Source organism: Sphingopyxis sp. JAI108 (genome assembly GCF_013410105.1).
Taxonomy (GTDB): Bacteria; Pseudomonadota; Alphaproteobacteria; order Sphingomonadales; family Sphingomonadaceae; genus Sphingopyxis; species Sphingopyxis chilensis.
Window position 1 is genome coordinate 1,634,912 of the sequence record NZ_JACCCJ010000001.1, and the last position, 54,627, is coordinate 1,689,538.

58 protein-coding genes and 3 tRNA genes (2 of these 61 only partly in view) are annotated in these 54,627 nt (G+C 64.9%); 38 read left to right on the plus strand and 23 right to left on the minus strand.

The features are described 5' to 3' along the window. Positions 1-281 carry the 3' portion of an HprK-related kinase A gene (locus tag HDC29_RS07855; protein ID WP_179495981.1) on the plus strand. The gene continues 586 nt to the left of window position 1, outside the view, so the window shows 281 of its 867 coding nt (coding positions 587-867); its start codon lies beyond the left edge, outside the window; its stop codon occupies positions 279-281. Next, positions 278-1,291, plus strand: coding sequence for a nucleotidyltransferase family protein (locus HDC29_RS07860; RefSeq protein ID WP_179495983.1), 1,014 nt, complete (start codon positions 278-280; stop codon positions 1,289-1,291). Before HDC29_RS07855 ends, HDC29_RS07860 begins: the two co-directional genes overlap by 4 nt. 23 nt (positions 1,292-1,314) lie before the next feature. On the opposite strand, the gene HDC29_RS07865 is transcribed toward HDC29_RS07860, so the two are convergent. Then, positions 1,315-1,983, minus strand: coding sequence for an HAD hydrolase-like protein (locus tag HDC29_RS07865; RefSeq protein WP_179495985.1), 669 nt, complete (start codon positions 1,981-1,983; stop codon positions 1,315-1,317). 59 nt (positions 1,984-2,042) lie between these two features. Here HDC29_RS07865 and glmU point away from each other — a divergent pair, with 59 nt between their 5' ends. Beyond that, positions 2,043-3,398, plus strand: coding sequence for a bifunctional UDP-N-acetylglucosamine diphosphorylase/glucosamine-1-phosphate N-acetyltransferase GlmU (gene glmU, locus HDC29_RS07870; RefSeq protein ID WP_257018100.1), 1,356 nt, complete (start codon positions 2,043-2,045; stop codon positions 3,396-3,398). After that, positions 3,395-3,709 carry a hypothetical protein gene (locus HDC29_RS07875; RefSeq protein WP_179495989.1) on the plus strand — a complete coding sequence of 105 codons (315 nt, stop codon included), beginning with the start codon at positions 3,395-3,397 and terminating at the stop codon, positions 3,707-3,709. Before glmU ends, HDC29_RS07875 begins: the two co-directional genes overlap by 4 nt. A gap of 45 nt (positions 3,710-3,754) precedes the next feature. Here the strand turns inward: HDC29_RS07875 and HDC29_RS07880 are convergent, their stop codons facing one another. Beyond that, positions 3,755-4,531 (minus strand): hypothetical protein, encoded by a 777-nt coding sequence (locus HDC29_RS07880; protein WP_179495991.1) that lies wholly within the window; start codon positions 4,529-4,531, stop codon positions 3,755-3,757. A 229-nt stretch (positions 4,532-4,760) separates the two neighbouring features. On the opposite strand from HDC29_RS07880, the gene HDC29_RS07885 reads away from it, so the two are divergent. The 4 genes from HDC29_RS07885 to HDC29_RS07900 are packed head-to-tail and all read left to right on the plus strand — an operon-like array spanning position 4,761 to position 7,597. Continuing rightward, the gene (locus tag HDC29_RS07885) at positions 4,761-4,985 is read left to right on the plus strand and encodes a ribbon-helix-helix protein, CopG family (protein WP_179495999.1); all 225 of its coding nucleotides are present in this window, start codon (positions 4,761-4,763) and stop codon (positions 4,983-4,985) included. Beyond that, positions 4,982-5,350, plus strand: coding sequence for a PIN domain-containing protein (locus tag HDC29_RS07890; RefSeq protein WP_179496001.1), 369 nt, complete (start codon positions 4,982-4,984; stop codon positions 5,348-5,350). The genes HDC29_RS07885 and HDC29_RS07890 overlap by 4 nt, the downstream gene beginning before the upstream one ends. Positions 5,351-5,363: 13 nt before the next feature. Next, positions 5,364-7,187: a glutamine--fructose-6-phosphate transaminase (isomerizing) gene (glmS, locus tag HDC29_RS07895; protein ID WP_179496003.1), complete on the plus strand. Its 1,824-nt coding sequence runs from the start codon at positions 5,364-5,366 to the stop codon at positions 7,185-7,187. Then, complete coding sequence (locus HDC29_RS07900) at positions 7,184-7,597, plus strand: GFA family protein (RefSeq protein ID WP_179496005.1); 414 nt, start codon at positions 7,184-7,186, stop codon at positions 7,595-7,597. The genes glmS and HDC29_RS07900 overlap by 4 nt, the downstream gene beginning before the upstream one ends. A 3-nt stretch (positions 7,598-7,600) precedes the next feature. On the opposite strand, the gene HDC29_RS07905 is transcribed toward HDC29_RS07900, so the two are convergent. Continuing rightward, a complete protein-coding gene (locus HDC29_RS07905) occupies positions 7,601-7,789 on the minus strand; it encodes a hypothetical protein (protein ID WP_179496007.1) in 189 nt (62 codons plus the stop codon). Between the two features lie 59 nt (positions 7,790-7,848). On the opposite strand from HDC29_RS07905, the gene HDC29_RS07910 reads away from it, so the two are divergent. Together HDC29_RS07910 and HDC29_RS07915 are read left to right on the plus strand one after the other, a co-directional pair. Further along, entirely contained in the window at positions 7,849-8,532 is a 684-nt protein-coding gene (locus tag HDC29_RS07910; RefSeq protein WP_179496009.1) for an HAD family phosphatase, read from the plus strand. Between the two features lie 41 nt (positions 8,533-8,573). Then, positions 8,574-9,446 (plus strand): dienelactone hydrolase family protein, encoded by an 873-nt coding sequence (locus tag HDC29_RS07915; RefSeq protein ID WP_179496011.1) that lies wholly within the window; start codon positions 8,574-8,576, stop codon positions 9,444-9,446. Between the two features lie 15 nt (positions 9,447-9,461). Here the strand turns inward: HDC29_RS07915 and HDC29_RS07920 are convergent, their stop codons facing one another. Then, on the minus strand, positions 9,462-9,929 hold the full coding sequence (locus HDC29_RS07920) for a DUF411 domain-containing protein (protein WP_179496013.1): 468 nt from the start codon (positions 9,927-9,929) through the stop codon (positions 9,462-9,464). 47 nt (positions 9,930-9,976) lie between these two features. Here HDC29_RS07920 and HDC29_RS07925 point away from each other — a divergent pair, with 47 nt between their 5' ends. Continuing rightward, complete coding sequence (locus HDC29_RS07925; RefSeq protein WP_179496015.1) at positions 9,977-10,549, plus strand: hypothetical protein; 573 nt, start codon at positions 9,977-9,979, stop codon at positions 10,547-10,549. Here the strand turns inward: HDC29_RS07925 and HDC29_RS07930 are convergent. Further along, entirely contained in the window at positions 10,534-11,550 is a 1,017-nt protein-coding gene (locus HDC29_RS07930; RefSeq protein ID WP_179496017.1) for an aldo/keto reductase, read from the minus strand. The two genes, HDC29_RS07925 and HDC29_RS07930, sit on opposite strands and share 16 nt — an antisense overlap. A 66-nt stretch (positions 11,551-11,616) precedes the next feature. Continuing rightward, positions 11,617-12,282, minus strand: coding sequence for a LysE family translocator (locus tag HDC29_RS07935; RefSeq protein ID WP_257018101.1), 666 nt, complete (start codon positions 12,280-12,282; stop codon positions 11,617-11,619). Between HDC29_RS07935 and HDC29_RS07940 the strand changes: the two genes are divergently transcribed. From HDC29_RS07940 to queE, 10 genes are all read left to right on the plus strand, one after another. Next, positions 12,281-12,733 carry an Lrp/AsnC family transcriptional regulator gene (locus HDC29_RS07940; protein WP_179496019.1) on the plus strand — a complete coding sequence of 151 codons (453 nt, stop codon included), beginning with the start codon at positions 12,281-12,283 and terminating at the stop codon, positions 12,731-12,733. The two genes, HDC29_RS07935 and HDC29_RS07940, sit on opposite strands and share 2 nt — an antisense overlap. Before the next feature lie 67 nt (positions 12,734-12,800). Continuing rightward, positions 12,801-13,787 (plus strand): LLM class flavin-dependent oxidoreductase, encoded by a 987-nt coding sequence (locus HDC29_RS07945; protein WP_179496021.1) that lies wholly within the window; start codon positions 12,801-12,803, stop codon positions 13,785-13,787. Between the two features lie 120 nt (positions 13,788-13,907). Next, positions 13,908-16,496: a TonB-dependent receptor gene (locus tag HDC29_RS07950; RefSeq protein WP_179496023.1), complete on the plus strand. Its 2,589-nt coding sequence runs from the start codon at positions 13,908-13,910 to the stop codon at positions 16,494-16,496. Continuing rightward, positions 16,496-17,236, plus strand: coding sequence for a hypothetical protein (locus HDC29_RS07955; RefSeq protein ID WP_179496025.1), 741 nt, complete (start codon positions 16,496-16,498; stop codon positions 17,234-17,236). The genes HDC29_RS07950 and HDC29_RS07955 overlap by 1 nt, the downstream gene beginning before the upstream one ends. 130 nt (positions 17,237-17,366) lie before the next feature. Continuing rightward, positions 17,367-18,554, plus strand: a complete 1,188-nt coding sequence (locus HDC29_RS07960) for an aspartate aminotransferase family protein (protein WP_179496026.1) — start codon at positions 17,367-17,369, stop codon at positions 18,552-18,554. A 28-nt stretch (positions 18,555-18,582) separates the two neighbouring features. Continuing rightward, positions 18,583-19,509 (plus strand): ornithine carbamoyltransferase, encoded by a 927-nt coding sequence (argF, locus tag HDC29_RS07965; protein WP_179496027.1) that lies wholly within the window; start codon positions 18,583-18,585, stop codon positions 19,507-19,509. Between the two features lie 10 nt (positions 19,510-19,519). Beyond that, positions 19,520-20,443 carry an Hsp33 family molecular chaperone HslO gene (locus HDC29_RS07970; protein ID WP_326913212.1) on the plus strand — a complete coding sequence of 308 codons (924 nt, stop codon included), beginning with the start codon at positions 19,520-19,522 and terminating at the stop codon, positions 20,441-20,443. A gap of 128 nt (positions 20,444-20,571) precedes the next feature. Next, entirely contained in the window at positions 20,572-20,976 is a 405-nt protein-coding gene (locus tag HDC29_RS07975; RefSeq protein WP_179496029.1) for a hypothetical protein, read from the plus strand. 174 nt (positions 20,977-21,150) lie between these two features. Beyond that, on the plus strand, positions 21,151-21,834 hold the full coding sequence (queC, locus tag HDC29_RS07980; protein WP_179496030.1) for a 7-cyano-7-deazaguanine synthase QueC: 684 nt from the start codon (positions 21,151-21,153) through the stop codon (positions 21,832-21,834). Positions 21,835-21,838: 4 nt separating this feature from the next. Next, positions 21,839-22,471 carry a 7-carboxy-7-deazaguanine synthase gene (gene queE / locus HDC29_RS07985; RefSeq protein ID WP_179496031.1) on the plus strand — a complete coding sequence of 211 codons (633 nt, stop codon included), beginning with the start codon at positions 21,839-21,841 and terminating at the stop codon, positions 22,469-22,471. A 3-nt stretch (positions 22,472-22,474) separates the two neighbouring features. On the opposite strand, the gene HDC29_RS07990 is transcribed toward queE, so the two are convergent. Then, entirely contained in the window at positions 22,475-22,819 is a 345-nt protein-coding gene (locus tag HDC29_RS07990; RefSeq protein WP_179496033.1) for a hypothetical protein, read from the minus strand. A 10-nt stretch (positions 22,820-22,829) separates the two neighbouring features. Next, positions 22,830-23,483, minus strand: coding sequence for a lipoyl(octanoyl) transferase LipB (lipB, locus tag HDC29_RS07995; protein ID WP_179496035.1), 654 nt, complete (start codon positions 23,481-23,483; stop codon positions 22,830-22,832). A 133-nt stretch (positions 23,484-23,616) separates the two neighbouring features. On the opposite strand from lipB, the gene HDC29_RS08000 reads away from it, so the two are divergent. Beyond that, positions 23,617-24,363 (plus strand): glycerophosphoryl diester phosphodiesterase membrane domain-containing protein, encoded by a 747-nt coding sequence (locus HDC29_RS08000; RefSeq protein WP_179496037.1) that lies wholly within the window; start codon positions 23,617-23,619, stop codon positions 24,361-24,363. 112 nt (positions 24,364-24,475) lie between these two features. Further along, a complete protein-coding gene (locus tag HDC29_RS08005) occupies positions 24,476-25,357 on the plus strand; it encodes a hypothetical protein (protein ID WP_179496039.1) in 882 nt (293 codons plus the stop codon). A 55-nt stretch (positions 25,358-25,412) separates the two neighbouring features. On the opposite strand, the gene hemF is transcribed toward HDC29_RS08005, so the two are convergent. Both hemF and HDC29_RS08015 read right to left on the minus strand, forming a co-directional pair. Beyond that, positions 25,413-26,273, minus strand: a complete 861-nt coding sequence (hemF, locus tag HDC29_RS08010; protein ID WP_179496041.1) for an oxygen-dependent coproporphyrinogen oxidase — start codon at positions 26,271-26,273, stop codon at positions 25,413-25,415. Then, entirely contained in the window at positions 26,270-26,728 is a 459-nt protein-coding gene (locus HDC29_RS08015) for a tRNA (cytidine(34)-2'-O)-methyltransferase (protein ID WP_179496043.1), read from the minus strand. Before HDC29_RS08015 ends, hemF begins: the two co-directional genes overlap by 4 nt. Positions 26,729-26,950: 222 nt before the next feature. On the opposite strand from HDC29_RS08015, the gene petA reads away from it, so the two are divergent. The 4 genes from petA to HDC29_RS08035 are packed head-to-tail and all read left to right on the plus strand — an operon-like array spanning position 26,951 to position 30,235. Next, positions 26,951-27,508, plus strand: a complete 558-nt coding sequence (gene petA / locus HDC29_RS08020) for a ubiquinol-cytochrome c reductase iron-sulfur subunit (protein ID WP_179496045.1) — start codon at positions 26,951-26,953, stop codon at positions 27,506-27,508. Positions 27,509-27,521: 13 nt separating this feature from the next. Then, positions 27,522-28,808, plus strand: a complete 1,287-nt coding sequence (locus HDC29_RS08025) for a cytochrome b/b6 (RefSeq protein ID WP_179496047.1) — start codon at positions 27,522-27,524, stop codon at positions 28,806-28,808. Positions 28,809-28,839: 31 nt separating this feature from the next. Continuing rightward, a complete protein-coding gene (locus HDC29_RS08030) occupies positions 28,840-29,652 on the plus strand; it encodes a cytochrome c1 (protein WP_179496049.1) in 813 nt (270 codons plus the stop codon). Between the two features lie 28 nt (positions 29,653-29,680). Then, positions 29,681-30,235, plus strand: a complete 555-nt coding sequence (locus HDC29_RS08035; protein ID WP_179496051.1) for an adenine phosphoribosyltransferase — start codon at positions 29,681-29,683, stop codon at positions 30,233-30,235. Positions 30,236-30,250: 15 nt separating this feature from the next. Here HDC29_RS08035 and HDC29_RS08040 read toward each other — a convergent pair whose 3' ends face one another. The 3 genes from HDC29_RS08040 to HDC29_RS08050 form a co-directional block, all read right to left on the minus strand. Next, entirely contained in the window at positions 30,251-30,700 is a 450-nt protein-coding gene (locus tag HDC29_RS08040; RefSeq protein WP_179496052.1) for a DUF6010 family protein, read from the minus strand. A gap of 90 nt (positions 30,701-30,790) precedes the next feature. Then, the gene (locus HDC29_RS08045; protein WP_179496053.1) at positions 30,791-31,174 is read right to left on the minus strand and encodes a RidA family protein; all 384 of its coding nucleotides are present in this window, start codon (positions 31,172-31,174) and stop codon (positions 30,791-30,793) included. A gap of 101 nt (positions 31,175-31,275) precedes the next feature. Continuing rightward, positions 31,276-32,055, minus strand: coding sequence for a DUF1134 domain-containing protein (locus HDC29_RS08050; RefSeq protein WP_179496054.1), 780 nt, complete (start codon positions 32,053-32,055; stop codon positions 31,276-31,278). A gap of 244 nt (positions 32,056-32,299) precedes the next feature. Between HDC29_RS08050 and HDC29_RS08055 the strand changes: the two genes are divergently transcribed. From HDC29_RS08055 to HDC29_RS08075, 5 genes are all read left to right on the plus strand, one after another. Beyond that, positions 32,300-32,392, plus strand: a tRNA-Ser gene (locus HDC29_RS08055). A gap of 180 nt (positions 32,393-32,572) precedes the next feature. Next, positions 32,573-33,217, plus strand: a complete 645-nt coding sequence (locus HDC29_RS08060; RefSeq protein WP_179496055.1) for a PepSY-associated TM helix domain-containing protein — start codon at positions 32,573-32,575, stop codon at positions 33,215-33,217. Between the two features lie 11 nt (positions 33,218-33,228). After that, positions 33,229-33,759 (plus strand): DUF2271 domain-containing protein, encoded by a 531-nt coding sequence (locus HDC29_RS08065; protein ID WP_179496056.1) that lies wholly within the window; start codon positions 33,229-33,231, stop codon positions 33,757-33,759. A gap of 18 nt (positions 33,760-33,777) precedes the next feature. After that, the gene (locus HDC29_RS08070; RefSeq protein ID WP_179496057.1) at positions 33,778-34,611 is read left to right on the plus strand and encodes a DUF4198 domain-containing protein; all 834 of its coding nucleotides are present in this window, start codon (positions 33,778-33,780) and stop codon (positions 34,609-34,611) included. A 26-nt stretch (positions 34,612-34,637) separates the two neighbouring features. Continuing rightward, on the plus strand, positions 34,638-35,570 hold the full coding sequence (locus HDC29_RS08075; protein WP_306455567.1) for an FAD:protein FMN transferase: 933 nt from the start codon (positions 34,638-34,640) through the stop codon (positions 35,568-35,570). Here HDC29_RS08075 and HDC29_RS08080 read toward each other — a convergent pair. The 4 genes from HDC29_RS08080 to HDC29_RS08095 form a co-directional block, all read right to left on the minus strand. Then, positions 35,567-36,250, minus strand: a complete 684-nt coding sequence (locus HDC29_RS08080; protein WP_179496058.1) for a Fe2+-dependent dioxygenase — start codon at positions 36,248-36,250, stop codon at positions 35,567-35,569. The two genes, HDC29_RS08075 and HDC29_RS08080, sit on opposite strands and share 4 nt — an antisense overlap. A 91-nt stretch (positions 36,251-36,341) precedes the next feature. Next, on the minus strand, positions 36,342-38,642 hold the full coding sequence (locus tag HDC29_RS08085) for a TonB-dependent siderophore receptor (RefSeq protein WP_179497352.1): 2,301 nt from the start codon (positions 38,640-38,642) through the stop codon (positions 36,342-36,344). A 180-nt stretch (positions 38,643-38,822) separates the two neighbouring features. Further along, positions 38,823-39,509, minus strand: a complete 687-nt coding sequence (locus HDC29_RS19400; RefSeq protein WP_306455568.1) for an energy transducer TonB — start codon at positions 39,507-39,509, stop codon at positions 38,823-38,825. 85 nt (positions 39,510-39,594) lie between these two features. Continuing rightward, on the minus strand, positions 39,595-40,464 hold the full coding sequence (locus HDC29_RS08095) for an alpha/beta fold hydrolase (protein ID WP_179496062.1): 870 nt from the start codon (positions 40,462-40,464) through the stop codon (positions 39,595-39,597). A 108-nt stretch (positions 40,465-40,572) separates the two neighbouring features. Between HDC29_RS08095 and HDC29_RS08100 the strand changes: the two genes are divergently transcribed. Then, positions 40,573-41,364 carry an SDR family oxidoreductase gene (locus HDC29_RS08100; RefSeq protein ID WP_179496064.1) on the plus strand — a complete coding sequence of 264 codons (792 nt, stop codon included), beginning with the start codon at positions 40,573-40,575 and terminating at the stop codon, positions 41,362-41,364. Between the two features lie 43 nt (positions 41,365-41,407). Here the strand turns inward: HDC29_RS08100 and HDC29_RS08105 are convergent. Next, a tRNA-Val gene (locus HDC29_RS08105) sits at positions 41,408-41,482 on the minus strand. Between the two features lie 71 nt (positions 41,483-41,553). After that, positions 41,554-41,931 carry a cell cycle two-component system response regulator CpdR gene (gene cpdR / locus HDC29_RS08110; RefSeq protein WP_179496066.1) on the minus strand — a complete coding sequence of 126 codons (378 nt, stop codon included), beginning with the start codon at positions 41,929-41,931 and terminating at the stop codon, positions 41,554-41,556. A 139-nt stretch (positions 41,932-42,070) separates the two neighbouring features. On the opposite strand from cpdR, the gene HDC29_RS08115 reads away from it, so the two are divergent. Beyond that, positions 42,071-42,946 (plus strand): N-formylglutamate amidohydrolase, encoded by an 876-nt coding sequence (locus tag HDC29_RS08115; protein ID WP_179496068.1) that lies wholly within the window; start codon positions 42,071-42,073, stop codon positions 42,944-42,946. A gap of 182 nt (positions 42,947-43,128) precedes the next feature. Here HDC29_RS08115 and HDC29_RS08120 read toward each other — a convergent pair. Further along, positions 43,129-43,205 (minus strand) — tRNA-Pro (locus tag HDC29_RS08120). A gap of 107 nt (positions 43,206-43,312) precedes the next feature. Next, entirely contained in the window at positions 43,313-43,660 is a 348-nt protein-coding gene (locus tag HDC29_RS08125; protein WP_373562773.1) for a JAB domain-containing protein, read from the minus strand. A 223-nt stretch (positions 43,661-43,883) separates the two neighbouring features. Between HDC29_RS08125 and thyA the strand changes: the two genes are divergently transcribed. The 4 genes from thyA (at position 43,884) to HDC29_RS08145 (ending at position 48,551) form a co-directional block, all read left to right on the plus strand. Beyond that, positions 43,884-44,819: a thymidylate synthase gene (gene thyA, locus HDC29_RS08130; RefSeq protein ID WP_179496072.1), complete on the plus strand. Its 936-nt coding sequence runs from the start codon at positions 43,884-43,886 to the stop codon at positions 44,817-44,819. A 93-nt stretch (positions 44,820-44,912) separates the two neighbouring features. After that, positions 44,913-46,208, plus strand: a complete 1,296-nt coding sequence (locus tag HDC29_RS08135; RefSeq protein WP_179496074.1) for a 3-methyl-2-oxobutanoate dehydrogenase (2-methylpropanoyl-transferring) subunit alpha — start codon at positions 44,913-44,915, stop codon at positions 46,206-46,208. Between the two features lie 20 nt (positions 46,209-46,228). After that, positions 46,229-47,233, plus strand: a complete 1,005-nt coding sequence (locus HDC29_RS08140; RefSeq protein ID WP_179497354.1) for an alpha-ketoacid dehydrogenase subunit beta — start codon at positions 46,229-46,231, stop codon at positions 47,231-47,233. A 4-nt stretch (positions 47,234-47,237) separates the two neighbouring features. Beyond that, a complete protein-coding gene (locus HDC29_RS08145) occupies positions 47,238-48,551 on the plus strand; it encodes a dihydrolipoamide acetyltransferase family protein (protein WP_179496076.1) in 1,314 nt (437 codons plus the stop codon). Positions 48,552-48,595: 44 nt separating this feature from the next. Here the strand turns inward: HDC29_RS08145 and HDC29_RS08150 are convergent, their stop codons facing one another. Then, a complete protein-coding gene (locus HDC29_RS08150) occupies positions 48,596-53,443 on the minus strand; it encodes a hypothetical protein (protein WP_257018106.1) in 4,848 nt (1,615 codons plus the stop codon). A 328-nt stretch (positions 53,444-53,771) separates the two neighbouring features. Beyond that, positions 53,772-54,627: the 3' portion of a DUF11 domain-containing protein gene (locus HDC29_RS08155; RefSeq protein WP_179496078.1), read on the minus strand. 209 nt of this gene lie beyond the right edge of the window; only the last 856 of its 1,065 coding nucleotides appear in the window; the start codon falls outside the window, past its right edge — the gene reads right to left on this strand; its stop codon occupies positions 53,772-53,774.

Sequence of the window (54,627 nt, forward strand, 5' to 3'; positions counted from 1 at the left end):
TCCCGCGCACCGACGCGATCGCGGCGATGCACGAATCCGCGCGCCCGGCGCTGCTGCTCTTCCCGCGCTTTGGCGGGGCCGCCAGCATCGAGCCGATGGGCGAGGGTGAGGCCTTCGTCCGGCTGACCGAGGCGTCGACCAACTATGTCGCGCTGGGCGAAGCGGGCTTCGCCGCGCTGACGCGGCTGGTGCGCGACACCCCGGCGTTCGGCGTCACCTATGCCGACAGCGCGGAGGGGATCGCGCTGGTCGAACAGCTCTGGGCGGACGTCCTGAAATGAGCGCGGTAGAGGCCTTTGTCGATCTGCTGGCCGCACGGCTCGATCCGGCCGCGCTGGCGCCGCGCGACTGGGAGGGTGTGACCGGCGTGGCGCGCAGCGAAGCGATGCTGGCGACGCTTGCGCACCGGCTCGACGGCGCCGTGCTGCCGCCCGCCATCGCCGCGCTCTTTGCAGACCAGCGCGCCGCTGCAGAGGTCGCGCAGCGGCAGGCGCTGTGGGAGGCCGAAATGGCGCGCCGCGCGCTCGCGCCCGTGGGGATCGAATTCGTGCTTTTGAAGGGCGCGGCCTATGCTGCGGCGGGCATGGCGTGCGCGGCGGGACGGCAGATCGGCGACCTCGACATCCTCGTGCTCGCCGCCGACATTCGCCGTGCCGAGAACGCGCTGCTCAAGGCGGGTTGGGAATGGGTCAAGTCGGACCCCTATGACGATCATTATTACCGCGCGCACATGCACGAATTGCCGCCGATGATCCACAAGGCGCGCGACCGGATGATCGACGTCCATCATACGATCCTGCCAAAAACGCACCGGGTCACCCCCGACGCGCTCGCGCTGGTCAGCGATGCGGTAACGAGCGCCGACGGCCATGCGGTGCTGTGTCCCGCCGACATGGCGGTGCATTGCGCGGCGCATATGCTCGCCGATGGCGACCTGCAGGGGGGGCTACGCAACCTGTGGGATTTTCACGCGATGACGCGCGATTTCGCCGCGACCGACGCCGGGTTCTGGGGGCGGCTCGACGGACGGGCGGCGCTGCACGGGCTGCAGGCGGCGGTGCATCGCGCGGCGCGGCTGTCGCGCGACCTTTACGGATCGCAATTGCCCGAGGCTTGGGACCGGAGCGACCCGGCCGATGCCTGGTTCCGCCGCCGCCTGATGGCGCGCGACGATTGGGGGCGGGTGACGCAGCCGCTGCTGGAACAGGCCTTCTACATTCGCTCGCACTGGCTGCGTATGCCCCCGGCGATGCTCGCGAAGCACCTCTGGACGAAGTGGCGGAAACGCTAGCGCGATGACGCGATAGCGACGATCTAGAGCCGCGCCAGCAACGGGACCAACTCGTCATAATGATCGATGACATGGTCGGCGCCATGCTCGGCCGCCGGGCGGTGCAGGAAGCCGAAACTGACCAGCACGCTGGTTGCGCCGGCGCCGCGCGCGGCTTCGACGTCGAAGATGCTGTCGCCGACCAGCGCCGCACGGCCGCCGCCGCACCGTTCGATCATCGCGCGGACGGGAGCGGGCGAGGGTTTTGCCTTGCCCGGCCCCAGCGTGTCGCCGCCGATAATCGTCGCCATGCGGTCGGCGAGACCCAATTCGCCGAGCAACTGGCGCGCAAGGCCCTCGAGCTTATTGGTGACTACTGCGGTGCGCACGTTCATGCTGTCGAGCGCGTCGAGCGCGGCGATCAGGCCGGGGAAGGGCCGGCTATGGACCGCGATATGCGCCTGATAATAGGCAAGCAGCTCGTCAAGGAGCCGCGGCACATCGTCCCGAGGCACGCCGCCGGTCGCGGCGAGCGCGCCTTCGAGCAGGTGCGTCGTGCCGAGCCCGACGAGTGGGCGAACTTCGTCGTGGCTCAGCGGCGCGCGGCCTGCGAGCGCCAGCGCGTGGTTGAGTGCGGCGGCAAGGTCGCCGAGCGTGTCGAGGAGCGTGCCGTCGAGGTCGAAACCGACGATCGCGAAAGGAAATCCGTTCATCCTCCGCGCATGGCGCGATGGTCTGGAAACCGCAACGATTTGCTGGCATGGCAGCGGCCATGAGCAATAACATCGCCGCCATCGTCCTTGCCGCGGGCAAGGGGACCCGCATGAAATCCGACCTCCACAAGGTGCTGCACCCGATCGCCGGACGGCCGATGCTGATGCACCTGATGGCGAGCGTCGACGAGCTGAACCCGGCGAAGAAGGTGGTGATCGTCGGCGACAAGGCCGACCAGCTCGAAACGGCGCTGGGCGGCACGGCCGAGCTGGCGATACAGGCGCCGCAGCTCGGCACCGGCCATGCGGTGCAGCAGGCCGAGGCCGCGCTGGCCGGCTTCGATGGCGATGTGCTGATCCTCTATGGCGATGTGCCCTTTGTCCCCGCCACGACGATGCGCGCGATGGTCGACCGGCTGAATGCGCCCGATGGGCCCGCCGTCGTCGTGCTCGCGTTCGAGCCCGCCGACGCGCAGCAATATGGCCGCGTGATTACCGAAGGCGACCATGTCGTCAAAATGGTCGAGCATAAGGATGCGACCGAGGCCGAACGCGCGGTGCGCCTCTGCAATTCGGGGTTGATGGCGGCGAAGTCGGTCGACCTGTTCGCGCTGCTGTCGCGCGTCACCGACAATAATGCCGCGAAGGAATATTATCTGGTCGACATCGTCAATATCGCCAATGCCGACGGGCGGCATTGCGCGGTGGTCGTTACCGACCCCTATGACGTCGCGGGCATCAACAGCCGCGGCGAACTCGCGGCCATGGAGGGCGAATGGCAGGTGCGGCGGCGCGTGGCGGCGATGGAGGGCGGCGCCAGCCTGATCGCGCCCGATACCGTCTGGTTCGCCTGGGACACCAAGCTCGGCCGCGACGTGACGATCGAGCCCAATGTCTTTTTCGGTCCCGGCGTGACGGTCGCGGACAAGGTCACGATTCGCGCCAACAGCCATATCGAGGGCGCAATGATCGGCGCGGGCTGCGAAATCGGCCCCTTCGCGCGCCTTCGACCGGGCACCGTGCTCGGCGAAAAGGTGAAGATCGGCAATTTCGTCGAGACGAAGAAGGCGGTGCTCGGCGCGGGCGCGAAGGCGAGTCACCTGACCTATCTCGGCGACGCGACGGTCGGCGCAGGCGCGAATATCGGCGCGGGCACGATCACCTGCAATTATGACGGCTATTTCAAATACAGGACCGAGATCGGCGAGCGCGCCTTCATCGGATCGAACAGCGCGCTCGTCGCGCCGGTGAAAATCGGTGCGGACGCGATCGTCGCGGCGGGCAGCGCGGTGACGCGCGACGTCGCCGACGGCGAGCTGCGCCTCGTGCGCGGCGAGCAGCTGGTGAAGCCCGGCTGGGCAGACCGTTTCCACGACACGATGCGCAAGAAGAAGGCGGCGGAGAAGAAAATATGAGCGACCGCTATACCGAAAAGCCCTTCCTGCGCTTCGTCGATGCGTGGGTGCTGAAATCGATCGGCCATCTCGATGAAGCGACCGAGAGCTATTGCAGGGCGATGGTGCCGCAGCTCGAGCAGAGCTTCGGCGTCAAGGGAAGCTGGGAGCAGATCGTCGCGCAGCAGATGAACTTCGGCCCCGAACTGCCCGCGCAGATCCAAAAAATCTGGACCGACGGCAAGGCGCGGTTCGCGCAAGGGAATGGCGAGGCGCCCGATCCCGTGCAGTTCGCGATGATTTTCGTCGACCGCAATTTCGGGCGCGCTTGACGGCCCCGAGGCCGCCCTGCCGCTGGCAGGGCAAATTGCGTACCGTCAACAGGACAGGACCTCTTGAGCGTTCTGTGCTTCGGTTTTTGCGCACAAGGTCTTTTCGTCCGCCTCGATCTCGCTCCTGGCGGTCGCCTTGGTCAGTTCAATGACCGCGTTCGCCATCGTGCCCGCCCGGAAATAGGCCTGCAAGTCGTCGATCGCCGACGCGAGGGGATAATCTTTATATTCCGATTTCATACCCGCCAGAATCCGCAAATAGGCGTTGGTTCGCGCTGCGCGCATCGCGGTGATCAGCGCGGGTCCAGTCTGCTCGTAATAGAAAGCCTCCGTCGACAGATTCTGCGTGCTCCCCGTAAAGGTCGCGAGCGCCGACAGAACGGTTTTCACGCCGGTCGCATCGACCAGCGTGGCCGCCGTTTCGAAAGCGGTGCGCGCGGTTCCGATGTAGAAATCGGCCTTTGCGCGGCCGGCGAGCAGATTTCCTTCATAGGAATGATAGTTATTGTTGATGACCAGCATCATGTCGCTGATCACCATATCGCGGAAATTCCGGCATTTCTTCAGTTCGCCAGCGTCGCCGGATACAACGTGATCGCGGCACTCTTGTTGAAATTCCAGCCAGCTGCCCGGTTTCGCCACCGGCATGTCGTCGTCGTTCTGGCTGGTGGCGTCCAGATATTTATTCGCGATCACTGCCATCGAATTATCTTCGAACGGCTTTTTTGGTATTGTCGCGACGCCCGCTCCTGGCAAGCTGGTGCAAGCAGAGGTCGCCAGCGAAATGCCAATCAGTAAAGACGCGCGAATCGAAAATGCCATGGAATATTCCCCCCGGAAGCCCGTTGTCCTTAATATGGATGATCCAATAGATTAAAAGCGAAATCTTGTCTTTACGGAAGGCTGTTCCACACGTTGCGTGATGGCGATTGGGTTGCCGAAAGGGCATCGCTTATGGCGACGGCGAGGGTGCGAATGGCGATTCGACCTGCCTTAATCAAGGAAGTCCGCACGCTCTTGATTTGATATCATGATATGATATCAGAAATCCATGCGCTTTCTCGCCGATATTCCCGACGACGATATCCAGTGGCTCGACGCGCTGGCAGGCGAGCAGGGCGTGTCGCGCGCCGAGCTTGTCCGGCGGGCGGTCGCGGCCTTTCGCGCCGACGTGTCGGGTGACGCGATCGACAATGCCTTCGGCATCTGGCGCGGCCGTGACGATATCGGCGACGGGCTGAAATATCAGCGGCGCCTGCGGGGTAAGCGCGAATGATCGACGCGCAGTTCGACAGCGACATATTGATCGATGCGCTGAACGGCGTCGAGGCCGCGCGCGCCGAAATCCGCCGCGCCGGACGCAAGAGCGTCAGCCGCGTCAGCTGGACCGAGGTGATGTCGGCGGCCGATTCCTCGTCGGTGAAGGCGGTCGAGGCCTTCCTCGGCTGTTTCCAGATCGAGGAGATCGGCGATGCCGTCGCGCGCCGCGCCGCTGCCCTGCGCGCCGAGCGCAAGGGCTTGACCTTGGCCGATGCTTTCGTACTGGCGACCGCGCAGATCAGCGGGCGCATCCTCGTTACGCGCAATATCAAGGTGTTTCCGGCGTCGATGCCGGGTATTCGCGTCCCCTACACGCTATAGAAAGCCAGAACCCATGTGCGGAATTATCGGAATCATCGGCACGGCCCAGGTGGCGGACCGCCTCGTCGACGGGCTCAAGCGCATGGAATATCGCGGCTATGATTCGGCGGGCGTGTGCACGGTCGAGGGGGGAGAGCTGATCCGCCGCCGCGCCGAGGGCAAGCTGAACAATCTCGTCAAGGAGCTCGCGGGCAATCCCGCGCCGGGCACCGTCGGTATCGCGCACACGCGCTGGGCGACGCACGGCGCGCCGACGACGAGCAACGCGCACCCGCACGCGACGGGCGAAGTCGCGCTCGTCCACAATGGCATCATCGAGAATTTCAAGCCGCTGCGCGAAGCACTGCAAGCGCGCGGCCGCACGTTCGAAAGCGAGACCGACACCGAAGTCGTCGCGCATCTCGTTTCGGAGCAGGTCGAGGCGGGCCTGTCGCCGCAGGATGCGGTGAAGGCGGTGCTGCCGCAGCTGCGCGGTGCCTTCGCGCTCGCCATCGCCTTTCGCCAGCATCCCGACCTGCTGATCGGCGCGCGCCTCGGGTCGCCGCTTGTCGTCGGCTATGGTGAGGGGGAGACCTATCTCGGCTCCGACGCGCTCGCGCTGGCTCCATTGACGCAGAAGATCGCCTATCTCGATGAGGGTGACTGGGTCGTCATTACGCGGGATGGCGCGCAGATCTACGATGCCGACAACAATCCCGTGACGCGCGAGATCACGACGTCGGGCGTCACCGCCGCGGCGGTCGAGAAGGGCAATTACCGCCACTTCATGCAGAAAGAGATTTTCGAGCAGCCGACCGTGGTCGCGCAGACGCTATCCTCCTACATCCGCCCGCTCGAACAGACGGTCGCGCTGCCGCAGATGGACTTCGACCTGAGTTCGATCGACCGAATCACGATCGTCGCATGCGGGACCAGCTTCTATGCGGGCATGGTCGCCAAATACTGGTTCGAGACCTTTGCGCGCGTTCCGGTCGACATCGATGTCGCGTCGGAGTTCCGCTACCGCGATCCGGTGCTCCAGCCGGGCGGGCTCGCGCTGTTCATCTCGCAGTCGGGCGAGACCGCCGACACGCTCGCAGCGCTGCGCCATTGCAAGGCGAACGGCCAGACGATCGCGGTCGTCGTCAACGTGCCGACGAGCAGCATGGCGCGCGAAGCCGACCTGTTGCTCCCGACCCACGCGGGACCCGAAATCGGCGTCGCCTCGACCAAGGCCTTCACCTGCCAGCTCGCGGTGCTCGCCGCGCTCGCGGCGCATCTCGCGCTCAAGAAGGGCAAGCTCAGCGCCGCCGAAGAGCGCGAGATCGTCAAGCATCTGATCGAGGCCCCCGCCGCGCTCAACGCCGCGCTCGCGCACGACGAGGAAATTTCGAAGATGGCGCATCTCGTCGCCCCCGCGCGCGACGTGCTCTACCTCGGCCGCGGCCCCGACTATCCGCTCGCCTTGGAGGGCGCGCTCAAGCTCAAGGAAATCTCATACATCCATGCCGAAGGCTATGCCTCGGGCGAGATGAAGCATGGTCCGATCGCGCTGATCGACGAGGCGGTCCCGGTGATCGTCCTCGCGCCGTCGGGCCCCCTGTTCGAAAAGACGGTGAGCAACATGCAAGAGGTCATGGCGCGCGGCGGCAAAGTCGTGCTGATTTCCGACGCCGAAGGCCTCGCCGAAGCCGGCGACGGCTGCATGGCGATGATCGAAATGCCCAAGGTCCACCCGCTTATCGCGCCGCTCGTCTATGCGGTGCCGGTGCAGTTGCTCGCCTATCATGTGGCGGTCGCCAAGGGCACCGACGTCGATCAGCCGCGCAATCTGGCGAAGTCGGTGACCGTCGAATGAGCTGGAACACCACTTGCCATTGCGGCGCCGTCTCGGTCCGCCTCGCCAAGGCGCCCGAGGAGATCGCCGAGTGCAATTGCTCGCTCTGCTTTTCGCACGGGATTCTCTGGGCCTATTATTCGCCGCGCGATGTGGTGATCGAGGGCGAGACGCGGACCTATAACCGCGCCGACCGGGAAAATCCCAATTCGGACCTGCATTTCTGCGCGACCTGCGGCTGTACAACGCATTGGTCGGCGACCGAGGGGCTGATCGAACGGATGGGCGGCGAGGTCGATATGATGGGGGTGAACATGCGCCTCTTCGACCCGGCGCAGCTTAGCGGTTTGAAGCTCAGCTTCCCCGACGGGCGCGGCTGGTCAGGCGAGGGGGCGTGGGGCTATGCGCGCGAGAATGAGGTCATGCGCTGACCGTCACTCCGTCGCGTTCGCCTGCGCGAGGATCGATGCAGCAACGTCCTCGATCCTGCCCGCGACCAGCAGCGGTGCGCCGCCGACCATGCCGACCTGAGTCTGGCCGTTTTCATAGTCGCGGAGCCAGGCGACATTTTCGGCGACGACGAGATAATTGCCGCCACGCGACTTGAGTTCGATGAATTTCATGCCGATGTCTCCTGTTCATCGAGGCTCTAGGCGGCAAATATGAAGATTACAGGATTCGCATGAGCTTCGCTGCCATCATTTTCGATTTCGACGGCGTCGTCGCCGACAGCGAGGTGCGCGCGAACCTGTCGCTGGCCGAGAGCCTGACCGCAGCGGGGATGCCTGCGACCTATGACGAGTGCCTGCGCGACTATTACGGGCATAACTGGCAAGAGACGCAGAGGCGGATCGAGGCGCGATATGGGCGGCCGCTGCCCGCCGATTTTCGCGAGACGCATCGCGAACGGGCGCGGGCGCGCTATATGGAAGGGTTCGACGCCGTGCCCGGCGTCGCCGACTTTCTCGACACGCTCGGACGATTGCCCCGCGCCATCGCCTCGTCGAGCCGCGCCGAATATATCGGCTGGGCGCTTGGGCTTTTCGGGCTTGGCCACCATTTCGGCGCGCATGTCTACAGCGCCGACGGCTGGGACCGCGGCAAGCCGCATCCCGATATCTACCTTGCTGCCGCGAAGGGGCTGGGCGTCGATCCCGCTTCGTGCCTTGCGATCGAGGATTCGCCGACCGGGGCGCAGGCGGCGCTTGCGGCGGGGATGACCGTCGTCGGTTTCTGCGGCGCGGGGCATATCGTCGACCGCGTGGCGCATGGCGAGATGCTCGGCAGTATCGGTGTGCACCGGGTTGCTTTCACCTTCGCCGAGCTTAGCATCGCCACAGAAGTGGGAACCGTCGCCGCTGGATAATGGTCGTTATTCTATCACGAACCGCCGCAAGGAGAGACACGATGTGCACCGAGAATACCGAAGCCGACCTCGACCGCGCCGGGATGCCCGTTGCGCGCCGCAGCTTTACGGCGCTCGCGGGCGCTGGCGCGTTGATGGCGGCGCTGCCCGTGCGCGCGCTGGCGGGCAAGCCGGTGAAGGGGCGCGACGTCACGATCACGACCGATGACGGAACGTGCGACGCCTATTTCGTCGCGCCGGCCGAGGGCAAGCACCCCGGCGTGCTGGTGTGGCCCGATATTCGCGGCCTGCGCCCCGCATTCCGTCAGATGGCCGACCGGCTCGCGGGCGAGGGCTATGCGGTGCTGACGGTCAATCCCTTCTACCGCTGGCAGAAATCTCCGGTGGTCGATGCCGCCAATGACTGGGGCAATCTCGAAGTGCGTGAAAAGCTGTTCGGTTATCTCAAGCAGCTTACGAAGCCGATCGTCGAGACCGACGCCAAGGCGCATCTCGCCTTTCTCGACGCGCAAGGCGAAGTCGATACGGGCCGCAAGATCGGCACCGCCGGTTACTGCATGGGCGGGCCGATGGTCATCTATACCGCCGCATTGAAGCCCGACCGCGTCGGGGCCGCGGCGAGCTTTCACGGTGGCGGGGTGGGCACCGACAAGCCCGACAGTCCGCACCTGCTGATCCCCGCGACCAGCGCGGGCTATCTGTTCGCGATCGCCGACAATGACGACAAGGAAAGCCCGAACGAGAAGGTGTTGCTGCAGGAGGTATTGGCTCCGCGCAAGCAGTGGCACGAGGTCGAGGTCTATGAAGGTGCGATGCACGGCTGGTGCCCGCCCGATGGCCGCGCCTACAACGAGGCAGCGGCGGAGAAGGCGTGGGGACGCCAACTCGAGCTGTTCAAGGCCGAATTGACCTGACGCGCGCCGCCACGGTCAGTGCGCGTGCGCGCTGCTGCCGGCGGCATAGCTTGCATAGACGCGCTGGCCGGCGGGTCCGAAGGTCATGACCTTATAGGCCTCGCGGTGGTCGCCATGTTCCATGCCGGGCGAGCCCATCGGCATTCCCGCGACCGCGAGGCCCTTTACGCCCTTCGGCTTTTCGCGGAGCAGGCGGGCGATGTCCTTCGCGGGCACATGGCCCTCGATCACATAGCCCCCGACGAGCACGGTGTGGCAGCTGCGCAGCGCCGGCGGCACGCCCTGCTTGTCCTTGACCGCGCTCATGTCGGGCGAGTTGACGATCACCGCCTTCGTTCCGAACGACGCTTTCACCTGTTCGAGCCATTTGAGGCAGCAGCCGCAGCCGGCGTCGCGGAACATCACCGGGTTCGCGGCGTGCGCGGTGCCGATGACGGCAGAGAAAGCGGCGAGGGCGAAAAACGCGCGGCGGGCAGAGGTCATCGCAAATCCTTTTGGAAGAGATGCCCGCGAATCTATAGGGCAGGTCCATGAAAGTCCATTTCATCCGTTCGGGCGAGCGCCGCTACAGCATGCGGATCGAGCGCGAGGGTTTGCCGGTGCTCGTCATGGATCCGGCCCCCGGTTTCGATCCCGACCTGCCGCACGACATGGCGCATTTCGTCGTCGAGGCGGCACTGGGGCTCAGGACGGGGGTGTTCGGCCAGATCGCGGCGGGTGGCGACGCGGGTTCCTTTCGCGTCGAGGCCGCCGACGGCGAGATGTCGGCGAAGGAGCGCCAGCGCGCCGCGCGCAAGCAGGTCGCCAAGGGCGCGAAGCTGATCCGGAGCCAGGGCCGGGAGGGCGAATTGTCCGAACTCGCCGCCTTCCTGTTCGACATCGGCTGGCGGCGTCAGTCGCGACCCGGCAGCGCCGCGCAGCGCGGCGCGCTCGGCGAGGCGGAACGGACGCGCGCATCGCTCAGCGCCGACGAGCGTGCGAGGATCGACGCTGCGCGGCGCCAAGTGTTCGCCGATTTCGATCGGCGGGCGGCCGAATGGCGCGCGCTGCGGGTGGGTGAGGCGCTGGTGCTGGAATGGCCGACCGGTCAGCCCATCGGGTAGAGGATGTCCTTGCTGACCTTGTGCAGCGCCTTCATCACATCGTCGGCAAGCACCAGTTCCATCGCGTCGAGGATGGGATCGAGCTGGTCGTCGGCGCTGACACCGACGATCGTCGAGGCGACGAAATCATGCTGTTTCGACCAGGCGGTCGCCATCGTCACCGGATGCAGCCCAGCCTCTTCGGCGATCTTGAGATAGCGTTCGGTCGCCGCGAGGCTCCTTTCGTTGACGAAACGGCGTCCCATCGCGGCTTGCCGCCCTTCCATCTGGAGATAACGTGAAAAGCGTGCGCCTTCAGGGGTCGCCCCGCCCTGATATTTGCCCGACAGCACTCCGCCCGCGAGCGGCGAATAGGGGATCAGGCTGACGCCTTCCTGCCGGCACACCTGCGCCAGCTCATCCTCGAAGCGGCGGTTGTTGAGGCTGAAATTATTCTGGATCGTGTGGTAGCGCGCGCCGCCCAGCTTCTCCGACGCGGCGAGCGACTTCATCAGCCCCCAGCTCGTCTCGTTCGAGCAGCCGAGGATGCGCACCTTGCCGGCGCGGACGAGCTCGTCGAGCGCGTCCATCATCTCGTCATAGGGCGCGTCATGGTCAGGCCAGTGCGTCTGGTAGAGGTCGATATAATCGGTCTGGAGCCGCGTCAGGCTGTCGTCCACCGCCTGCATGATATTCTTGCGGTCGAGCGCGGTCATGCCGTTCCGGCACGGCGATTTGAACCAGACGTGGCTCGGCCCCGAAACCTTGGTCGCCATGATGATCGCGTCGCGCGGCTTGGTCTTCATCCAGCGCCCGACGATCTCTTCGGTGCGGCCGACCCATTTGACGTCGGGCGGGACCGGATAGCCCTCGGCGGTGTCGTAGAAGTTGATACCGGCATCGAAGCAGCGGTCGAGGACTCGAAACGCCGTCGCCTCGTCGGCCTGACTGCCGAAGGTCATCGTTCCCATGCAGATGTCGGACACATGGATGGCGCTCTGGCCGAGGCGGCGGCTGGGCATGGCTGATCTTCTCCGGTCGCGAGGGAGGGGAGCGCCGTCTTTAGGTTGCGCTTCGCAACCTGGCAATCAGATCAGCAGCGCGAGCGAGCCGACGAGCAGCGCGGCCATCGTCCAGTTGAACGCCTTCAGCCGCGCCGGGCTCGACAGCCAGCCACGCAGCGACACGCCCATCACCGCCCACAGGCTGGTCGAGGGCAGGTTGATGACCCCGAAGACGACCGCGACGAGCAGCACGGCAGCGAAATTGCGATCGGGAGCGTAAAGCGCGATGGCGGTCAGCGCCATCGACCAGGCTTTCGGGTTTACCCATTGGAACAGCACTGCCTGGAAAAAGCTCATCGGCTTGCCGCGCGCGCTGCCTTCGGTGTCGGGCGCGGCGGCGTTGGCGATCTTCCATGCAAGCCAGAGGAGATAAGCAACGCTGACCACCTTGAGGATGATATTGAGCGCCGGAAACAGGTCGAACAGCCCCATCAGTCCGACGCCGACAAGCACGATCATCAGGGTGAAGCCGATGCCGACGCCAAGCGCGTGGGGCACGGTGCGGCGCAGGCCGAAATTGGCGCCCGACGCCATCAGCATCATATTGTTCGGCCCCGGCGTGATCGAGGAGACAAGCGCGAAGGCGGAGAGAGCGGCGAGCGTGGTCTGGTTCATCGGCGCAATATAATGCGTTTCGCTGCGCAACAGATTGCAAAGTTGATGCAGATTGCGATAGATTATGCAATCCATGATCAAGATCGATGCCATTGGCCGCAAGATATTGCAAGAATTGTCTCACGACGGGCGAATCTCGAACCTCGAACTCGCCGAGCGCGTCGGGTTGTCGCCTTCGGCCTGCCTGCGCCGCGTGCAGGAGCTTGAGCGCAGCGGCGTGATCAAGGGTTATCGCGCGGTAATCGATCCGACGAAGCTCGGGCTGACCTTCCTCGCCTATGTGACCGTTGGGCTCTCGTCGCACACCAAGAAATCGCAGGCGGATTTCGAGGCGGCGATGGCCGATGCACCGGAAGTGCGCGAATGCCACAATATCACCGGGACGATCGAATATCTGCTGCGCGTCGAGACCGAGGATCTGGCGGCGTACAAGCATTTCCACACCGAAGTGCTGGGCGTGCTGCCGCAGGTCCATTCGATTACCACCTATGTTCTGATGGATTCGCCCAAGGACGAGCGGGCGTAGTTTTTCTTCGCCATGCCCGCGAAGCTGTGCGGTTGAACCCATCGTTCCTCGACCGCATATCGGTTTCATGACGAAACTCTCTTTCCTCGACCTCGTGCCCGTCACCGATACCGGTACGATCGCCCAGTCGCTCGCCAATGCTGCGGATCTCGCCCGCCACGCCGAGGCGCTCGGTTACGAACGTTACTGGGTCGCCGAGCATCACGGCATGGCGGGGATCGCAAGCGCGGCGACGTCGGTCGTGCTCGCGCACCTCGGCCACGCCACCCAAAGCATTCGCATCGGTTCGGCCGGCATCATGCTGCCGAACCATGCCCCGATGGTGATCGCCGAACAGTTCGGCACGCTCGAAGCCCTGTTCCCCGGACGCGTCGATCTGGGCCTGGGCCGCGCACCGGGGTCGGACCAGCGCGTCGCGCGCGCGCTGCGCCGCACCCTCGCGAGCGACGAGCGGCAGTTTCCGCAGGATGTGCTGGAGCTTCAGGCATTTCTGGCGGGCGACGATCAACTTGGCATCACGGCGGTGCCGGGAGCGGGCACGCATATTCCGCTGTGGATTCTTGGTTCCAGTACCTTTGGCGCGCAGCTCGCGGCGATGCTTGGGCTGCCTTACGCCTTCGCGAGCCACTTCGCGCCCGACGCGCTCGACGAGGCGCTCGACATCTATCGCCGCCAGTTCAAACCGTCGGCGCAGCTTGCCGAACCCTATGCCGCCGCCGCGTTCAACGTCTTCGCCGCCGATACGCGCGACGAAGCCGAACTGCTCGCGAGCTCGCAACAACAGGCCTTCGTCGCACTCCGCACCGGCAATCCGGGCAAGATGAAGCCGCCGCTCGCGGGGTACAAGGACAGCCTGCCGCCCAATGCGCGCGCGATCCTCGACCATGTGCTGCAATGCTCGGCGGTGGGGACGGTCGACGACGTCGCGGCGGGGCTGAGGGCCTTTGTTGCGCGCACCGGGGTTGATGAAGTGATCGTCGCATCGTCGATGTATGACCATGCAGCACGCAAACATTCGGTTGCGCTTGCCATGGAGGCGGCGCGCAGCCTCTGATTCGTCAACACATGTGACGGTTGGCGTCATCAAAACATCGTGAAACGGTCACGGTTGCGTCGTCGAATCGACGCGGCGGACCCCTAGGCGCAGCGCGTCATTCCAAAAGGGGTCGCTTCCATGTCCGTCAAACTCTCCCTCGCCGGAGCAAGCGCGATCGCGCTGCTCGTTTCGTCTCCCGTGCTGGCACAGGAAGCCGCGCCCGCCGATGAGGGCGAAGCGATCGTCGTCACCGGCCAGCGCGCGCAGCAGGAACGCGCGATCGAGATCAAGCGCGATGCCGTCGGCATCATGGACGTCGCTGCGGCGGACGAGATCGGCCAGCTTCCCGATCGTAACGTCGCCGAGGTGATCGAGCGCCTGCCCGGCGTCGGGGTGCAGTACGACCAGGGCGAAGGGCGTTATGTCGCGATCCGCGGCATTCCGTCGGACCTCAACAATTATACCGTCAACGGCTTCGAACTCGGCAACCCCGACGGCAATACCCGCCGCCTGCCGCTCGACATCGTCTCGGGGCAATTGCTCAATCGTGTCGAGGTGACCAAGGCGAAGACCGCCGACATCGATGCGCAGGGCATCGGCGGCACGATCAACCTCGTGACCCAGACCGCGTTCGACTTCGCCGAGCCTTTCGTCCTTTCGGCCAATGTGCAGGCGGGCTACCAGACGCTCAACGAGAAGGTGCCGGTTCGCGGCGACGCGAGCATTGGCGGCCGCTTCGGCAGCGACGAACAATTCGGCATCCTGATCGGCGCGAGCTATTCGAAGCGAGATTTCCAGAGCTTCGGCATCTTTCCCGACGACTGGGCGCCGTTTCCGGGCGCCGCGCGCGGCGGGCTGCCGACCAATATCAAATATACCGATTATCAGCTCGAGCGCGAGCGCATCGGCGGTATCGCCTCGTTCGACTGGCGGCCGAGCGATACGACGCATTTGTGGGCGCGCGGCCTCTATAGCAAATTCACCGAGAATGAATATCGCCAGCGCTTCCGCCTCGATTTCGCGACGCAGGACCAGCGCGAGGACGGCAATGTGACGCTGAATCCCGACGGGCTGACCGGCGTCGCGGCCGAGAGCGAGCAGCGGTCGGACCTGCGGCTCGAATATAAGGAAAAGTCGGTGCTCGTCGGCATGATCGGCGGTAAGACCGAGACCGACGACTGGACCTTCGACTATGGCTTTGCGCGCTCGCACAATGAGGTCATCGAGCCGAACCAGCTCTGGCAGTTCCGCGGCAATCCGGGGACGGTCGATTTCGACTTCACCGACAAATTGTTCAGCGCCGCGCCGCGCACTCCGCTCTCCGCCGATGGCCTCGGTTTCCGGCAATATACGGTGCAGGACGAAAGCGGCGACGAATATATCTGGACCGGCCGGCTCGACGTGACGCGGCGGCTCGGCTTCGGCGACGACAGCTGGCTGAAACTCGGCGGCAAATATCGCGCGACCGACAAGGATTTCGATTCGAACAACAGCATCTTTTCGCGCGGCGGCGATCCCGCGACGCGCTTCACGCTGGGGCAGTTCGGGCTGCAGGGCGCCGACGTCGTGAGCCATGTCGGCGGCGGGCATGACTATCTGATCACCCCGGTGATCGACGCCGGCCTGATCGACGCGTTCACCGCCGACCCCGCGAATGCCGCCTATTTCGTGCTCGACGAGAGCTCGACCCTCGCCAATGCGACGTTGAACGATCTCGACCTCGGCGAAGACATCGCCGCCGGCTATGCGATGGCGAACCTCGATTTCGGGGCGATCACCGTGACGCCGGGCATTCGCGTCGAACGCACCGACCTGACGATCCGCGGGTTCCAGCTCGAGAACGAAACCGACGTCGTCCCGGTGAACGCGAAGCGCAGCTACACCAACTGGCTGCCCAGCCTGATCGTGCGGATCGAACCCAACGACGAGGTGATCGTCCGCCTTGCCTATACGCGCAGCGTTGGCCGCCCCAATTATTCGGACCTCACCCCCGGCGGCGAGATCGGCTATGAGCAGAATGACGACGGGACGTTCGATGGATCGGTGTCGCTCGGCAACCCGAACCTCGAACCCTATATCGCCGATGCGCTCGACGCCTCGGCCGAATGGTATTTCGCGAAGGGCGGGCTGTTTTCGGTCGGTGTCTTCGCGAAGTTCATCAAGAATCCGGTCTACACGCAAAGCTTCACCCTGCTCGATACCAGCTATGGCGGGCGCGACTATGCGGTGCTCGGCTTCTCGCAAAAGGCGAACGGGACGAGCGCCGACATCATCGGGCTGGAACTTGCGTATCGTCAGCAGTTCGACTTCCTGCCCGGCTTTCTCTCGGGCTTCGGGCTCGAGGCGAATATGACGCTGATCGATTCGAAGCTGAAGGTGCCCGGCCGTGCCGACCCCGCGGCGTTTCCCGAGCAGTCTAACCTGCTCTATGGCGCACAGCTCTTCTACCAGAATGGGCCGATCGAAGCGTCGATCGCCTATCACAACACCGGCAACGCGCTGATCTCGCTCGGCGCCGACATGCTCGGCGATCAATATAATGACGACCTGCGCCGGCTCGACGCCAAGGCTTCGTTCGCTGTGACGGATAACGTCAGCCTGTTCGTCGAAGGGCAGAATCTGACTGACGAGCCGACGCGCCAATATCAGGGCGAACGCCGCGACTGGATCATCCAGAACGAACGCTATGGTCGGACGTTTTACGCCGGCGCGTCGGTGCGCTTTTGATGTTCGCCGCCGCGCTGCTGACGCTGGCCACGATCGCGGCGCCGGAAGCGAGGCAGGGCGTCGCCGCGGATCGCGCGCATATCTATGCCATCGATAATTTCGCGATCGGCAAATATGACAAGGCGACGGGCAAGCGCGTTGCGGGATGGGAAGGCGATCCGAAGCTGTTCCCGCATCTCAACAGCTGCGCGATCCGCGATGCCGAACTCGTCTGCGCCGCGTCGAACTATCCCAAAGTGCCGATGGCGAGCAGCGTCGAGATTTTCGACGCAAAGACCCTTCGCCATATCCGCACGGTCAGCCTCGGCCGGATGTATGGCTCGCTGACCGCGTTGGACTGGCATGACGGGAATTGGTGGGCGGTCTTCGCCAATTACGATGACCGCGGCGGCGAGCCGGGTCGCGACCATCGTTTCACGACGCTGGTCCGTATGGGTGCCTCGTTCCGCCCGCTCGAATCCTGGCTGTTCCCCGATGCCGTGCTCGCGCGCTTCGCGCCGAAAAGCTGTTCAGGTTTCGTATGGGGGGCCGACGGGCTGATGTATGCGAGCGGACACGACCGGCCCGAAATCTATGCGCTGCGGCTGCCGAAGGCGGGCGCGACGCTCGACCTTGTCGCGACGCTGCCGGTGCCGACCGAGGGGCAGGCGATCGACTGGGACCCGGTCGAGCCGCGCCTGCTATGGTCGATCGACCGCGCGAAGAAGGAAATCCGGGCGACAGCGGTTCCGGCACTCTGATCGTTTTTCTGTCATCCGGCGCGAGGCCCGCCGTGTTGACGCGCCTCCGGCACCGGCAGTATAGGAGCGGCCCGACCAAGGGCGGCCCGTTTGGGGTCGCCTTTTTACTTTAGTTCGAAAGGTGCCTGCCATGACGATCACGCCGCTGATGCCCGTATACCCCCGGTGCGGTGTGCGTCCGGTGCGCGGCGAGGGCGCCTATCTGATCGGCGAGCGCGGCGAGCGCTATCTGGACTTCGCGAGCGGCATCGCGGTCAACCTGCTCGGCCACGGCCACCCGCACCTGACCAAGGCGATCCAGGATCAGGCCGCGACGCTGATGCACGTCTCGAACCTCTATGGCAGCCCGCAGGGTGAGGCCTATGCAGCGCGGCTCGTCGAACATACGTTCGCCGATACGGTGTTCCTTACCAACTCGGGCGCCGAGGCGGTCGAATGCGCGATCAAGACCGCGCGCGCCTATCATTCGAGCGCGGGCAATCCCGAAAAGCACAATCTGATCACCTTCAACAACGCCTTTCACGGCCGCACGCTCGGCACCATCTCGGCGACCAATCAGGAAAAGCTGCGCAAGGGTTTCGATCCGCTGCTGCCCGGCTTCGCCTATGCACCGTTCGACGACATCAACGCCGCGCTCGATCTGGTCGACGACAATAGCGCGGGTTTCCTCGTCGAGCCGATTCAGGGCGAGGGCGGTATCCGCCCCGCGTCGCAGCCTTTCCTGCAGGCGCTGCGCGATATCTGCGACAAGCGCGACCTGATGCTCGTGTTCGACGAAGTCCAGTGCGGCGTCGCACGCACCGGGCATCTCTATGCCTATGAACATTATGGTGTCACCCCCGACATCATGGCGAGCGCCAAGGGCATCGGCGGCGGCTTCCCGATGGGCGCGTGCCTCGCGACCGAAAAGGCCGCGCGCGGCATGGTGATCGGCACGCACGGGTCGACCTATGGCGGCAACCCGCTTGCCTGTGCGGCGGGGCAGGCGGTGCTCGACGTCGTGCTCGAAGACGGTTTTCTCGACCAGGTCAAGACGACCGGCGAGCGGCTGCGCGGCGCGCTCGAACAGCTCATCCCGAACCACGACCATCTGTTCGACAGCGTGCGCGGCGTCGGCCTGATGCTCGGGCTCAAGCTCAAGTCGGACAGCCGCGCCTTCGTCGCGCATCTGCGCGACAATCATGGGCTGCTCACCGTCGCGGCGGGCGAAAATGTCGTTCGCGTGCTGCCGCCGCTCAACATCGACGAGAGCCACATCGCGGAATTCATCGAGAAACTGTCGGCGGGCGCGGCGAGCTACACGCCCGCGGAATCCTGATGTTTTCCGTTCCTGTAGAACGGAGGGCATGATGCGGCGCTTCCTGAACCTTTCCGACGCCGGCGGCGACGCCGTCGCGGCGATGCTCTCGGACGCGATCGACCGCAAGGCGGCACGCGCGGGCTGGCCGAAGGCAAAACCCGACGCCGACGCGCCGCTGGCGGACCATGTGCTCGCGATGGTGTTCGAGAAGAATTCGACGCGCACGCGCGCGTCGTTCGACATCGCGATCCGCCAGCTCGGCGGCGTGCCGATGATCCTCGATGCGGGAACGACGCAGCTCGGCCGCGGCGAGACGATCGCCGACACCGCGCGCGTGCTGTCGCGCTATGCCGATGCGATCATGATCCGCACCGACGACCATGCGAAGGCCGAGGAACTCGCCGAATATGCGAGTGTCCCGGTGATCAACGGTCTCACCGACCTGTCGCACCCGTGCCAGATTGTCGCCGACCTCTTGACGGTGGTCGAGAGCGGCAAGGCGCTGCCGGGGCTTGAGCTCGCCTGGCTCGGCGACGGCAACAATGTCCTCGCTTCGCTGATCGAGGCGGCGGGCCTGTTCGGCTTTCACGTCCGCGCCGGTGTGCCGCAGGGCTATGAACCCGAGGCGGGCTTCGTCGAGGCCGCGCGCGCCAAGGGCGTTCGCGTCGATATCGTGCGCGATGCGCGCGAGGCGGTGGCGGGCGCCGACCTGGTCGTCACCGACACCTGGGTGTCGATGGGACAGGATCATGCGCACAACAAGATTGCGGCGATGGCGCCCTACCGGGTCGATGAGCGGCTGATGACGGGCGCCAAGGCCGACGCCATCTTCCTCCATTGCCTGCCCGCGCACCGCGGCGACGAGGTCGTCGATGCGGTGATCGACGGCGCGCAGTCGCGCGTGTGGGACGAGGCCGAAAACCGTGTCCATGCGCAGAAGTCGATCCTGCTCTGGGCGCTCGGCAAATTGTGAGCTTTATGACGTGAGCGAGACCATCGAAACCTGGTTCGACCAGCCCCTGCTGTTCACCATCGCCGAGCGCCATGTGCGCGGACGGCTGGTGCGGCTCGGGCCAACGCTCCAGACGATCATCGGCGCACACAATTATCCGCCGGTCGCCGAAAAACTGCTGGCAGAGGCGCTGGTGCTCACCGTGCTGCTCGGCTCGACGCTCAAGGACGAGAACGGGCAGTTGACCTTGCAGGCGCAGACCGGCGGCGGGCCGGTCGAACTGCTCGTCTGCGACTATCGCGGCGGTGAGCTGCGCGGCTATCTCAAGTTCGATGCCGAGCGGCTGGCCGAGGTCGGGGCCGATCCGACGCTGTTCGCGCTGTTCGGCGAAGGCTTTCTTGCGATCACCTTCGACCAGGCCACCACCGGCGAACGCTATCAGGGCATCGTCCCGCTCGAAGGCACGTCGATCGGCGAGGCGGCCGAGCATTATTTCGAACAGTCGGAACAGATTCCGAGCCTGATCAAGCTCGCGGCGCGTCACGATCCCGAAGCGGGCTGCCTTGCCGGCGGATTGCTCCTCCAGCACCTGCCCGAAGGCGAGGTCGGCCGCGACCGCCTCCATGTGCGGCATGACAGTCCCGAATGGGAACATGCCAAGGCGATCGCGGTCACGCTCAAGGCCGAGGAACTCACCGATCCCGCGACCTCGCTCGAGACGCTGGCATGGCGGCTGTTTCACGAGGATGAGGTGCGTGTCGAGCCGGGCGTGACGGTGTCGCGCGGGTGCCGGTGCAGCGCCGGCTATTTCGCTGGCGTTCTCGCGCAATTCCCCGAGACCGAACGCGCCGAAATGGCCGACGATGACGGCCGGGTCGTCGTCGACTGCGCCTTTTGCTCGCGCTTCTTCCCGATCCCGCTCGAAGAGATCGCGTCCCACGATCGCAGCGAATAGCATCGGCCTGAACAGACGACGAAACGGGGTAATCCAGCGCCAAGCGGTTGAAATGCCGCTGCGGCGTTGTTAGCTATAGGCGACCGGGTCGCTTCCAGACCGCGCGGGCGGCCAGTGGACAGGTGAAAATGGCGATCTTCTCTCCCTTCGTTCGATATTCCTTACTGGCGCTCGGCCTTGCGGGCGCAACCGTGGTGCCGGCGCAGGCGCCGTCGCTGGCGATGCTCGACCGGCTCGAAAAGGGGAGTTGGCAGCTGCGCGAACGCGGCAAGGACGCGGTCGTCCAGACGATCTGCGTCGGCGACGCGCGGCGGATGATCCAGGTCTATCACCCCGGCGCGACCTGTTCGCGCTATGTGATCGAGGATACGCCCAATTCGGTGACCGTCCATTATACTTGCCCCGGTGCCGGGCATGGCCGCACGACGATCCGCAGCGAAACCAACCGGCTCGTCCAGATCGATACGCAGGGCATTGCCGAGGGCAGGCCCTTTTCGCAGGCGATCGAGGCGCGGCGCACGGGCGGCTGCTGAACAAACCAGATATTAACCATCCGCCGTTACAACAGGGCCATGGCATATCGATGTGTGCCATTCTCCCTAACGGCTGTCATGCCGAACTGGGCCGTGCGGCGACCGCCTCGCGGCCCGTTTCTTTGATGCGGCGCGACCCTTGCGCCCCCGGCGGCGGGGGCCTATCTGGCGCCGATGCAGCAAGTTTCCGGAAAAAGCGTGATCGTCCTCCTGTCGGGCGGGCTCGACTCGATGGTCTGCGCGGGCCTCGCGCGCGAGGCGGGCGCGCGGATCGTCGCGCTGACGATCGACTATAACCAGCGCCATCGCGTCGAGCTCGAATCCGCCGCGCGCATCGCCGAATATGTCGGTGCCGCCGAGCATATCGTCCTGCCGCTCGATCTCCGCCGCTTTGGCGGTTCGGCGCTGACGGCCGATATCGACGTGCCGAAGGACGGGGTCGGCGACGATGTCCCGGTCACCTATGTCCCCGCGCGCAACCTCATCTTCCTGTCGCTGACGCTCGGGCTCGCCGAGGCACGGGCTGCGCAGGACATCGTCATCGGGGTCAATGCACTCGATTATTCGGGCTATCCCGACTGCCGGCCCGAATTCATCCAGGGCTTTGAAAAGCTTGCGGCGCTGGCGACCCGCGACGGCGACAAGGGCGTCGAGTTCCGCATCCACGCGCCGCTCCAGCATATGACGAAGGCCGATATCGCCGCCGAAGCGGCGCGGCTGGGCATGGACGCCGGGATGAGCTGGTCGTGCTACGATCCCACCCCGGAAGGGCTGCACTGCGGGTCGTGTGACAGCTGCCGCCTGCGCAGCAAGGGCTTCGCCGACGCCGGGCTCGCCGACCCGACGTGCTACGCCTGATCCGATGGTCTACGCGGTCAAAGAGATTTTCCTCACGCTGCAGGGGGAAGGGGCACAGGCGGGGCGCCGCGCTGTGTTCTGCCGCTTCGCCGGCTGCAATCTCTGGACGGGGCGTGAAAAGGATCGCGCCAAGGCGATCTGCCAGTTCTGCGACACCGATTTCGTCGGCACCGACGGGACGCTGGGCGGCAAATACAAGACCGCTGCGACGCTCGCCGATGCCATCGCCGAAAGTTGGGGTGCGGGCGGCGAAGACCGCTATGTAGTGCTGACCGGCGGCGAGCCGATGCTGCAGGTCGATGACGCGCTGATCGGCGCGCTGCACGATCGCGGCTTCACCATCGCGATCGAAAGCAACGGCACCCTGCCGATTCCGCGCAGCATCGACTGGATCTGCGTCAGCCCGAAGGCGGGCAGCGATCTGGTCCAACTGAGCGGCGACGAACTGAAGCTCGTCTGGCCGCAGCCGGGCAGCGACGTCGCGCGGCTCGCGGATCTCGATTTCGGGCATCTGCTCGTCCAGCCGCTCGACGACGTGGACGCCGCCGCCAATGTGCAGGCGTGCATCGATCTGGTGATGGCCGATCCGCGCTGGCGCCTGTCGCTCCAGACGCACAAGCATCTGGGTTTGCGTTAGGGCTTATTCGCCCTTTTTTGAGGGCGCGTCGGCGGTCAGCGCCTTTTTCGCGGCCGGCATGTCGACCGCCTCGGGATTGTCGCCGGCATCGCTTTCGTCGGCGGCATCGTCGCTCTCGCTAGCCTCTTCGGGCTTGGGCGCGTCCTTCTTCGTTCCATCGTCGGGAATGCTGTTGTCGATCGCGGTGCCGTCGCTCGCCACATCGTCGAGGATGATCATCGAATCGCTGATCGATCCGGGCTGGACCTCGACCGCGTCGAGCTTGGTCGTCGATTTGCCGGTGCTGTCGCCCCCGCCGCAGGCGGTCAAGGCGAGCAGGGAGAGCGAGGCGAGGAATATGCGGGTCATGGCAGGGTTCCTAGTCTGTCGGCCCGAGCTTGTCGAGAAAGGCGGGCAGCGTCTGCACGAGCGCCGCATCGACGTCGGCGAAGGTCGCCGCCTTGCCGAGCGCGGCGAGGCTGGTCACCGGAAATTCGGCGATGCCGCACGGCACGATCCCGCCGAAATGCGCGAGGTCGGGCGCGACGTTGAGCGAAAAGCCGTGCATCGTCACCCAGCGCTTCACGCGCACGCCGATCGCGCCGATCTTGGCCTCGCGACCCTCTGCGTCGTCGGTCCAGATGCCGATGCGGCCGTCGGCGCGCCTTGCCGCGACGTCCAGCAGCGCGAGCGCGTCGATCACCCAGCCTTCGAGCGCCGAGACATAGGCGCGCACGTCGCGCCCGCGCCGCGTCAGGTCGAGCTGGACATAGCCGACGCGCTGGCCCGGGCCATGATAGGTGTAACGCCCGCCGCGCCCCGCGTCGTAAACGGGGAATTGCGGGTTCAGCAGCTCGGCGGGATCGGCGCTCGTCCCCGCCGTATAGAGCGGCGGATGCTCGAGCAGCCAGATATGTTCGCCGCCCGCGTCGGCTTGGATCGCGGCCGCGCGCGCTTCCATGTCGGCGAGCGCCGTATCATAGTCGGTCAGGCCGGGGCTTATCGTCCATTCGGGCGCGGGAAGGGAGGTCATTGCGCCGGCTATCTGGCGCGCCGCGGCCTTCGGTGCAAGACCCCCCGGCGCGTATGACCGACAGGGCTGGACAGACGCGCCGAAGATCGTCACCTTCGGACGCAACGGGGAACCAAAAAATGACGGGGTATCAATGGTAAAATTCGATATGGGCGCGGCGTGGGACGACACGTTGCAGCTTTTGAGATCGCACACGGCGCTCGTCGGGACGATCGCGGGCGTATTCCTCTTCCTGCCGGCGCTCGCCTTCGCCTGGTTCGGCCCGGTACCGATCGAGCCGCCCGCGGGCGCCGATTTCAACCAGGTCGTGGCAACATTTCGCGAAAGCTTTCGCCAGATGATCCCCGGCCAGCTGGTCATCGCGCTCTGCACCTTGATCGGAACCGCGGCAATCCTGCGGCTCTGGCTTTCGCGGGCGGGAATCAGCGTCGGCGAGGCGCTGACCTTCGGCCTCATGCTCTTCCCGACGATGATTGCGGTCCAGATCCTGTGCGGAATCGCGATCGGTTTCGGTCTCGTCCTGCTGATCGTTCCCGGTATCTACCTGATCGGGCGGCTCGCGCTCGTGACGCCGGCGATCGCCGATCGCCGCATCTACAACCCTTTCGAGGCGATCCGGACGAGTTGGGAGCTGACCCGCGACAACGGCTGGGCGGTCTTCTTTTTCCTGTTCCTTGTCGGCATCGTGATCGTGATCGCGGCGCTGATCGTCGGCGGGATCGTCGCGGTGATCTTTGGCAGCGAGCCGGGTATCGGTCGCATGATGGGGGGCTTCGTCGAAGCCGCGTTCGGCGCGATCGGTAGTCTGGTGTCGATCGCCGTATCGGCCGCGGCCTATCGCCAGCTCGCGCTACGGACCTCGTCCGACGTGTTTCAGTGACAGGCAAACCCGCAGCAACAAAGAATGGGTCGCAATCGGGGCGAAGCCGGTCGGCCTTCGCCCAACTTTGGACGGAGTGAAGAGCAGGTTTTGACAAGCAGGGGGAAGTGACATGACGAAAATGAGTATCGGAGCGGCTTTTTCCGAAACCTTCGCGTTTCTGAAGGCCAATTGGATGCAGATGCTGATGTGGGTGGGCGGTGCGCTCGTCGTCGTCGGTCTGCTTGGCTATCTGTTCCTCGGATCGACCTTTGCGGCGATGGCGATGTCGCCCAATGACCCTTCGCTCATCATGGGGGCATTCGGCAAGATCAGCCTGTTCGCGCTGGTGGCCGCGGTAATCTTCTACGGCGTGTCGATGCTGATCTGGCGTGGTGGCATGCACCCCGGCGAGGCGCCGAATTTCGCCTGGGCGTTTCAGGCCGGACCGGCGCTGGCATTTGGCATGATCGTGATCATGATCGCGGCCTATATCGTCATCTTCATCGTCATGTTCATCCTGACGCTGATCTTCGGCGCGGCGCTCGGCGGAATGGGTGGCTTGTCTCCCGCGGCGCTGGAATCGGGCGGTGCCGGCGCGATCGGTGGCGGGGCGATCCTCTTGATGGTGCTCGTCTATATCGCGGTGATTGTTTTCCTCCTGTGGGTGCAGGGCCGCTTCATGGTCGCCGGGCCGGTGATGGCCGAGCGGCTGACGCGCAATCCGGTCACGGGTCTGAGCGAATCGTGGCGGCTCACCGGCCCTTCGCAGTGGGTGATCGTCGGCTTCTATCTGCTCTTCACGATCGGCCTGTTCGTCTACGCGCTGGTCGCGGGGATGATATTCGGCGGCATTCTCGGCGCGGTCGCGGGCGGTTCGGTCGTCGGCGCGATGCTGACGATGATCGTGATGGCGGCGCTCGTCTATCTGCCGATCATCATGATCTCCTTTTCGATGCCGGTCGGCGTCTATCGCGCCATCGCGCCGCGCGCATCGGGCGACGTCTTCGCCTGATCGGACGTATGAACTTGGCGAGAGGGCGCTCCGGAAACGGGGCGCCCTTTTCGCATCAGGCCCATTTTGCGAGCGGCGGCAGGCTCATCAGGATCGCGTCGATATTGCCCCCGGTCTTGAGCCCGAACAGCGTTCCGCGGTCGTAGACGAGGTTGAATTCGGCATAGCGGCCGCGCCAGATCAGCTGCGCGTCGCGCTCGGCCTCGGTGAAGGGCAGGCCCATGCGGCGGCGCACGATCTGCGGAAAGATGTCGAGGAAAGCCTCGCCGACCGCCTGCGTCAGCTGGAAATTGCGGTCATACTCGGCATCGTCGCCGCATTCGAGATGGTCGTAGAAGATGCCACCGACGCCGCGGTGGACGCCGCGGTGGGGGATGTAGAAATAATCCTCGGCCCATTTGGCATAGCGTTCATAGACGTCGGGGCCAAAGGGCGCGCAGGCGGCGCGCAGCCGCGCGTGAAAGGCGTCGGTGTCTTCGGCATATTCGATCGGCGGGTTGAGGTCGGCGCCGCCGCCGAACCAGCGCCGCGTCGTCGCGAGGAAGCGCGTGTTCATGTGGACGGCCGGGACGTGCGGATTCGCCATATGGGCGACAAGGCTGATCCCGGTGGCAAAGAAACTCGGATCTTCGGCCGCGCCGTGGATCGACGTGGCGAATTCGGGCGCGAACTGGCCACCGACGGTCGAGACGTTGACGCCGACCTTTTCAAAGACCTGGCCCGTCATCACCCCGCGGACACCGCCGCCGCCTTCGCCCGGTTCGATCCCGTCGGCATCGCGATCCCACGGGGTATAGGCAAAGCGCGCGTCGCTGCCCGCCTCGGCCTCGATCGCCTCGAATTCGGCGCAGATCCGGTCGCGGAGCGATTCGAACCAGTCGCGTGCCGTCTGTTGCTGCGGGTCGAGCGGGGTCATGCCGGAAAGCCTTTCGTTTGCCTGAGCGCCTCGGCGAGCGCGATGCCAGCCGCGACCGCGACATTCAAGGATCGAAAGCCGGGTTGCATCGGAATCGCGATCCGTGCGGCGGCCGCATCGTGGACATGGTGCGGCACGCCCGCGCTCTCCGATCCGAACAGCAGGACATCGCCAAGGCCGAACTCGAAATCGGGAAGCGACGTCGCGCCCGCGGTCGTGAGCAGGACGACGCGCTGTCCGCCGATCTGCGACCAATGGCGGAACGCGTCCCAGTCCGGGTGTCTGCGAACATTCGCGCGCACCGCGTAATCCATCCCTGCGCGCTTCAGCGCCGCGTCGCCAAAGGGAAAGCCGCACGGTTCGATAATATGCGCCGGCGCGCCGAAACAGGCGGCGGTGCGTAATATGGTGCCGACATTGCCGGCGATGTCGGGTTGAAACAGCGCGATTTCCATGCTGCCGCCATAAAGGCGAAGGCGCCGCGAATCGAGAGACTTGTCCGTGTCGGGGCGGGCAGGTGACGGAAGCGGAAATTGCCTGTTGGCAAGCCCGGACAGTGCGGCTATCAGGCCCGCAATTCCCGGAGGGGCCGCCGGGTTGTGCGCTTTCGTGCGCGTGCAACAGGGGCGGTCATTCCTTCGAGAATCTTTGTGGTTCACCCATACAAGGGCAATCGAATGGCCAGTGAAACTGAACTCAACGCCGGTATCGAAGATGGCGTACGCCGCCGGGATTTCATCAATATTGCGGCAGTGAGTTTCGCTGGTGTCGGTGCGGTGGCGGTGGTGCTGCCGCTGCTCAACCAGATGAACCCGTCGGCCGACGTGCTCGCGCTGTCGTCGACGGAAATCGACATTTCGGCGATTCAACCCGGTCAGGCGATCAAGACGAGCTGGCGCAAGCAACCCGTGTTCGTGCGCAACCTCGTTGCCAAGGAAATCGCCGAAGCCAAGGCCGTCCCGATGGGCGACCTGCGCGACCCCGAAACGATCGACCAGCGTACCAAGCCCGGCAAGGAAAACTGGCTGATCACGCTCGGCGTCTGCACGCATCTCGGTTGCGTGCCGCTCGGCGCCGCCGAGGGTGAGAATCGCGGCGATTATGGCGGTTATTTCTGCCCGTGCCACGGTTCGCACTATGACACCGCGGCGCGCATCCGTAAGGGGCCGGCACCCAAGAATCTGGTCGTGCCGCCCTATGAATTCACCAGCGATACCGTCGTGACGATCGGCTGAGGAGCGAGATAAGATGAGCTTTCCCTGGGCCAAGCCCTATGAGCCGCAACATCCGCTGATGAAGTGGATGGACGAGAAGCTGCCGATCCCGCGGCTGGTCTACAACGCCACGGGACCCGGCTATCCGGTTCCGCGCAACCTCAACTATTTCTGGAACTTCGGCGTCCTCGCCGGCGCCGCGCTGATGATCCAGATCATCACCGGTATCGTTCTGGCGATGCACTATGCCGCCAATGCGGACGTCGCGTTCAATTCGGTCGAGCATATCATGCGCGACGTGAATGCCGGCTGGTTCATCCGCTACGCGCATATGAACGGCGCGAGCATGTTCTTCATCGTCGTGTATCTCCACATCTTCCGCGGCCTTTATTACGGTTCGTACAAGGCGCCGCGCGAAATGGTGTGGCTGCTCGGCGTAGTGATCTTCCTCCTGATGATGGCGACCGCCTTCATGGGCTATGTGCTTCCCTGGGGCCAGATGAGCTTCTGGGGCGCGCAGGTGATCACCGGCTTCTTCTCTGCGATCCCGCTCGTCGGCGAGCCGGTGCGCGAATGGCTGCTTGGCGGCTTCGTTCCCGACAACGCGACGCTCAACCGCTTCTTCTCGCTGCACTATCTGCTGCCGTTCGTGATCCTGGGTGTCATCATCCTGCACATCTGGGCGCTGCACATCCCGGGTTCTTCGAACCCGACGGGCATCGAGGTGAAGGACGAACAGGACACCGTCCCGTTCCACCCCTATTACACCGCGAAGGACGGCTTCGGCGTCGGCGTCTTCCTGCTCGTGTTTGTCGCGCTGACCTTCTTCAGCCCGAACACGCTCGGCCATGCCGACAATTATATTCCGGCAAACTCGCTTTCGACGCCCGCGCATATCGTTCCCGAATGGTATTTCCTGCCCTTTTACGCGATCCTGAAGGCCTTCACCTTCAACTTCCTGTGGATCGACGCGAAGCTGTGGGGCGTCATCGCGATGTTCGCTTCGATCGCGCTGCTGTTCTTCCTGCCCTGGCTCGACAGCTCGCCGGTCAAGTCGTCGAACTATCGCCCGCTGTACCGCATCTTCTTCTGGGTCCTCGTCGCCGACGTACTGCTCCTCGGCTGGTGCGGCATGCAGCCCGCCGAACAGCCGTGGGTGATCCTCAGCCAGCTGGGTGCGATCTATTATTTCGCGCACTTCCTGGTGATCCTGCCGATCGTGTCGCGGATCGAACGCCCGCTTCCGATGCCGAATTCGATCACCGAAGCGGTCCTCGCCAAACACGCCACCGACACCGCGTCGGCTTCGGCAACGGCCTGAGCGCCGGACTTTAATAGGAGCTGATACAGCCATGGTTCGTCCGCTCGGTTTTCTCGTCGGTCTCGGTTTCATTACCGCGCTGGTGCTCGCGATCTTCACGACGCCGCTCAAGAATGAACCCAATGTCGCGCACGAGTTTCACAAGCACCCCAAGCATCTGAAGCTCGCCAGCGATGGCATCCTGCTGCCGCATTGGGACAAGGCGCAGCTGCAACGCGGGATGCAGGTGTACAAGGAAGTCTGCTCGGCCTGCCACGGCCTGCACCTCGTCGCCTTCCGCGACATTGCGGACCTCGGATACACCGAAGGGCAGATCAAGACTTTCGCCAGGGGCTTCCAGGTCCCGTCGATCAACCCTGACACGGGTGAACCGGCGACGCGCGATGGCCTGCCGTCGGATTATTTCCCGTCGCCCTACGCGAACGAAGTCGCCGCGCGCGCCGCGAACAACAATGCGCTGCCGCCCGACCTTTCGCTGATCACCAAGGCGCGCGAAGGCGGCAAGGACTATGTCTATTCGCTGCTGACCGGGTTCCAGAACCCGCCGGCGAACCTGCCGGCCGAGCTGAAGCCGGGCACGGGGCTGCACTACAACCCCTATTTCGCGAACCTCAACCTCGCGATGGCCCCGCCGCTGGCTCCGAACCAGGTCACCTATGCCGATGGCACCCAGGCGACCGTCGACCAGATGTCGAAGGACGTGACGGCATTCCTCGTCTGGACCGCCGAACCGAAGCTGATCAAACGCATCCAGGTCGGTTATGCGGTGTTCTTCTTCCTGCTGATCTTCACTGTACTGACCTATCTGTCGTACCGGAACATCTGGGCCGACAAGAAGCATTGAGAAACGGGGGCAGGGCGATTGTGACGTCATGATCGCCCTCCCGCCCCAGCCGGACCTCGACCTCGCGTCACTCGTCCGCACGATCCCGGACTTTCCAAAGCCGGGCATCCAGTTTCGCGATATCACGACGCTGATCGGCGATGCCGCCGGTTTCAGCGAGAGCGTGCGCCGGCTGAGCGCGCGCGCCGCGGCCTACCGCCCCGATCTCATCGTCGCGGTCGAGGCGCGCGGTTTTCTGTTCGGCGCCGCGATGGCGACCGCCATGGGTCTTGGCGTCGTTCCGGTACGCAAGGCGGGCAAGCTGCCCGGCGTGACGATCGGCGTGGATTACGAACTCGAATATGGCGTCGATCGCCTCGAACTCCATGATGGCGCGGTGCTGCCGGGGCATCGCGTCATCCTCGTTGATGACCTGCTCGCGACCGGCGGCACGATCCTCGCCACCGCAGCGCTGATGCGCAGCGTCGGTGCCGAGGTGGCGGCGGCGCTGTTCGTGATCGATCTGCCCGATCTTGGCGGGTCGCAGCGGCTCGATGCAGCCGGACTGGCTTGCGAAACGCTGATCGCCTTCGACGGCGACTAGGCGCTTCGGCGCATTTTAGATCAGGCCGTGGTTTCGCCAGATCAACAGCAAGCCGGTCCCGACGATGACGTCGATGACGACGCACCAAGGCACATACCACTGCGGGATCGCCACGAGCGGCAGATGCGCGCGACGGTGATGCGCGAAATCCCACGCGGCGTGGCCGAAATAGGCAAGCGGCAACAGGAGGGGCCAGTGCAGCAAGCCGAGCAGCCCCGCAATGGCGAAGGCGCCGGTGACGTTGAATTCGACAAGCTGGTCGCGGGGCGATCCGTTCACGACGGCAAACCCGAAATAGATACCGGCAATCAACGCGATCAGAATCGCGGCGAAAGCGAGCGATGCCTGCGCCGACAGGAATGCGTGTGGGAGCAGCGAGGCAACGCCGACGGCCACCCCGGTCAGGATCGGGCTCCGCTCGAACGGCGAAAGCCGGCGGTCATGATGCAAGGGTTCGACCGACATAATGCCTCCCCGACTGGTTGCGTGCGGCGGGCCGGCACGTCAAAGTCGCTCTCTTGATATCACAGTCAGGGGCGTCCGTCGCCGGGGGTATTATCCGGATGCCTGGGCCTTGGCCGAGAGCGCGATAGCCTCGATCTCGATACGGAATCCGAAATGGAGCGGGCCGGTGGGGACAACGCTTCGGGCGGGTCGCGTTTCGCCGAAGAATTGCCGGTACAGGATGTCCAGTTCATCCCAGTCGGCAATGCTGCTGAGATAGACGGTCGTCTTGATCACCTGTGAAAGGTCGGCACCGGCCTGATGCAGGACGTTTTCGAGGTTCGACAATGTTTGCTCGACCTGTGCCTTGAACGGTGCATCCGCCAGCGATGAATCGCGGCCCGGCCGCAGAGGAAGCTGGCCCGAGACGAAGATCAGGCCGCCGCCGACCGTGAAGGGCGAATAGTGCGGGTCACTGGCGGGCTTCGATGTCATGTCGTCGATCTCCGGATGGGGCGGTCCCCGATATCATCCGCACAAAGAAAAAGCCCGCGCCGAAGCGCGGGCTGTCGCCCCCGTGGCAAACGGGCCAATTCTCAGAAGGGTACCCAATTCTGCTTTTTGCGGAACTTCATATAGCCGACGTTGGCGCCGAGCCGTGCGCCGACGCCGACCCGGATCGGGATCAGCACGACGTCGCCGCGGCGCAGGTAGCTCGCGTTGAAGCCTCCGACTAGATAGGCGGCGCCTTCGCCCGCAGGATAGCGTTTGTAGAGATCCTCGCTGTCGAACAGATTGTAAACGAGGACGAAGGTGTTGCCGGCGTTCGCGCCCGCGTCGAAACCGATCGACGGGCCGGTCCAATAAGCGGGCAGCTCGCCCTCGATCTTGTGGTGCAGCGTGCCCGAACCGTAGCGCACGCCGAGGACGAGCGCGCCGCCAGCTTCGCGGCCAACGATATAGGCGTTGGGTTCGCCCTGCTTCTTGAGGATATCCTCGATCAATCCCGCGAGACCCTGTGCGCCCTTGCCGAACACACCTTCCGCCGCACCGATCAGGTCGTCCTGCTTATAGGTCGAGCCATCGTCGGTGGCGACGCTGGTGGCGGTCATATCGGCGGTGTCGCCGCTCGTCGTGCCGCCGTCGACCGGCGTTTCGCTCGTCTGTTGGTCGCCGGTCGCAAGGTCGCTGTCATACGACGGCTCGCTGTAGGGATCGCTTGTTGTCGCAGGCGGTGCGGGACTGTCGAGATCGGAGTCGATTTGCGTGTTGCTGGGATCGATCTCGCGCATCTGCGCCGCCGCCGGCAGCGGCGTCAATGCAAGTCCGAGCGAGGCCAAGGCTGCAAGAGCAAGGCTGGTGAACGTCTTCCGCATATTGGACCCCCAAAAATCGAGCGGCACCTTTGCGCCGAAATCTACGTTAATCATGACTCGCTTTGACGCGGGGGCAATGAACGGGCGATGACCTGAGTCGAATTTACGCCGGACCGAATCATTCGAGCGACGAAATGCGCGCAAGGCCCATAAAATTGAACAATCTTTGCCGTTGCGGGGCGCGAGGCGCATGGCTATAGCGACCCGCCTAGGCCAAACCTGCCGTTAGCGCGGCAGACCATGCGGAGACGTGGGTGAGTGGCTGAAACCAACGGTTTGCTAAACCGTCGTACTGGTAAATCCGGTACCGAGGGTTCGAATCCCTCCGTCTCCGCCACCTACTTCCCTTTCGATCGAAAACCATAGGCCGCCGCTGCCTGCCGGCCATGCGTTCGCCCGGCCGCTGCCGCGCGCGCGGCATTTTTCGCGTGGTTCACAAATTTTATTGTAATTGAGAATCGTTCGCGATAATGCCGCTCGCATCCCGCTCCTCCGGAACCCGCCGCAGAAACCTTCGATGCACGCACCGACATCCCAACGCCCGGCGGCCCGGAAGAGCCGGAACGCCTTTTGGCTGAAACAGCTGCATATGTGGCACTGGATGAGCTCGGCCGTCAGCCTGATCGGCCTGCTCCTGTTCGCGATCACCGGCTTCACGCTCAACCACGCGGCGGATATCGAAGCTGCGCCGGTGGTCACCGAAGCGGCGGCGACGATGCCGCCGACCATGCTCACGGCGCTGAAGGCGGCCGTTCCCGCGGCTGAAAAGGCGCCGTTGCCGACCGCCGTTGCCGCCTGGGTCGAGGAGCGCTTTCCCGTCAAAGCGTTCGCTGAGGCCGAATGGTCGGCCGACGAAGTCTATCTGCCCGCGCCGCGTCCTGGCGGCGACGCGTGGGTCGCGATCGATCTGGCGACCGGCAAGGCGACGAGCGAGGTCACCAGCCGCGGCTGGATTTCCTACCTCAACGATCTCCACAAGGGTCGCAATTCGGGTGGCGCGTGGAGCCTGTTCATCGACGTCTTCGCGCTCGCCTGCCTCGTTTTCGCGGTCACTGGCCTGTTCCTGCTCCAGCTTCATTCGGCGAAGCGCCGGAGCACCTGGCCGCTGGTCGGGCTGGGGCTCGCGATTCCCGCCGCCATCGCGACCATCTTCATCCACTAGGGAGACCCTTCATGCAGCTTACCACCCCAGCGCGCATCGTCGGCGGGACGATCGGCCTTGGTGCCATACTCACCGCGCCCTTATTTGCCGCCGCGCCGGGGACGATGGACGTCGCGGTCAATATTCCGCGGCTGAAGGTCGCCGAATATCACAAGCCCTATGTCGCGATCTGGGTCGAGAAGGAGGGCGCGAAGCCGAGGACCGTGGCGGTCTGGTACGATTACGACATGAAGGCGAACGAAGGCACGAAGTGGCTTCGCGACGTGCGCCAGTGGTGGCGCGCCGCGGGCCGTTCGATGACTTTCCCCGCGAACGGGATCACCGGCGCGACGCGCGCACCGGGCGCGCACAAAATCTCCTTCACGCGCGCGCAGCTCGGCGCGTCCGCGCCCGGCCAGTACATGCTGGTGATCGAGGCGGCCCGCGAAGTGGGTGGCCGCGAACTTCTGCGTATCCCCTTTACCTGGCCCGCAAAGGCCGGAGCGGGCGGACGCGCCGCGGGAAAAAGTGAATTGGGGGCCGTCTCGGTTTCCTTCCGTTAAGCAGGAAAGGACAGGGTGATGAACAAGGGTTTTTGGGGCTTCGCAGCGGGGGCGGCGCTTGCCGCGATCGCCACCGTCCCGGCATCGGCGCACCGTCAGTGGATGCTGCCGTCGTCGACCGTTCTGTCGGGCGACGATGTCTGGGTCACGGTCGACGCCGCGATATCGAACGATCTTTTCTACTTCGAACATCATCCGATGCGCCTCGACGCGCTGAAGGCATGGGCGCCTGACGGCAGCGAGGCGGCGATCGAGAACAAGGCGACCGGGCGCTATCGCAGCACCTTCGACGTCCATCTGACGCAGAAGGGGACGTGGCGGATCGCGTCGGTATCCGACGGCGTGATGGGCAGCTATGACCTGAACGGCAAGACCGAGCGCCTGCCGCGCGGCACGACGACCGCGAACCTCGCCGAGCGTATCCCCGCGGGCGCGACCAATGTGCGGACCGCCGAAGCGAACAATCGCAACGAGATTTTCGTGACCGTCGGCGAGCCGACCGTGACGCTGTTCGAACCGACGGGGAAGGGGATCGAGCTGGTCCCTGTCACGCATCCGAACGACCTGATCGCGGGCGAGGTGGCGACGTTCCAGTTCCTGCTCGACGGCAAGCCCGCGGCGGGCCTGCCCGTCACGGTGATCCCCGGCGGCATCCGTTATCGCGACCAGCTCGGCCAGATGGACCTTCAGACGGGTAGCGACGGCAAGATCGAGATCAATTGGACGGGCCCCGGCCTCTATTGGCTGAACGTCACGACGCCGCGCACGGCGCGCGAAGAAGGCGCCGCGGCACTGGCAGGGCCGCAGCGCCGCGCGAGCTATGTCACGACGATCGAGGTACTCGCGCCCTGACCGACCGCATATTGATCCCTCGCGCGTTGACGCCTGCCGCCTTCGCCGGGTGCGACGCGCGGGCAGGGATCGAACGCTTCGCCGGCGAGAGCATGGGGACGAGCTGGTCGCTGCAGGCGGTGGCGCCGCCCGCCTCGACCCTGCACGGCGTCGAGGCGGCGCTTGCTCTCGTTGTCGAACAGATGAGCCAGTGGGAAGCGGAATCCGATCTCTCGCGCTTCAATCGCGCGCGCGCCGGCGTATGGCGCGAGGTGCCGGACGAACTCACCCATGTCGTGAAGGCGGCGCTTCGAATCGCGCGCGCCAGTGGCGGCGCTTTCGACGCGGGCCTCGGCCGCCTGACCGAAGCATGGGGCTTCGGCAGCGCGGGGGCTGTCGATAGTGCGCCGCCCCCGACCAGCGCGTCCGCCGCAAGGACGATCGATTTCGATCGCGCGACGCGGCGCATCCGGCGCGGCGAAGGCGCGGCGCTCGACCTCTCGGGGATCGCCAAGGGCTATGCCGTCGATCTTGCCGCCGACTGGCTGTTCGACATCGGCGTGCGCCACTTCCTGCTCGAACTTGGGGGCGAACTGCGTGGCGAGGGGATCCGTCCAGACGGACAGCCCTGGTGGGTCGATGTAGAAATGCCGCCGACGGCATCGCTCGCGCCGTGGCGCATCGCGCTGCACGACCTGTCGGTGGCGACCTCGGGCAATTATCGGCGGGGCTTCAGCGCGGGTGGTCAGCATTATTCGCACAGCTTCGATCCCGCGACCGGACGCCCCATCGTCAACGGCGTCGCATCGGTGACGGTACTGCACCGCAGCTGCATGATCGCCGACGGCTGGGCGACGGCGTTGACCGTGCTGGGCCCCGAAGCAGCGATAGCGTTGGCCGATAAGCAGGAACTGGCCGCGTGCGTGGTCGCGGGCGACCGCGAATATGTCTCGCGCGCGTGGCGCGCGATGCTGGATTAACTGTCCGCCCAGAGCCGCAGCAGATTGTGATAGACGCCGGTGAGTTCGATCACCGAGCGGTCCTTGCCGCCGAGTTCGCCGGTCAGCCGCTGCACTGCGCGATCGAGGTCGAACAATGTCCGGCGCTTCTCGGCATCGCGGACCATCGATTGCAGCCAGAAGAAGGAGGCGACGCGCCGCCCGCGCGTGATCGGCGTGACGCGGTGCAGGCTCGACGAGGGATAGACGACCGCGTGACCGGCGGACAGTTTGACGCGCTGGACGCCATAATGATCCTCGATCAGCAATTCGCCGCCGTCGTAATCCTCGGGCGCTTCGAGGAAGACGGTGATCGACAGGTCGCTGCGGATGCGGAAATCGCTGCCGCGCTTGAGGCGGATCGCATTATCGACATGCGTGTCGAATAGCTGCCCGGCCCCGTAACGATTGAACAGCGGCGGGTAGATTTTGAGCGGAAGTGCCGAGGCGAAGAAGATCGGGGAGCGGCCGAGTGCTTCGAGGATCATTCGCCCCGCCTGCTTGGCGGCCTCGCCATCCTCGGGCAATTGCTCGTTCTGCTTGGCGAGCGCCGACTGGTGGCCCGACGTCGCATTGCCGTCGATCCATTCGGCGGCATCGATGATCGCGCGGATGTCCGCCACTTCGGCTGGGGAGAGCAGGTCGGGAACGGCAATCAGCATCGGTAGTGTGTTCCTTACCCTCCGGCGCTGCCACAGCTTGTGCCGGGGATCAATGCCGGGAGCGGCGCCGGGCCGCTCCCGGCAAGGTTCGTTAAAGCCCGACCGTCAGGGTCAGCACCGCAGACCGCGCGTCGCCGGGGGTCGCCCAGCCATTGTTGCGGATGCGGGTGAAATAGAGCTTGTCGGTGAAATTCTTCACGTTGAGCTGTGCCGAAATCCGGTCGGTGAAATCATAGGCCAGATAGGCGTTGTGAACCCAGTAATCGTCCGACTGGAACAGCTCCGGATCGGCCGTTGCCGTCGGCAGGTTAAAGGTGAATTTGCCCTGATAGGTCGCTCCATATCCGATCTTCAGCCCGAACGGCAGTTCATAGGTGGTGAACAGGCTGCCCGAATGTTTGGGTGTGTTCTGGATCCGCGCGCCGGCGACCGGATCGGGGAAGGCGGGCGAGTTGGTGCAGGCGCCTTCGCCGGGATTGGCGAGGCAGTAATCGGACACCGACTGCAAAATCTCGCTGTCGAGATAGGTATAGTTGGCGGTGATCGACCAGCCGGGAAGGATCTGCCCGACGGCGCTCAGCGCGATGCCGTCGACGCGCGAATGGCCGTCGAGCACCTGATCGGGCAGCGTCGGATCGCCCGAATTGACGCGATAGCTGTCGCGCTCGTTGCGGAACGCCGCGGCGCTCAGCAGCAGGCGGCCGCCCGCGACCTCGGCCTTCACGCCGATCTCGTAATTCTTCGCGCTTTCCGGTTTGACGTTGCAATTGCCGTTGGTTGCGGCCTCTGAACAACTGCCGTTGACCGACGCCTGCGAGGGCGTCTTGGAATTGCCGTAGGCGGCATAGAGGGTGACGGCCTCGACCGGTTTGTAAACGAGTCCGATGCGATAGGAAAAGAGGTTGTCGCTATACTCGGTCGGGGTCGTGATGCCCAAGCCGTTGCGGTTCGATCCGCTGCTCTTTTCATAACGGACACCGCCGTTGAGTTCGAACTTGCCGAGCTTCATCGCGTCGAACAGATAGAGTGAATAATTGTCGACCTCGCCGCGCTGGCGGCCGGTGTAGGTGAAATTGACCGGCCCTTCATAGACATTGCTGCCATAAGAGAAGCCGTCGGGGAGCGCGGGGCCGACGACCACCTCGTTCGGGTTGGCGATGTTGACCAGCGGATAGCGGCTATAGAAGGGCGTGCCGTCGGCGTTGCGCAGCGCATTGCCGTTGTTGAGCGTATATTTCTCCCACAATGCCGAGGCGCCGACAACGAGCGTATGTTCGATCGCGCCGGTGTTGAACGTGCCGCGCAGGTCGACCTGGTCGTACATCAGCTCGTTCGTCGAATCGCGGAGCGTCCCGCGCGGGCCGCCGATGTAATAATAGCCGTCGGGCACGGTGAAGCTGCCGAAGCCGTTGACGTTGATCGTGCAGCTGTCGCCTCGCGGCGTCACACCGGTCGAAAGGCAATAAGTGCCTTGCGGCGGGCCCACGACGGTCAGCTGGCTGACCTTCTGCCAGCGCGCCAGATTGCGGATCGACCAGTTGTCGCTGAATTCATGTTCGACGATCGCGGTCGCCTGATCGACCGTGATTTCCTGTCGATCGACATTGCGGTAACCGAAATAATCGCTGCGGTGGACGCCCGGGATCAGGCCATCGTAATAGGGCACGCCATATTGCGGGATATTGTCGTCTTCCTGATGCAGATATTGCAGCGTCAGCTTGGTCGGTCCCGCCATGCCGATGCTGATCGACGGCGCGACGCCCCAACGCTTGTAGTTATCGACATCGCGTCCTGGCACGTCATTCTTGTGCGCCATCGCGTTGAGCCGCACCGCGATCAGGTCGTTGACGCGGAGGTTCGCGTCGACCGTGCCGCGGTAATAATTGTCGGTGCCGATGCCCGCGGTGCCGACGACGCGCGTCTCGTCGAGCGGGCGCTTGGTGACGATGTTGATCGATCCGCCGACCGATCCGGCGCCACTCTGCACCGAATTGGCGCCGTTGACGATTTCGAGCTGTTCGAGGTTGAACGAATCCGACCGGTTATAGGCGGCGCTGTCGCGCACGCCGTCCTGCGTGATGTCGCTGCCCGCCGAATAGCCGCGGAAGTTGATCGAATCGGCGGGCGGTGAGCCGCCTTCGGCTGCGCCAAAGGTGATGCCGGGGACCGTCGAGAGCATGTCGCGCAGCGTCAGCAGATTCTGCTGCTCGATCGTCTCGCCAGTGATAACGGTCACCGTTTGCGGCGTGTCGCGCACCGGACGCGTCGATTTCGGCGATTCCTGCTGCGTCTGATAATGCTGCCCGGTGACGATGATCTGCTCGCGTTCGTCGCGGCGTTCGCGCTCGGACTGCTGTTCGGAAGACGCGTCGGCACCCGTATCGGCCGCCATGGCCGCAGTGCTGATCAGGCTGCCGACGCAGGAGAGCGCCAGGAAAGTGGCGGACGTCGTTGGCTTCACGGCTCTTACCCCTTTTTGTTATGGACGAGGCGCCGCTATTGCGAGTTAATCGCAGAGTCAAATAATATTGCGAGGCATTCGCGATAAGTTGGCGATTGCAGGATGCGCGAACTAGCGCGGCGGTTCGAGCCACCACGTCTGCCGCCAGCCATATTGGCTCGCGATCGGGTCGCCCGCGGCATCGGTCGCAGGCTTGAAGCGAAAGCGCGCCTCGATCAGGGCACAGGTCGTCCGGTCCAGCGACGCATCGCCGCTTGATCGCGTCACGCGGCAGCCGCTGACGCGGCCGCTCGCTTCGATCGTGAACCGCACCTCGACTTCGCCGCCCGCCCTCGCGCGGCTTGCTTCGCGCGGATAATCGCGGTCACGGATCGCGCCGCTCCGCCACACGGCGCTGGTGCCGCCGCCGGTGCCGCTTCCCGCGCCGCCGGCACCGGTGCCGTCGCCGCGCCCGCCTGCTCCCGATCCCGGTCCGGAGTTCGGTGCGGCGCCCGCCGACGCATCGCTCCCTGCGCCGGGGTTCGGCGCGGCCGTGACGGGTGGGATGACCGGTGGCAGCTTGGGCGGCGGCGCGGCAACCGCTGCGGCCGTGGCCTTCTTGTTGATGGCCGACGCCTTGCCGCTGGCCTTTTCGCTTGGTGTCTTCGCTGGCCGAGCCTGTGAGCGCGGCTGCTGCGGTGCGGGGATCGCGATCGTCGTGATCGCTTCGCTCGCCTTGCGAACGAGGCTGAGGTCGAGGCCGCTCGCAAGGCCGAAACCGACCGCAACGACGATCGTCAGCGCGCTTGCGCCGGCCAATGCCCGCTGCCTTGTCGATACCTTCCCCGTATACGCCATCGCGCCGCCTCTCATCGCGCGCCGCAGCGCGCAACCGGCGACGGGTCTAAAGGAATTCGTCTAGCGTGGACATGAACCGGTCGAACTGGTCGTGGTGCAGCCAGTGGCCGGCATTTTCGAACTCGATCACCTTCGCGGTGTTGAAATGCTCGAGCCGCCCGTCCTTCTCGGGGTTCGAGGCCCAGCTGTTCGCGCCATATAGGAGCAGGGTGGGGCAGGTGATCGCACCCCACAACGCGGCGATATCGGCGTGCGGCATGTCGAAGGCGGGCCAGACGTTGAGGTAATTGTCGAATTTCCAGCTCCACGTGCCGTCCTCGTTGCGGCTGATGCCGTGGATCGTGAGGTGCCGCGCCTGCGCCTCGGTCAGATAGCTGTTCTCGCCCATCATCCGCGCCAGCGCGTCGTCGAGCGTTGCGTAGCGGCGCGGGGTGCGCCCTGCGGCCTGACGCTTGTCGTCGATCCATTTGCGGAAACGCTCGGCATAGCCGGTTTTCGCGCGCTCGGCGATGACCTTGGGCGAAGGACCGAGCCCCTCGATCGCGACGAGCTTGCGGACATTGTCCGGATAGAGGCCCGTATAGCGCAATGCGATATTGCCGCCCATCGAATGCGCGACGATCGAGATCGGGCCGAGGTCAAGCTGATGGATCAGCTGCGCGAGGTCATAGACGAAACCGTCCATGTCGTAATTGCCGTCGGGCGACCAGGCGCTGTCGCCATGTCCGCGCAAATCCGGCGCGATGATATGATAGCGGCCCTTCAGCTTTTCGGCGACCCAGTCCCAGTTACGGCAATGGTCGCGCCCACCATGGACGAGCAGTAACGGTGGTGCGCCCCGGTTGCCCCAATCGACATAATGCAGCTTCAGCCGCTGCGAGATGAAGCTGTTCGAGGTGGGGCCGGCACTTGCCATCGGTTCGTCCTTGCTGTCTGTTCCAGTTTCAAAAGGCGACTGGTTCCGATCCGTCAACCCCGGATCGTCCGGATCGCCATCCACAGCGAGAGAGAGAGGACGAGCGCGATGTCGACATTTCGGGATAATCTGCTGGCGGGAAAGACGGCCTTCGTCGCAGGCGGCACGAGCGGCATCAATCTGGGCATCGCGAAGCGCTTCGCCGAACTCGGCGCGAAGGTCGCGGTGGCCGGACGCGATCCCGACAAGGCGGCGCGCGCGGCGGCGGAAATCGGCAGCGGCGCGCTCGGCCTGTCGGGCGATGTGCGCGATTATGACGCGATCCGCGGTGTGATGCAGCGTGTGGCGGACGCCTTCGGTCCAATGGATATCGTGATTTCGGGTGCCGCAGGCAATTTCCTCGCGCCGGTGCTGGGCATGTCGGCCAATGCGTTTCGCACGGTCGTCGATATCGATCTCAACGGCACCTTCAACGTGTTCCGCGGCTGTCACGACCTGCTCAATCGGCCGGGCGCGTCGCTGATCGCGATCACGGCGGGGCAGGCGGTCAACGCGTCGGCGCTGCAGGCCCACGCCTGCGCCGCGAAGGCAGGGATCAACCAGTTGATTCGCGTGCTCGCGCTCGAATGGGGACCCGAGGTGCGGGTGAACGGCATTTCGCCGGGGCCGATCGCCGACACGGAGGGCATGAAACGCCTCGCGCCCGATGCCGCGACGCGACAGTCGCATTACGACCGGATCGCGATGAAACGCTGGGGCAAGATCGAGGAGGTTGCCGAATCGGCGGTGTTCCTTTGCTCGCCCGCTGCGGGCTACATTACCGGCACGATCCTCGACTGCGATGGCGGCAGCCAGATCGGCGATGCGTCGCGCGGTGATTTGATGAAGGGCATGGCCTGAACGCAAAAACGCCGCCAACCCGTTGGGGCGGCGGCGTTTTTAATGGTGGGCGTGGCAAGGATTGAACTTGCGACCCCTGCGATGTCAACACAGTGCTCTACCACTGAGCTACACGCCCATCCCTTGGGGTGACGCGCCCCCTAATCGGCTCCGCGCGGCTTGGCAAGCCCTTCGCGAAAAAGATGCGCGCTATTGTTGGTGCGACTGGTCGGCGCGGCCGAACATATTGTCGACTTCGCGCACCAGATCCTTGAGGTGGAAGGGCTTCGAGAGCAGCTTCGCCTGCGGCACATTTTCCTCGGCCCGCAGCGACACGGCGGCAAAGCCGGTAATGAACATGACCTGCGTCTGCGGGGCCACCTTCGCCGTATGCTGCGCGAGTTCGATCCCGTCCATTTCGGGCATGACGATATCGGAGAGCAGAAGGTCGAAGGTGCCCGAATCGATATAGGGGACCGCCGCGGTCCCGCGGTCGACCGAGGTGACGTGATAACCGGCAGTCGTCAGCGCGCGCGCAAGATATTCGCGCATCACATCGTCGTCTTCGGCCAGCAATATGCGTATCATTCGAAATCTGTTCCCGGTCTTCGGCGCCGCCGGTTCCGCTTGGCCACGCCTTCTAATCCATATCCGATATAGCGTCAGAGATTTAACAAATTGACGCGCGACGCTGGATTCGTCGCGCTTTTTTTGCCACCCGTAAGCGATGCAGTCCCGTAGCATCCCGCCTGCCGCCATCGCTGTCAACCGGCCCCGGGTGATGGGGCCGGTCGTGGTGTCGGTGCCGCACGCGGGACGCATCTATCCGCCCGAGATACTCGCCGCGGCGCGCGTCGAGCAATCGCAACTCGAGCGGCTCGAGGATGGATGGTGCGATCTGCTGGCGGCCGGGGCAACCGGTGCGGGGGCCGTTGTCGTGGAGGCGCTGTGGGCACGCGCGGTCGCCGACCTTAACCGCGGCGAGGGGCAGATGGCACCCGGCGAGGTCGCGATGTCGTTGCGCGCGCAATTTTCCGCGCCAGGGCGCAAGGAGCGGGCAGGGCTGGGCGTTGTCCCGACGCGACTGTTCGATTGCGGCCCTTTGTGGAAGCGGCCGATCGACAGCGCCGCGTTGCATTGGCGGCTCGAATCCTTCCACCGGCCCTATCATGACGCGCTCACCGAGGTTCTGGTGGAGGCTCGGGACCGCTTCGGGCACGCGATCCTGATCGATCTGCACTCGATGCCCTCGATCCCGGCCGGGCAGCCGGGCCATGGCGCCCGAATCGTGGTCGGCGACCGCTTCGGCGGCAGCGCGGGCGCATGGCTGATCGATATGGTGGTAGCGTCGGCGGGGCGTCTGGGCGAAGTCGTGACGCGCAACCAGCCCTATTCGGGCGGGCATATCATCCGCACGCACGGCCAGCCGGCCGATGCGATCCATGCCGTGCAGATCGAAATCGATCGTAGCCTCTACCTGTCGGTCGAGCGCCTGCCCGATACGGCGCGGATCGGACGACTCGCGCGCTGGTTCGCTGACCTTGTCGGCGACCTGGGACAGGCGCGGCCCGGCAACGAAATATTCCCGCAAGCCGCCGAATAAAAAACCACCTCGTACCGTAGTACGAGGTGGCCAGGGTCCAGGGAGGACGCGTCCGCGCCAAAGCTGACGGGACACTCGCCGCGATGGAAAGGGGGAAAACCACGGCGGCGTAGGATGAATTTAGGGACTTGTTCGCCGACTTACAAGAAGTGACGATGCAGAATCTGCAATTTGCAGGAAATTGGTCGGGGAGAGAGGATTCGAACCTCCGGCCCCTGCCTCCCGAAGACAGTGCTCTACCAGGCTGAGCTACTCCCCGACCGATCTGCGCGCCGACCGGGGTCGCCGCGAAGGCAGGGCGGTCCTCTAGACGCGCAATCTGCGAACTTCAAGCGCCAATCGGCACATCGAAGAGGATTGCTGTGACTAAAGCATTTCGGCAGTCCGAAAGCTGAAATGACCGTCCGCCACGAAAATCAGATGATCGACCAGGTCGACGCCCAAGGTCCGCAGAAAAAGCGCGGCATTGTGCGTCGTGCCAATGTCGGTATCGCTCGGCAGGGCGATGCCCGACGGGTGGTTGTGGGCCATTATCACGGTGGCGATCCCGCCATCGAGCAACGTCCGCCAGCTTCGCGTCGGGATGACGCAGCGGCCCGTTGCATCGCCATCGACGCATTCGAGACGGACGAGACGCTCGAACGCGTCGAATCCGGCAAGCAGCAGCGTTTCGCGGCCATCCTCGAACAGCGGGCGTAACAAATGGCGCGCCACCTCATCCTCCGATCGGGACGGAACGAATCCGACCGGCGCGAAGGGCTCCGGGGTTTTGCCTACGGGCTCGAAAAGGGTCATCTCCGGACCCATGCGCTCCGGCCGCGCGATTCCCAATGCCCGACTGCCCCGCAACGGAGGCTTTGCGGCGTCACGCCGGCTGCTCCCTTGTCCGCTCGCGGTGCGAGGCCTAGCAACGATGGGAATAAACCGGGAGTGAGTCTTGCCTGATTCCATCCATTATGAACTTCAATATCTCGATTTGATGCAGCGCATCTGGGTCGAGGGCGACGAACGCGTCGATCGCACTGGCGTCGGCACGCGGTCGCTGTTTGGTGAAACGATGCGATTCTCGCTCGCCGACGACGCGATCCCGTTGCTCACGACGAAGCGCGTCTATTGGAAGACCGCGCTGCGCGAGATGCTGTGGTTCCTGACCGGCGATACCAATATCCGGTCGCTGGTTTCGCAGGGCGTGAAGATATGGACCGACTGGCCGCTCGAAAAATACCGCAAGGCGAGCGGTGAGGATATCAGCGCCGAGGATTTCGAGGCCCGGATCGTCGCCGACGAAGAATTCGCCGCGACATGGGGCGATCTCGGGCCCGTCTATGGCCACCAATGGGTGAACTGGCCGCGTTACGAGCCGGCGGGCGAGGGGCTTTTTCGCCGCGCCGAGCAGGGGCATAATCAGATCGCGGCGCTGACTGATTCGCTCAGGAACAATCCCGGCTCGCGCCGCCATATCTTTACCGGCTGGAACGTCGCGGATCTCGACCGGATGGCGCTGCCGCCGTGCCACATGACCTATCAGTTTCACGTCCGCAGCGATGGCGGGCTGTCGTGCCTGCTCTTCCAACGATCATGCGACCTCGGTCTCGGCTTTGCATTCAACATCTTCGAGGCGGCGCTCTTGACGCGGATGATAGCCGAGGTGTGCGATCTCACCGCGCATGAGGTGGTGTGGACCGGCGGCGACGTCCATCTCTATCTCAATCACGCCGATCTGGTCGAACAGCAGTTGCAGCGCGTCCCCGAAGGCGCACCGAAGCTTCGCATCCTTCGCCGTCCGTCGAGCATTTTCGATTACCGGTTCGAGGATTTTGCGGTCGAGAATTATGCGCCGCAGGCGCATATTTCTGCGCCCGTCGCGGTCTGATGGCCGCCGTTGCATTCGTATGGCATCCGTAATAATATGTCGTCATGTTGAAATATAACTAGGTGCGCGATTCGCGTCCGAAGGGAAGAAGATATGCCTGAGACGCCTCAGCGTCCGGCGCGCAATTTGCCGCCGCTGTCGCTTCACATCCCGGAGCCGCGCTATCGCCCCGGCGATACGCCGGACTTTGGCGATATCGAGGTTCCTGCCGTCGATGCGACCCCGCGCCCCGGCGAGGCGACCAAGCCCGACGCGATGCGCGAGCTTTGCTATGGCCTCGTTCGCGTGCTCGATTTCGACGGGCAGGCGAAAGGCCAGTGGGATCCCCGGCTTTCGCCCGAGCGGCTTCGTGCGATGTTGCGAAACATGATGCTCACCCGCGCGTTCGACGACCGGATGTTCCGGGCGCAGCGGCAGGGCAAGACCAGCTTCTATATGAAGTGCACGGGCGAGGAAGCGACCTCGGTCGCCTCGACGATGGCGATCGACCGGACCGACATGGTTTTTCCGAGTTATCGCCAACAGGGCATCCTGATTACGCGGGATTATCCGCTGATCCAGATGATGAACCAGATCTATTCGAATCGTGGCGACCATCTCCTCGGCCGCCAGTTGCCGATCATGTATTCGGCGCCCGAACACGGTTTCTTCAGCGTATCGGGGAACCTTGCGACGCAATATCCGCAGGCGGTCGGCTGGGCGATGGCGTCGGCGTCGAAGGGCGACAGCCGGATCGCGACGGTCTGGTGCGGCGAGGGGTCGTCGGCGGAGGGCGACTTCCACTCGGCGCTGACCTTTGCGACCGTGTATAACGCGCCGGTCATCTTCAACGTCGTGAACAACCAGTGGGCCATATCGAGCTTCTCGGGCTTTGCCGGCAGCGAGCGCACGACCTTTGCGGCGCGCGCGGTCGGTTACGGCATTGCAGGACTGCGCGTCGACGGCAACGACCCGCTCGCGGTCTACGCTGCGACGCAATGGGCGGCGGACCGGGCGCGGACCAACAACGGCCCGACGCTGATCGAGCATTTCACCTATCGCAGCGAAGGCCACAGCACCTCCGACGACCCCAGCGCCTATCGCGCCGCCGATGAAGCGACCGCCTGGCCGCTCGGGGACCCGATTGTCCGGCTCAAGCAGCATCTGATCGTGCTGGGCGAATGGGATGAAGCGCGTCACGAGGCGCAGGCGAAAGAGCTCGACGACCTGGTCAAGACGACCCAGAAGCAATCGGAAAAGCTCGGCATCTTGGGGCACGGCATGCACCAGCCGTTCGAGACGATGTTCGAGGATGTGTTCGAGGACATGCCCTGGCACCTCAAGGAACAATGCGCGCAGATGCTCGCCGAACAAGAGGCCAAGTTCGGCCCCGACTGGAAGCCCGAATGATGGCGGACGAGACCAAAACGATGAACATGATCGAGGCGATCAACAGCGCGATGGACGTCATGCTCGAACGCGACCCCAACACGGTCGTCATGGGCGAGGATGTCGGCTTTTTCGGCGGCGTGTTCCGCGCGACCGCCGGTCTTCAGAAAAAGCATGGCAAGACACGCGTGTTCGACACGCCGATCAACGAATGCGGCATCATCGGGGTCGCGGTCGGGATGGGCGCATACGGACTGCGCCCGGTCCCCGAGATCCAGTTCGCCGACTATATCTATCCCGGCCTTGACCAGCTCGTCAGCGAAGCGGCGCGGCTGCGCTATCGCTCGGCGAACGACTTTATCTGCCCGATGACGGTGCGTACCCCTTTTGGGGGAGGCATCTTCGGCGGTCAGACGCACAGCCAGTCGCCTGAAAGCATCATGACGCATATCTGCGGCGTGAAGACGGTCATTCCGTCGAACCCCTATGACGCCAAGGGTCTTTTGGTCGCGGCGATCGAGGACAATGACCCGGTCGTCTTCCTTGAGCCCAAGCGCATCTATAACGGTCCGTTCAGCGGCTATTACGACCGCCCGGTCGAGCCCTGGTCGAAGCATGATGCGAGCGCGGTGCCCGAGGGCTATTACCGCATCGACCTCGGCAAGGCCGCGACAGTGCGCGAAGGCGAGGCGCTGACCATCCTCGCCTATGGCACGATGGTGCATGTCACCAAGACAATCGTCGAGGAAATGGGCATCGACGCAGAGATCCTTGACCTGCGCACCTTGCTGCCGCTCGACATCGACGCGATCGAGGCGTCGGTAAAGAAGACCGGCCGCTGCCTGATCATCCACGAAGCGACGCGCACCTCGGGCTTCGGTGCCGAACTTGCCGCGCTGGTGCAGGAACGCTGCTTCTATCATCTCGAAGCGCCGGTCGAACGCGTCACCGGTTTCGACACGCCGTATCCGCATAGCCTCGAATGGGCCTATTTCCCTGGCCCGGTGCGCATCGCGACCGCGCTCACCAAGATTTTGAAGGACTGACGCCATGGCCCGCTATTCATTCCGTCTGCCCGACATCGGCGAAGGCATTGCCGAGGCCGAGATTGTCGCCTGGCATGTGCGTGTAGGCGAACGCGTCGAGGAGGACGCGCAGCTTGCCGACATGATGACCGACAAGGCGACCGTCGAAATGGAATCGCCCGTTTCGGGCGTGGTGGTCGAACTGGCGGGCGAGGTCGGCGATCTTATTCCGATTGGCTCGACGCTTGCCGTGATCGAGACGGACGGCGACGGTGAAGGCGAAGTGGAAGCACCGCCTGCGGACACACCGGTCGAACAGCAGATCGAGGCGGAAACGCCGGGTGCCGAGGAGATTTCGGTTGCGGAAGCAGTCCCCCTCCCGCTTGCGGGAGGGGCTAGGGGAGGGCATGTTGAGCCCACTCCGGCAGTTTTCGAAACAAGCCCTCCCCCGAGCCCTCCCGCAAGCGGGAGGGGAGATAGACCTGTCCTCGCCTCGCCCGCTGTCCGCGCGCGCGCCAAGGACCTGGGCGTCGACTTGGGTCAGGTGCAGTCCGAGGGCGACCGCATCCGCCACGCCGACCTCGACGCCTTCCTTCGCTATAGCAGCGGGCAGGGCTATCACGCGCCGGGCGCCAGCCGCGCCCGCGCCGACGAGCCGATCAAGGTCATCGGGATGCGCCGCAAGATCGCCGAGAATATGGCGGCGTCGAAGCGCGCGATCCCGCACTTCACCTATGTCGAGGAAATGGACGTCACCGCGCTCGAAGAGATGCGCGCCGACCTCAACGCCAATCGCGGCGGCCGTCCGAAGCTCACGATGCTGCCCTTCCTGATCGTCGCAATCTGCCGCACGATCCCTGAGTTCCCGATGATCAACGCGCGCTACGATGACGAAGGCGGCGTGGTGACGCGCTATGGCGCGGTGCATCTCGGCATGGCGACGCAGACCGATGCCGGGTTGATGGTCCCGGTGATCCGCGACGCGCAGGACATGAATGTGTGGCAGCTCGCAAGCGAGATCACGCGCCTTGCCGAAGCCGCGCGCACCGGGAAAGCGAAGGTCGAGGAACTGACCGGCGGCACGCTGACCGTCACCTCGCTGGGCCCGCTTGGCGGGATCGCGACGACGCCGGTGATCAACCGGCCCGAGGTTGCGATCATCGGCCCGAACAAGATCGTCGAGCGCCCTGTGTTCGACGGCGACGACATCCGCCGCGCGAAGCTGATGAACCTCTCGATCAGCTGCGACCATCGTGTCGTCGATGGCTGGGATGCCGCGAGCTATGTGCAGGCGCTCAAGAAGCTGATCGAAACGCCGGTTTTGCTGTTCGCGGATTGATCCTATTTCGTCATTGCTTTGCTACGCTCGCAATGACGAGCTATTTAAAGCCCCAACCCTGCGAAACTCGTCTGGTCGAACTTCAGCTTGAAGGTCACATAGGCGCCCGATCGCGAGAAGCGCGCGTCTTCGAAATCGCGGTCGTGGAAGCCCGCGAAATTATAGCCGAAGGTGATATTGGCATTCTTCATCGGCGCCAGCGTCACCGTCGGGCCGCCGGCCCAGCTGACGGTGTCGGCATCGGTGCCGACGCGCACGGTGCCCGAGGCGCCGACATCGACATGCTCGCCGAGGTTGAAGCGAAAGTCGGCGCCGATCAGGTTCGACCAGCCCTTGACGTCATCGGCGCCGAAGCGGTCGAAATTATAGCGCGTGCCCCAAAAGAGGCCGATCTCGGCGCGTTCGTACCACATGCCGCCTTCGCCGCGCGTGCCGAGCGGCGTCCAGTTGGCCGACAGGCTGCCCAGCAAGCGGCGGCTTGTCGCATCCCCGTCGATCGTCAGCGTTCCGCCGATCGGGCCGGGCCGGCCCGCAACAGCGTCGCGCACCTTGTCCGAACGGAATTCGCTCTTGCCCAGCCATGACACGCGCGAATCGGCGGGGCGGTGGGCCCAGCTCATTTCGAAGTTGATGACCTCGGTCGTTGGTGTCGTGCCGCTGCCGCTTGCTTTGGCATAAGTGAAGAGTGCGCCGAGCGCGCGACCTTCGCCGAGCTGGCGGAGGCCGCCGAGCGTCAGGCCATAACGGTTGGCGAGCTCGCCGTCGCGATATTCGGCGCGGCCCGTGAGCGTCCAGCGGTCGGCGCGGTAGGTTGCACCGCTGCTGATCGCGAGGAAATCTTCGGTGAGCGTGCCGCCCGTGCCGAGGAAACCGCCTGATGCGACAGGTTGGTCGACATTAAGCACGTCGCCCGCACGGATGCCGCCGATGGTACGGTTGCCGTCGACCGACACATCGACCGACCAGCGCTCGCCAAGCTTCAGCGACTGCGACAGGCCATAGGCGGCGAAGCTGCGCGGTCCATATTCGCCGATCTCCTGCTGGTTTGCGGTGGCGAGCAGGCGCGCGCCCGACCAAGGGGCGAGGTCGAAGCCGAGCCGCGCGGTGCGCGCCTTGACCGTATCGCCGTCGGCGATTTCATAGCTGCCGACGAGGTTGACGTCGCGGTTGATCACGACGCGCGCGCCAAGGCGGTGGCGGGTCGGAAAATCGACGCTGGCATCCTCGCCGCCCAAGGCAAATTCGGTCTGCGCGTCGAGTTCGAGGCGCTTGCCGAACATCCGTTGCGTCGCGCCGAGCTGGACGATGTTCGAGCGGTTCTGCGTGCCATCGGTCAGGCGGTCGTCGGCATGGGTGAGGCCGGCGCGCGCGACGGTGGTGCCATTGTCATATTCGGCTAGCACCCGCGCGGCGCGGCGGCGCGCATTGGTGTCGAGATAATCTTCCTGCCACGCGCTGCCGGTCAGCGACAGCGTGCGCGTCGCGCGGAGGCGCGCATCGAAGCCGAACTTGCGCGTGCCGTCCTCGCCGCGATTGAGCTGGCCGGCGCCGAAGCCCGCCTCGCGCTCGCGGACATAGGCGAGAATATCCATATTGCTGCTGTGATGCTCGGCCTCGACCAGCCACGCCTTTGCGCTGCCCGCGGTCGCGACGGGGCTGCCATTCTGGGCCTTGGCATCGCTGATCGCGAGTTCGGCGCGGACTTCGGTGTCGATATTGGGGCGATAGCGCGCATCGACACCGCCAAGGTTGGTCCTGGCGTTGCCGTCCTCGTCGTGGATGAAGGTCGCGCCGACGCGGATTTTTTCGTCGTTAGACTGATAGCTGACGCGCCCGCCGGCGTTGAGCACGCGCTGGCCGACGCCGCCCGTTTCATATTCGGCGACGATGAACTGCGGGTCGAGGGCGGGCGAGCGGCTGAGCACGGGTTCGCGGAAGCGGATCGTTCCCGACAGATAGTCGATGTCATAATCAACATGGCGCGACAGGCTGACGCTGTCGACGATGCGCTCGCTGTGCAGCCGGTCACGCGTCTCGATCGCGATGCGCTCGCTGTTCGGCAAAATATCCTTCGCGCCGAGCTGGTACGGACCGATCAGGCCGTTGCCCTGGATCTCGTCGCGGCGGAAACGATAGGGCGTGTCGGCGACGAAGGCAGTCGCGGCGACATTGCGCCCGCGATACTCGGCCTTGCCGCCGTTGAGCGCGCGCTGGTAGCGGGCGAGCTCGGGCTCTGAAATCCCCGTCTCGATATCGCCGAACATCGCATAGAATTGCGGACGTTCAAGACGCAGATAGAGCTTGCGCACCGAGGCGGCGTCGTAGCGCGTCTCGTTGCGGTCGGCGTAGATCGTATAATAGGCGCGCGGATCGATCACGCCGCCAAACCGCGCGTCGTCCTCGTCCTTGTCGCTGTCATAGGCGAGCGTCATCAGCCATTTGCCGCGCACGCGGCCCTTGGCATAGAGCGCAAGCCGCGCGTCTGCGTTCAGATCGTCGAGCGTTTCCGCGACCGGCTCCATCCGGTCGTCGAGGGTGTTATAGCCCAGCGTTCCGGCGGCAAAGCCGACCACGGTCCACGGGCGGTTGCCCGGATCGAGCCAGGTTTCGATCGTCTGCTTGCGTGTCACCTTGTCGTCGCGGAAGTTGAAATCCATCGCGAGCGTGCCCGACGCGGTCGTCGGTTCGAGTTCGATATAGGCGATGCCATCGTCGCCATCGATCTTCCACACCGGCTGCGCGCGTTCAAGGCCCGCGAGCTGGCGCGCCTGCTGCGCATCGGCTTCGACCGCCGGATAATAGGGTGCGGGAACGACGAAATCACCCGTCAGCCCGGCGCGAACCGGCTTGCCGTCGCGGTCGGTCAGGTGCACCGCGATCACCGGGCGCGTGACGCCATCGGCGACGAGCACCGATTTTTCGTGGATCAGCGTCGCGCGCATCGGGGTGATCGAATAGTGGACGATGCGTTCGAGCGTTTCGACGGTGACGCCGCCCGCGTCCTTCACTTCGGCGATGAGGCGATTTTCGCCTTCGCGGATTTCGAGGCCGCGCCACAGGCTCACCGCAACGCTGGCGTCGGCGGATTTGCTCATGCCCTCGAAGGTCAGCGGATCGGCTGTCTTGCCGTTGACGCGGAGCGACACTGTCTGGCCGGGGGCGTGCTTCACCGCGGCGCGGATCGCCTTGGCGCGGGGGTTATGGTCGATTTCGGGAAAGAGCCATGCGATGCCCGGCGCCTGACCCGCGAGCCAGTCGCGACCGGCGCCGGCGGCTTCGGGATCGCTCAGAACTGTCGGCGCCGTGATGGTGGTGAGGTTCGGCGCGGCGCGCGGCGTGCTGGCGGCCGCACGGAAATCGGCGCGTTTCAGCGCGCCGCCGCGTCCTTCGACAAAGCGCGAAATGGCGCTGCCGGCGCTTTGCGTCGAGCGGGCGCAATCGACGGCCTCGCGGTCGAGCGGCAGCGTTGAAGGATCGATCTGCACGACGTGCAGGCCGGGGCGCACGCCTTCGAAATGATAGCGGCCATCTTGGTCGGTGACGGTGTAGCTGCCGTCCTGGAGCATCACGCGCACGCCCATGATGCCGCCGGCCTTGCCCGGATCGATGCTGCAGCCGCCGTCGGTGATCCGGCCGATGATCGTCATCCGGTCGCCGAGCTGGTCGCGTTTGATCGAAATCGTCGCTTCGGCGACGTTGCTTGTCGTCCCGCGGTTGTCCGTCGCCGATGCGCGATTGAGGGCATTGCCCGGCTGCGCCGACACGACGACTTCGGCCAGATAGGTGAGCAGCGCCAAGCGCGAGGCCGCGATTCCGGGCAGCGTGACGGCGAACGCGCGGCCATTCGCCTCGACGGCCGCATCGACACGAACGCCGTCGACCCGCACGGTATCGGCGCGCAGGCGCATCCCGGCGGGCAGGACGTCGCGCACCGTCACCGCGCCGGTGGCGCGGCGGGTGTCGCGATTGGAGAGCTCGATGCGATACTGGATGACGTCGCCGGGCACCGCGACCTGCGTCGAGGTCGTCTTGCGCAGGACCAGCGGCAGGCCGGGCTGGTCGACGGGAATGTCGACGCGCACCGGGGCGGGGCTGTCCAGCGTGAAACTGCGGCCATAGCTCGCGTCGTTGATCGTGAACGGCTGGCCGTCGTCCGGGCGGCGAAAGGCGGCGAGTTCGGCTGGGTTCGACGCCGACGGGGCGGTGAACGGCGCGGGCGGTTCGACGACCAGGCGGTAGGCGCCCGGTGCGAGAAAGGGAAAGCGATAGTCGCCCGCCGGAAAGTCATAGACCGTCCCGCCCGAATCGGTGACGCGCTGCCCGGTGATGACGCTGGAGGGGTACGCCGAGACGCCGTCGTCGCCGAACACCTTCGCCGGCTGGCCCGTTGCGGCGTCGACGATCGTCACGCGGCTTCCCGCCACCGGCGCTCCGTCGCCGCTGTCGAACACTATGCCGAAGGGATCGACAAGGAAGTCGATCGTGGCGAGCGCGACCAGGCTCGCGTCCGCCTGATCGGACACGCGCAGCGTCAGCGGCGCGCCGGGTTCGACCGACAGGCGGCAATCGCCCTGCGTCACGGCTGGCGGCACACCGATCGTATTGATGAAGCCGACGAATTCGCCGCTGTTCGCGGCCGTTTCGGTAAGGGTGATCGATTCGCGGTCGCCATTTTCGAGTTCGATGACGACAGGCAGCGTATCGCGCGCCTGCGGGTCGCGGTTTGCGGCGGCGAAGGTGACGCCGACGACAAGCATTTCGCCGGCGCGGAAGCTGTCGCTCCGCTGCAGCGATGCCGGGGCGGTCGAAATCCCCGCATAGACACCGGCCAGCGGGATCGCTGCCGCTGCCGCCGCCGCGGTGCTGAGCGCCCCGATACCGCCCGCCCGCATTGCGTCGGCGCCAGCGGCACCGACCGATCGCCGCCGCCGCTCGTCAGGCGATAGGTCGCGATGCTCGGCGGCTCCGGCGGACGGGGCACGACGGTGACGTCGACGCGGTTCGACAGCGCCTCGCCGCGATGGCCGTCATGCGTCCATTCGGCGGAAGCGGTGTTCGTGATCACCTGCGCGCGCGCCGCCGGTGCCGCAGGCAGCAGCACCGCCGCAACCAGTGCGGTCAAAAGGCCAAGAGATGTGTCGCGGATCGCCATGCCAGCCCCGAAGGGAACAGCGGCGGCCGGTTGTCCCGGCGCGCGCGCTGCTCCCGTCCGTTACGTGGTCAGTTGACCGTGGCGCGGAATACGAGCGTGCGCGTCGCGCCGGCGGCGACCGTTGCGATCGTCCCCGACACGTTGGGCGCCGAATAGCTGCCACCCGCCGCGCCGTCGGCATTGCACGTTCCCGCCGTGGCCGTGCCGTTCAGCAGGATCGTGCCCGCATTGAACGTCAACTGGCCCGGAACGGGGTCGTTGATCGCGACCGAGGTCGCATCGGCGCTGCCCGAATTCGCGACGGCAATGCAATATTCGACGACCGCGCCTGGAATCAGTTTCGGGTTCGTCGTGTTGTTGAACGGGTCGGAGATGACGCGGCTGGTCTTGGTGACCGTGAGCGTCGCCGTCTGCACGGTATAGTCGTCGTTGTCGCTGTGCGAGCCATCGCGCGCCGCGTCGCCCGTCACGCCAGCCGTATCGGCGAACACCGTGTCCTTGCCCGCGGTGTTCGCGCCGGCGGTTTCGGTAATCGCCGCACCCTGGCTGCCCGACGTCCCGCCTTCGCGCGCGGTCGCGCGGAGCGTGACCCCCGCGACGGCGTTGTTGGCAAGCGCCGCCGGAATATCGGCGACGACGAACAGGCGGATTGCGGTATCAACGACGAGTTCGTCGACATAGCCGGTGATCAGCGTGTCACCCGCGTCCCAACTGCCCACTATCCCTGACGAAATATTGTCACGATAGATGCGGACATTGGTCGCGTCGAAGCTGTCGGTGCCGCCATGCGCGGCGGTGCCGCCAGCGATCTGCGACGCGACGAGCGCGAAATCGAGCACTTCGTTCGAGCTGTTGGTCAACTGAAACGTCGTGACGGCGTTGGTCTGGCCCGGAACGACATTGGTCGTGACGGTGCCGACTTCC

What these genes read in the sequence shown, in the direction of transcription:
- HDC29_RS07990 (WP_179496033.1), bottom strand. Translation starts at nt 22,819, where the DNA reads ATGACCCGCATATTCCTCGCCTCGCTCTCCCTGCTCGCCTTGACCGCC.
- hemF (WP_179496041.1), bottom strand. Translation starts at nt 26,273, where the DNA reads ATGACCCCGCTCGACCCGCAGCAACAGACGGCACGCGACTGGTTCGAA.
- HDC29_RS08060 (WP_179496055.1), top strand. Translation starts at nt 32,573, where the DNA reads ATGCACGCACCGACATCCCAACGCCCGGCGGCCCGGAAGAGCCGGAAC.
- HDC29_RS08085 (WP_179497352.1), bottom strand. Translation starts at nt 38,642, where the DNA reads ATGGCGGCCGATACGGGTGCCGACGCGTCTTCCGAACAGCAGTCCGAG.
- glmS (WP_179496003.1), top strand. Translation starts at nt 5,364, where the DNA reads ATGTGCGGAATTATCGGAATCATCGGCACGGCCCAGGTGGCGGACCGC.
- HDC29_RS08135 (WP_179496074.1), top strand. Translation starts at nt 44,913, where the DNA reads ATGCCTGAGACGCCTCAGCGTCCGGCGCGCAATTTGCCGCCGCTGTCG.
- HDC29_RS07900 (WP_179496005.1), top strand. Translation starts at nt 7,184, where the DNA reads ATGAGCTGGAACACCACTTGCCATTGCGGCGCCGTCTCGGTCCGCCTC.
- HDC29_RS07910 (WP_179496009.1), top strand. Translation starts at nt 7,849, where the DNA reads ATGAGCTTCGCTGCCATCATTTTCGATTTCGACGGCGTCGTCGCCGAC.
- HDC29_RS07860 (WP_179495983.1), top strand. Translation starts at nt 278, where the DNA reads ATGAGCGCGGTAGAGGCCTTTGTCGATCTGCTGGCCGCACGGCTCGAT.
- HDC29_RS07880 (WP_179495991.1), bottom strand. Translation starts at nt 4,531, where the DNA reads ATGGCATTTTCGATTCGCGCGTCTTTACTGATTGGCATTTCGCTGGCG.
- HDC29_RS08150 (WP_257018106.1), bottom strand. Translation starts at nt 53,443, where the DNA reads ATGCGGGCGGGCGGTATCGGGGCGCTCAGCACCGCGGCGGCGGCAGCG.
- HDC29_RS08035 (WP_179496051.1), top strand. Translation starts at nt 29,681, where the DNA reads ATGATCGCCCTCCCGCCCCAGCCGGACCTCGACCTCGCGTCACTCGTC.
- HDC29_RS08000 (WP_179496037.1), top strand. Translation starts at nt 23,617, where the DNA reads ATGGTAAAATTCGATATGGGCGCGGCGTGGGACGACACGTTGCAGCTT.
- HDC29_RS07950 (WP_179496023.1), top strand. Translation starts at nt 13,908, where the DNA reads ATGTCCGTCAAACTCTCCCTCGCCGGAGCAAGCGCGATCGCGCTGCTC.
- queE (WP_179496031.1), top strand. Translation starts at nt 21,839, where the DNA reads ATGGTCTACGCGGTCAAAGAGATTTTCCTCACGCTGCAGGGGGAAGGG.
- HDC29_RS08015 (WP_179496043.1), bottom strand. Translation starts at nt 26,728, where the DNA reads ATGGAAATCGCGCTGTTTCAACCCGACATCGCCGGCAATGTCGGCACC.
- HDC29_RS08100 (WP_179496064.1), top strand. Translation starts at nt 40,573, where the DNA reads ATGTCGACATTTCGGGATAATCTGCTGGCGGGAAAGACGGCCTTCGTC.
- HDC29_RS07915 (WP_179496011.1), top strand. Translation starts at nt 8,574, where the DNA reads ATGTGCACCGAGAATACCGAAGCCGACCTCGACCGCGCCGGGATGCCC.
- argF (WP_179496027.1), top strand. Translation starts at nt 18,583, where the DNA reads ATGATGCGGCGCTTCCTGAACCTTTCCGACGCCGGCGGCGACGCCGTC.
- HDC29_RS07930 (WP_179496017.1), bottom strand. Translation starts at nt 11,550, where the DNA reads ATGCCCAGCCGCCGCCTCGGCCAGAGCGCCATCCATGTGTCCGACATC.
- HDC29_RS07940 (WP_179496019.1), top strand. Translation starts at nt 12,281, where the DNA reads ATGATCAAGATCGATGCCATTGGCCGCAAGATATTGCAAGAATTGTCT.
- HDC29_RS08005 (WP_179496039.1), top strand. Translation starts at nt 24,476, where the DNA reads ATGACGAAAATGAGTATCGGAGCGGCTTTTTCCGAAACCTTCGCGTTT.
- HDC29_RS08080 (WP_179496058.1), bottom strand. Translation starts at nt 36,250, where the DNA reads ATGCTGATTGCCGTTCCCGACCTGCTCTCCCCAGCCGAAGTGGCGGAC.
- HDC29_RS07945 (WP_179496021.1), top strand. Translation starts at nt 12,801, where the DNA reads ATGACGAAACTCTCTTTCCTCGACCTCGTGCCCGTCACCGATACCGGT.
- HDC29_RS08030 (WP_179496049.1), top strand. Translation starts at nt 28,840, where the DNA reads ATGGTTCGTCCGCTCGGTTTTCTCGTCGGTCTCGGTTTCATTACCGCG.
- HDC29_RS07890 (WP_179496001.1), top strand. Translation starts at nt 4,982, where the DNA reads ATGATCGACGCGCAGTTCGACAGCGACATATTGATCGATGCGCTGAAC.
- HDC29_RS07885 (WP_179495999.1), top strand. Translation starts at nt 4,761, where the DNA reads ATGCGCTTTCTCGCCGATATTCCCGACGACGATATCCAGTGGCTCGAC.
- queC (WP_179496030.1), top strand. Translation starts at nt 21,151, where the DNA reads ATGCAGCAAGTTTCCGGAAAAAGCGTGATCGTCCTCCTGTCGGGCGGG.
- HDC29_RS08070 (WP_179496057.1), top strand. Translation starts at nt 33,778, where the DNA reads ATGAACAAGGGTTTTTGGGGCTTCGCAGCGGGGGCGGCGCTTGCCGCG.
- glmU (WP_257018100.1), top strand. Translation starts at nt 2,043, where the DNA reads ATGAGCAATAACATCGCCGCCATCGTCCTTGCCGCGGGCAAGGGGACC.
- HDC29_RS07865 (WP_179495985.1), bottom strand. Translation starts at nt 1,983, where the DNA reads ATGAACGGATTTCCTTTCGCGATCGTCGGTTTCGACCTCGACGGCACG.
- cpdR (WP_179496066.1), bottom strand. Translation starts at nt 41,931, where the DNA reads ATGATACGCATATTGCTGGCCGAAGACGACGATGTGATGCGCGAATAT.
- HDC29_RS08145 (WP_179496076.1), top strand. Translation starts at nt 47,238, where the DNA reads ATGGCCCGCTATTCATTCCGTCTGCCCGACATCGGCGAAGGCATTGCC.
- HDC29_RS07935 (WP_257018101.1), bottom strand. Translation starts at nt 12,282, where the DNA reads ATGGATTGCATAATCTATCGCAATCTGCATCAACTTTGCAATCTGTTG.
- HDC29_RS07875 (WP_179495989.1), top strand. Translation starts at nt 3,395, where the DNA reads ATGAGCGACCGCTATACCGAAAAGCCCTTCCTGCGCTTCGTCGATGCG.
- lipB (WP_179496035.1), bottom strand. Translation starts at nt 23,483, where the DNA reads ATGACCTCCCTTCCCGCGCCCGAATGGACGATAAGCCCCGGCCTGACC.
- HDC29_RS08115 (WP_179496068.1), top strand. Translation starts at nt 42,071, where the DNA reads ATGCAGTCCCGTAGCATCCCGCCTGCCGCCATCGCTGTCAACCGGCCC.
- petA (WP_179496045.1), top strand. Translation starts at nt 26,951, where the DNA reads ATGGCCAGTGAAACTGAACTCAACGCCGGTATCGAAGATGGCGTACGC.
- HDC29_RS07960 (WP_179496026.1), top strand. Translation starts at nt 17,367, where the DNA reads ATGACGATCACGCCGCTGATGCCCGTATACCCCCGGTGCGGTGTGCGT.
- HDC29_RS07955 (WP_179496025.1), top strand. Translation starts at nt 16,496, where the DNA reads ATGTTCGCCGCCGCGCTGCTGACGCTGGCCACGATCGCGGCGCCGGAA.
- HDC29_RS08045 (WP_179496053.1), bottom strand. Translation starts at nt 31,174, where the DNA reads ATGACATCGAAGCCCGCCAGTGACCCGCACTATTCGCCCTTCACGGTC.
- HDC29_RS07925 (WP_179496015.1), top strand. Translation starts at nt 9,977, where the DNA reads ATGAAAGTCCATTTCATCCGTTCGGGCGAGCGCCGCTACAGCATGCGG.
- HDC29_RS07975 (WP_179496029.1), top strand. Translation starts at nt 20,572, where the DNA reads ATGGCGATCTTCTCTCCCTTCGTTCGATATTCCTTACTGGCGCTCGGC.
- HDC29_RS08025 (WP_179496047.1), top strand. Translation starts at nt 27,522, where the DNA reads ATGAGCTTTCCCTGGGCCAAGCCCTATGAGCCGCAACATCCGCTGATG.
- HDC29_RS07905 (WP_179496007.1), bottom strand. Translation starts at nt 7,789, where the DNA reads ATGAAATTCATCGAACTCAAGTCGCGTGGCGGCAATTATCTCGTCGTC.
- HDC29_RS08095 (WP_179496062.1), bottom strand. Translation starts at nt 40,464, where the DNA reads ATGGCAAGTGCCGGCCCCACCTCGAACAGCTTCATCTCGCAGCGGCTG.
- HDC29_RS08050 (WP_179496054.1), bottom strand. Translation starts at nt 32,055, where the DNA reads ATGCGGAAGACGTTCACCAGCCTTGCTCTTGCAGCCTTGGCCTCGCTC.
- HDC29_RS07920 (WP_179496013.1), bottom strand. Translation starts at nt 9,929, where the DNA reads ATGACCTCTGCCCGCCGCGCGTTTTTCGCCCTCGCCGCTTTCTCTGCC.
- HDC29_RS08065 (WP_179496056.1), top strand. Translation starts at nt 33,229, where the DNA reads ATGCAGCTTACCACCCCAGCGCGCATCGTCGGCGGGACGATCGGCCTT.
- HDC29_RS08040 (WP_179496052.1), bottom strand. Translation starts at nt 30,700, where the DNA reads ATGTCGGTCGAACCCTTGCATCATGACCGCCGGCTTTCGCCGTTCGAG.
- HDC29_RS08140 (WP_179497354.1), top strand. Translation starts at nt 46,229, where the DNA reads ATGAACATGATCGAGGCGATCAACAGCGCGATGGACGTCATGCTCGAA.